The 41,573-nt window shown below is 67.4% G+C and carries 40 protein-coding genes (1 of these 40 running past the window's edge); 22 read left to right on the forward strand and 18 right to left on the reverse strand.

Features of this window, described 5'->3' with window-relative positions; genetic code table 11:
* The 4 genes from VLK31_RS08785 to VLK31_RS08800 form a co-directional block, all read left to right on the forward strand.
* Positions 1–1,047, forward strand: partial view of a FecR family protein gene (locus tag VLK31_RS08785; RefSeq protein WP_409167988.1) — the 3' portion only. Its footprint begins 15 nt before the window's first position; only the last 1,047 of its 1,062 coding nucleotides appear in the window; its start codon lies beyond the left edge, outside the window; its stop codon occupies positions 1,045–1,047.
* Between the two features lie 151 nt (positions 1,048–1,198).
* On the forward strand, positions 1,199–3,631 hold the full coding sequence (locus tag VLK31_RS08790; RefSeq protein ID WP_409167989.1) for a TonB-dependent siderophore receptor: 2,433 nt from the start codon (positions 1,199–1,201) through the stop codon (positions 3,629–3,631).
* 81 nt (positions 3,632–3,712) lie between these two features.
* Positions 3,713–3,943 (forward strand): sensor histidine kinase, encoded by a 231-nt coding sequence (locus VLK31_RS08795; RefSeq protein WP_409168054.1) that lies wholly within the window; start codon positions 3,713–3,715, stop codon positions 3,941–3,943.
* A 63-nt stretch (positions 3,944–4,006) separates the two neighbouring features.
* A complete protein-coding gene (locus VLK31_RS08800; RefSeq protein WP_409167990.1) occupies positions 4,007–4,483 on the forward strand; it encodes a VOC family protein in 477 nt (158 codons plus the stop codon).
* Between the two features lie 21 nt (positions 4,484–4,504).
* Here VLK31_RS08800 and VLK31_RS08805 read toward each other — a convergent pair whose 3' ends face one another.
* The 8 genes from VLK31_RS08805 to VLK31_RS08840 form a co-directional block, all read right to left on the reverse strand.
* A complete protein-coding gene (locus VLK31_RS08805) occupies positions 4,505–5,929 on the reverse strand; it encodes an MATE family efflux transporter (RefSeq protein WP_409167991.1) in 1,425 nt (474 codons plus the stop codon).
* Positions 5,926–6,501 (reverse strand): DUF2239 family protein, encoded by a 576-nt coding sequence (locus VLK31_RS08810; protein WP_409167992.1) that lies wholly within the window; start codon positions 6,499–6,501, stop codon positions 5,926–5,928. Before VLK31_RS08810 ends, VLK31_RS08805 begins: the two co-directional genes overlap by 4 nt.
* Positions 6,502–6,566: 65 nt before the next feature.
* On the reverse strand, positions 6,567–7,010 hold the full coding sequence (locus VLK31_RS08815; protein ID WP_409167993.1) for a MarR family winged helix-turn-helix transcriptional regulator: 444 nt from the start codon (positions 7,008–7,010) through the stop codon (positions 6,567–6,569).
* Positions 7,007–7,372 (reverse strand): GIY-YIG nuclease family protein, encoded by a 366-nt coding sequence (locus tag VLK31_RS08820; protein WP_409167994.1) that lies wholly within the window; start codon positions 7,370–7,372, stop codon positions 7,007–7,009. The genes VLK31_RS08815 and VLK31_RS08820 overlap by 4 nt, the downstream gene beginning before the upstream one ends.
* A gap of 59 nt (positions 7,373–7,431) precedes the next feature.
* Positions 7,432–7,938 (reverse strand): hypothetical protein, encoded by a 507-nt coding sequence (locus VLK31_RS08825; protein ID WP_409167995.1) that lies wholly within the window; start codon positions 7,936–7,938, stop codon positions 7,432–7,434.
* Between the two features lie 76 nt (positions 7,939–8,014).
* A complete protein-coding gene (locus VLK31_RS08830) occupies positions 8,015–8,350 on the reverse strand; it encodes a hypothetical protein (RefSeq protein WP_409167996.1) in 336 nt (111 codons plus the stop codon).
* A gap of 16 nt (positions 8,351–8,366) precedes the next feature.
* Positions 8,367–9,368, reverse strand: coding sequence for a hypothetical protein (locus VLK31_RS08835; protein ID WP_409167997.1), 1,002 nt, complete (start codon positions 9,366–9,368; stop codon positions 8,367–8,369).
* A 78-nt stretch (positions 9,369–9,446) separates the two neighbouring features.
* On the reverse strand, positions 9,447–10,136 hold the full coding sequence (locus VLK31_RS08840; RefSeq protein WP_409167998.1) for a hypothetical protein: 690 nt from the start codon (positions 10,134–10,136) through the stop codon (positions 9,447–9,449).
* Between the two features lie 383 nt (positions 10,137–10,519).
* Here VLK31_RS08840 and VLK31_RS08845 point away from each other — a divergent pair, with 383 nt between their 5' ends.
* From VLK31_RS08845 to VLK31_RS08860, 4 genes are all read left to right on the forward strand, one after another.
* The gene (locus VLK31_RS08845; protein WP_409167999.1) at positions 10,520–11,314 is read left to right on the forward strand and encodes a LuxR C-terminal-related transcriptional regulator; all 795 of its coding nucleotides are present in this window, start codon (positions 10,520–10,522) and stop codon (positions 11,312–11,314) included.
* Positions 11,315–11,322: 8 nt separating this feature from the next.
* Positions 11,323–12,300, forward strand: a complete 978-nt coding sequence (locus VLK31_RS08850) for a sensor histidine kinase (RefSeq protein WP_409168000.1) — start codon at positions 11,323–11,325, stop codon at positions 12,298–12,300.
* An 88-nt stretch (positions 12,301–12,388) separates the two neighbouring features.
* Entirely contained in the window at positions 12,389–14,764 is a 2,376-nt protein-coding gene (locus VLK31_RS08855; RefSeq protein ID WP_409168001.1) for a Tex family protein, read from the forward strand.
* A 34-nt stretch (positions 14,765–14,798) separates the two neighbouring features.
* Complete coding sequence (locus tag VLK31_RS08860; RefSeq protein ID WP_409168002.1) at positions 14,799–15,872, forward strand: phospholipase; 1,074 nt, start codon at positions 14,799–14,801, stop codon at positions 15,870–15,872.
* Between the two features lie 64 nt (positions 15,873–15,936).
* Here VLK31_RS08860 and VLK31_RS08865 read toward each other — a convergent pair whose 3' ends face one another.
* The 5 genes from VLK31_RS08865 to VLK31_RS08885 are packed head-to-tail and all read right to left on the reverse strand — an operon-like array spanning position 15,937 to position 22,471.
* Complete coding sequence (locus VLK31_RS08865; RefSeq protein ID WP_409168003.1) at positions 15,937–16,329, reverse strand: hypothetical protein; 393 nt, start codon at positions 16,327–16,329, stop codon at positions 15,937–15,939.
* Positions 16,326–16,697, reverse strand: coding sequence for a RidA family protein (locus VLK31_RS08870; RefSeq protein WP_409168004.1), 372 nt, complete (start codon positions 16,695–16,697; stop codon positions 16,326–16,328). The genes VLK31_RS08865 and VLK31_RS08870 overlap by 4 nt, the downstream gene beginning before the upstream one ends.
* Complete coding sequence (locus VLK31_RS08875) at positions 16,694–18,199, reverse strand: efflux transporter outer membrane subunit (RefSeq protein ID WP_409168005.1); 1,506 nt, start codon at positions 18,197–18,199, stop codon at positions 16,694–16,696. The genes VLK31_RS08870 and VLK31_RS08875 overlap by 4 nt, the downstream gene beginning before the upstream one ends.
* 20 nt (positions 18,200–18,219) lie before the next feature.
* Positions 18,220–21,315, reverse strand: a complete 3,096-nt coding sequence (locus VLK31_RS08880; RefSeq protein ID WP_409168006.1) for an efflux RND transporter permease subunit — start codon at positions 21,313–21,315, stop codon at positions 18,220–18,222.
* Entirely contained in the window at positions 21,308–22,471 is a 1,164-nt protein-coding gene (locus tag VLK31_RS08885) for an efflux RND transporter periplasmic adaptor subunit (protein WP_409168007.1), read from the reverse strand. Before VLK31_RS08885 ends, VLK31_RS08880 begins: the two co-directional genes overlap by 8 nt.
* 211 nt (positions 22,472–22,682) lie before the next feature.
* Here VLK31_RS08885 and VLK31_RS08890 point away from each other — a divergent pair, with 211 nt between their 5' ends.
* On the forward strand, positions 22,683–23,378 hold the full coding sequence (locus tag VLK31_RS08890; protein WP_409168008.1) for a response regulator transcription factor: 696 nt from the start codon (positions 22,683–22,685) through the stop codon (positions 23,376–23,378).
* Positions 23,371–24,810, forward strand: a complete 1,440-nt coding sequence (locus tag VLK31_RS08895) for a sensor histidine kinase (RefSeq protein WP_409168009.1) — start codon at positions 23,371–23,373, stop codon at positions 24,808–24,810. Before VLK31_RS08890 ends, VLK31_RS08895 begins: the two co-directional genes overlap by 8 nt.
* 8 nt (positions 24,811–24,818) lie before the next feature.
* Here the strand turns inward: VLK31_RS08895 and VLK31_RS08900 are convergent, their stop codons facing one another.
* Positions 24,819–25,250, reverse strand: a complete 432-nt coding sequence (locus VLK31_RS08900; RefSeq protein ID WP_409168010.1) for a hypothetical protein — start codon at positions 25,248–25,250, stop codon at positions 24,819–24,821.
* Positions 25,251–25,262: 12 nt separating this feature from the next.
* Positions 25,263–27,035 carry a S10 family serine carboxypeptidase-like protein gene (locus VLK31_RS08905; protein ID WP_409168011.1) on the reverse strand — a complete coding sequence of 591 codons (1,773 nt, stop codon included), beginning with the start codon at positions 27,033–27,035 and terminating at the stop codon, positions 25,263–25,265.
* A 559-nt stretch (positions 27,036–27,594) separates the two neighbouring features.
* Here VLK31_RS08905 and VLK31_RS08910 point away from each other — a divergent pair.
* From VLK31_RS08910 to VLK31_RS08925, 4 genes are all read left to right on the forward strand, one after another.
* Complete coding sequence (locus VLK31_RS08910) at positions 27,595–28,575, forward strand: tripartite tricarboxylate transporter substrate binding protein (RefSeq protein WP_409168012.1); 981 nt, start codon at positions 27,595–27,597, stop codon at positions 28,573–28,575.
* Positions 28,576–28,631: 56 nt separating this feature from the next.
* Positions 28,632–29,117 carry a DUF2165 family protein gene (locus VLK31_RS08915; RefSeq protein WP_409168013.1) on the forward strand — a complete coding sequence of 162 codons (486 nt, stop codon included), beginning with the start codon at positions 28,632–28,634 and terminating at the stop codon, positions 29,115–29,117.
* 67 nt (positions 29,118–29,184) lie between these two features.
* On the forward strand, positions 29,185–29,484 hold the full coding sequence (locus VLK31_RS08920; protein WP_409168014.1) for a YciI family protein: 300 nt from the start codon (positions 29,185–29,187) through the stop codon (positions 29,482–29,484).
* An 87-nt stretch (positions 29,485–29,571) separates the two neighbouring features.
* On the forward strand, positions 29,572–31,092 hold the full coding sequence (locus tag VLK31_RS08925) for a methyl-accepting chemotaxis protein (protein WP_409168015.1): 1,521 nt from the start codon (positions 29,572–29,574) through the stop codon (positions 31,090–31,092).
* Positions 31,093–31,398: 306 nt separating this feature from the next.
* Here the strand turns inward: VLK31_RS08925 and VLK31_RS08930 are convergent, their stop codons facing one another.
* Positions 31,399–32,535, reverse strand: a complete 1,137-nt coding sequence (locus VLK31_RS08930) for an iron-containing alcohol dehydrogenase (protein ID WP_409168016.1) — start codon at positions 32,533–32,535, stop codon at positions 31,399–31,401.
* Between the two features lie 116 nt (positions 32,536–32,651).
* Here VLK31_RS08930 and VLK31_RS08935 point away from each other — a divergent pair, with 116 nt between their 5' ends.
* Together VLK31_RS08935 and VLK31_RS08940 are read left to right on the forward strand one after the other, a co-directional pair.
* A complete protein-coding gene (locus tag VLK31_RS08935) occupies positions 32,652–33,608 on the forward strand; it encodes an alpha/beta hydrolase (RefSeq protein ID WP_409168017.1) in 957 nt (318 codons plus the stop codon).
* Between the two features lie 70 nt (positions 33,609–33,678).
* Entirely contained in the window at positions 33,679–34,542 is an 864-nt protein-coding gene (locus VLK31_RS08940) for a YbgC/FadM family acyl-CoA thioesterase (RefSeq protein WP_409168018.1), read from the forward strand.
* 52 nt (positions 34,543–34,594) lie between these two features.
* Here VLK31_RS08940 and VLK31_RS08945 read toward each other — a convergent pair whose 3' ends face one another.
* Together VLK31_RS08945 and VLK31_RS08950 are read right to left on the reverse strand one after the other, a co-directional pair.
* On the reverse strand, positions 34,595–35,551 hold the full coding sequence (locus tag VLK31_RS08945; RefSeq protein ID WP_409168019.1) for a hypothetical protein: 957 nt from the start codon (positions 35,549–35,551) through the stop codon (positions 34,595–34,597).
* Between the two features lie 135 nt (positions 35,552–35,686).
* The gene (locus tag VLK31_RS08950; protein WP_409168020.1) at positions 35,687–36,667 is read right to left on the reverse strand and encodes a YgfZ/GcvT domain-containing protein; all 981 of its coding nucleotides are present in this window, start codon (positions 36,665–36,667) and stop codon (positions 35,687–35,689) included.
* Positions 36,668–36,775: 108 nt separating this feature from the next.
* On the opposite strand from VLK31_RS08950, the gene mltG reads away from it, so the two are divergent.
* From mltG to VLK31_RS08980, 6 genes are all read left to right on the forward strand, one after another.
* A complete protein-coding gene (gene mltG, locus VLK31_RS08955; RefSeq protein ID WP_409168021.1) occupies positions 36,776–37,798 on the forward strand; it encodes an endolytic transglycosylase MltG in 1,023 nt (340 codons plus the stop codon).
* Positions 37,795–38,466: a dTMP kinase gene (tmk, locus tag VLK31_RS08960; RefSeq protein ID WP_409168022.1), complete on the forward strand. Its 672-nt coding sequence runs from the start codon at positions 37,795–37,797 to the stop codon at positions 38,464–38,466. The genes mltG and tmk overlap by 4 nt, the downstream gene beginning before the upstream one ends.
* Entirely contained in the window at positions 38,463–39,476 is a 1,014-nt protein-coding gene (locus VLK31_RS08965; protein ID WP_409168023.1) for a DNA polymerase III subunit delta', read from the forward strand. The genes tmk and VLK31_RS08965 overlap by 4 nt, the downstream gene beginning before the upstream one ends.
* The gene (locus VLK31_RS08970) at positions 39,473–39,853 is read left to right on the forward strand and encodes a PilZ domain-containing protein (RefSeq protein ID WP_409168024.1); all 381 of its coding nucleotides are present in this window, start codon (positions 39,473–39,475) and stop codon (positions 39,851–39,853) included. The genes VLK31_RS08965 and VLK31_RS08970 overlap by 4 nt, the downstream gene beginning before the upstream one ends.
* Before the next feature lie 81 nt (positions 39,854–39,934).
* Positions 39,935–40,741, forward strand: coding sequence for a TatD family hydrolase (locus tag VLK31_RS08975; protein WP_409168025.1), 807 nt, complete (start codon positions 39,935–39,937; stop codon positions 40,739–40,741).
* Positions 40,738–41,418 carry an ankyrin repeat domain-containing protein gene (locus VLK31_RS08980; protein ID WP_409168026.1) on the forward strand — a complete coding sequence of 227 codons (681 nt, stop codon included), beginning with the start codon at positions 40,738–40,740 and terminating at the stop codon, positions 41,416–41,418. Before VLK31_RS08975 ends, VLK31_RS08980 begins: the two co-directional genes overlap by 4 nt.
* Positions 41,419–41,573: the final 155 nt, after the last annotated feature.

A 41,573-nucleotide genomic window follows, 5' to 3' on the forward strand; every position in this document is an offset into this window, starting at 1 on the left:
CCGCCGCCATCACCGCTATCACCGCCACCACAGCCGGAAGACGCATCGCGCCTGCGACAGGAGGTGCTGGAGTGGTTTGTGCGCCGCCAGCGCGAAGACTGGTTCGCCTCCGACGAAGAGGCGTTCCAGGCCTGGCGCGCGGCCGACCCGCAGCATGGCGAGGCCTACCGCCAGTGGGAGTCGCGCTGGAAGCTGATGGACGCGATTTCGCCCGAGACGGTGGCGGCCTGGCGCAGCGGCTTCGCGGGCAACGCGCCGGCCCCCACGCGCCGCGCCTTCCTGCGGCCGGCGTTGGCCCTGGCCGGCGCGGGCATGGCCGTGGGGGCGGGGTACCTGGGCTGGAGCCACCTGCAGGCGCAGCCCGTGTTCGAGCAGGCCTTTGCCACCCAGCGCGGCCAGCAGCTCGACGTGCCGCTGCCCGACGGCACCCGCCTGCGGCTGGACACCGCCACCCGCATCGAGATTCGGCTGTTTCGCGACCGCCGCGAGGTCACGCTGCACGATGGCCAGGTGGTCTTCGCGGTACAGGCCGACGCGACCCGCCCGTTCGACGTGCTGGCCGGGCCGCTGCGGGTGCGGGTGGTCGGCACGCGCTTTGCCGTGCGCTACACGCCGGGCATGGCCGGCGCTCAGGGCCGTGAAGGCGCTCGGGTGTCGGTGGAAGAGGGCAAGGTGCGCGTCGCGCGCAACGCGGCGGCGAAGGAGGCTCAGGAGGCTCAGGCCGTTTTTCTCACCGCGGGCCAGCAGGTGGAAAGCGACGCGCAGGGCGTGCTCACGGCCGTGTCGGCGGTGCCGCGCGAGGGCATCGCGCCGTGGCGCGAACACCGGCTGAGCTTTGTCGACACGCCGCTCTCGCAAGCGCTGGCCGAGCTGGAGCGCTACGGCAACACCGGCCTGGTGGTGACCGACCCGCCGGTGGCGGCGCTGCGCCTGAGCGGCACCTTCGACCCGCGCGACCCACGCACGCTGCGCCGCGCGTTGCCTAGTGCCTTGCCGGTGCGGCTGAAAGAGGCCGGGGCGGTGGCCGAGATCGTTTCGGCCCACTGACCCCGCCCGCCCGCCCGGCGCAGCCGTGGTCCATCCCCCCGCACGGCGGGGTTCCAAAAAATTATTTCTTCGCGGATACGGGATTTCCGCCGGCTCATGCGTCAGCCCAGATAAGAACTGTTTGTATTCACTACCTGGAAGACGCTTTTTCATGAACCGCTTGAAGATGAAGCCGGCCCCGCTGGCGCTGGCCCTTGGCCTGGCCCTGCCGCTGGCCTTGGCGAGCTCGCCGCTGCTGGCACAGCCGCAAGGCGAAGGCAGCACGCAGCAAATTCGCATTGCCGCGCAGCCGCTGGCCGAGGCGCTGAACGATTGGGCGCGGCAAACGCGCATTCAGCTCGTGGTGCAGCAAAGCCTGGTGGCCGGCAAGACCGCGCCGGCCATCTCCGGCAACCTGACGCCGCGCCAGGCACTCGACCGGCTGCTGTCCGGCAGCGGCCTGGCCGCCACCATGGAGGGCAACGCCGCGGTCATCAAGACCGCGCCGGCCACCAGCACCACCACCGGTGCCTCGACCTTGCCGGCCGTCACGGTCACGGCCGACGGTGAAGACAGCGCCACCGGCCGCGTGCAGGGCTACGTGGCCAAACGCAGCGCCACCGGTACCAAGACCGACACGCCCATCATCGAAACGCCGCAGTCCATCTCGGTGATCACGGCCGACCGCATCGAGGCCATTGGCGCCACCAACCTGAAAGACGCGCTGGGCTACACGCCGGGCGTGTCGACCACCACCTACGGTGCGGACTCGCGCTACGACTGGATCTCGCTGCGCGGCTTCGACGCCTACTCGCCGGGCTTCTACCTGGACGGCCTGCCGCTGCGCAACAACAGCACCTGGGGCGTTTGGCGCACCGAGAACTACGGCGCCGAGCGCATCGAGCTGCTGCGCGGCCCGTCGTCGGTGCTGTACGGCATGAGCGGGCCGGGCGGGGTGGTCAACGTGGTTTCCAAGCGGCCCACGGCCGAGCCCGTGCGCGAGCTGCAGGTGCAGTTGGGCGACCACAACCGCAAGCAGGTGGCGGGCGACTTCTCGGGCGCGCTGGACGCCGACGGCAAGGTGCTCTACCGCATTACCGGCGTGCTGCGCGACGCGCAACTGCCGGCCCTGAAAGAGCCCGACGACCATAGCTACATTGCGCCGTCGCTCACCTGGAAGCCGTCGAGCGACACCACGCTCACGCTGCTGTCGCAGTTCACCCGCACGCGCAGCGGCGTGTACACCCGTGCGCGGCCGAAGATCGGCTCGCTGGAGCCGACCGCCATCGGCACCTACATTCCGTCGACGCTGTCGGTGGGCGAGCCCGGTTTCGACCGCTTCAACCAGGACCAGGAGATGCTCGGCTACCAGTTCGAGCACCGCATCAACGACACCTGGACGGTGCGGCAGAACGCGCGCTACGCGCACCAGAAGCTCGACTACAAGGGCACGCAGCTGTCGGGCTTTGCCACGGTAAACCCCGACTTTGCCGCCGACCCGGCCAACTTTCAGCTGCTCGCGCGCAGCGTGTTCGGCAGCCGCGAGAACATTGGCGCGGTGGCGCTCGACAACCAGGCACAGGCCGACTTGCGCTGGGGCGAAACGCAGCACAAGGTGCTGGTGGGCCTGGACTACCAGCGCACCCGCATCGACCAGTTCACCTTCAGCGGGGGCAGCGCTTCGCTGCTGAACGCCTATGCGCCGGTGTACGGCGGCCCCATCCATGTGCCCGCGCCGTACTTCGACGGCATCACCCGCCTCACGCAAACGGGCGTGTACTTGCAGGACCAGATCAAGTGGGGCGAGCGCTGGACGCTGACGCTGGGCGGGCGCTACGACAGTGCGAACAGCACCATCGACAGCCGCCTGGACGGCTCGCGCCAGCGCATTCGCGACCACAAGCTCACCAGCCGCGCGGGCCTGGTCTACCTGCACCCGAGCGGCTGGGCACCGTATGTGAGCTACTCGGAGTCGTTTGCGCCCACGGGCGTCATCGACCCGGTGTCGGGCGATCCGTTCAAGCCCGAGAGCGGCAGGCAGTACGAGGCGGGCGTGCGCTACCAGCCGCCTGGCCGCAAGGAGATGTACAGCGCGGCCGTGTTCGACCTGCGGCGCAAGAACTACATCAGCTACGACGGCAACTTCCTGCCCAAGCAGACCGGCGAAATCTCGGTGCGCGGGCTGGAGCTGGAGGCCACCACCGAGCTGGTGGCGCGCATGAACCTGACGGCGTCTTACAGCTACACGCCGCGTGCCGTCGTCACGGCCAGCGCCAACCCGAGCGAAGTCGGCAAGCAGGCCACGGCCGTGCCGCGCCACCGGCTGTCGGTGTGGGCGGACTACCGCTTTGCCAATGGCGTGAAGGTGGGTCTGGGTGCGCGCTACACCGGCGCGAACTATGGCGACGGTGAATCGGTGGCGCCGAACCGGGTGCCGGCGTCCACCGTGTTCGACGCCATGGTCGGCTACGACATCGACCGCTGGAGCCTGGCGCTGAACCTGCGCAACCTCACCAACAAGACCTACATCGCCAACTGCGGCTACGGCAACTGCTACTACGGCTATCCGCGCACGGCGGTGGCCACGGCCACCTACCGCTGGTAGGGCGGGGCCGCCGCGGGCGTCATTGCTGCCGCGGCATCAGCTCGTGCAGGGCAAGGCGGTGAGCGTGAGGGCGTGGGCCTGATGCTCTCGGTGGTGGACGACGGCCCCGGCATTCCCGCGGTGGAGCATCCGCATGTGTTCGAGCGCTTCTACCGTGGGGTGGGCCAGGAGGCGAGCGGCTCGGGGCTGGGCCTGGCCATCGTGATGCAGGCCGTGCACCGCATGGGCGGGCGCGTGGCCATTGTCGAAGGGCTGTTGCCGGGCAGGGGCGTCGGGTTTCGGGTGCAGCTTGCGCGGGCCCCCACGGGTTGACAAGGGCCGCTCGCCGCCTTAACACCTACGACCTTGGTTCACCGTCAAGCGAAGGAGACCCGCATGCAAAAGATCGTTCCCTGCCTCTGGTTCGACGGCAACGGCGAAGACGCGCTGAGGTTCTACACCGCCATCTTCGCCAACTCGCGCGTGACCGACACGCTGCTCTGGGGCGACGCCCACCCCGACAAGAAGGGCAAGCTGCTCACCGCCACCTTCGAGCTAGAAGGGCAGGAGTTCATGGTGCTCAACGCCGGGCCGCAGCACAGGTTCAACCCGGCCATCTCCATGTACGTCAAGTGCGAGACGCAGGCCGAGGTCGACCGCTACTGGGAGAAGCTGCTCGAAGGCGGCGGTGCGCCCGTGCAGTGCGGCTGGCTCACCGACCGCTTCGGCGTGTCGTGGCAGGTCGCGCCCACCGCCATCATCCGCATGCTCCAGGACAAGGACCCGGCCAAGGCCACCCGCGCGATGCAGGCCATGATGGAGATGGTGAAGCTCGACATCGCCGCGGTGCAAAAGGCCTTCGACGGGGGCTGACCCGCTGAAGGCAGTGTGGCGCTACACCAGCCGGTGAATCGCCTTCTTGCGCCACACCAGCTGGTAGTAAGCCGTCTGCAGCAGCAGCATGGCGCCGAAGGTTGCGGGGTAGGCAATCCAGATGCCATCCAGCCCCAGGCGATGGCCCATCACATAGGCCACGGGCACCTCCACGCACAGGATGCACACGATGGAGATCAGCGTGGGCACCAGCACCGAGCCGCTGGCCCGCATGATCCCCGACAGCGCCGAGGCCATGCCGAACATCACCAGGCTCCACAGCATGATGTGCAGCAGCGTCTGCGCAATTTCGATGACCGGCTCGCTGGTGATGAAAAAGGCCATCAGGTGGCGCGAGAACAGGTAGCCCAGCAGCACCAGGCCGCCGGTGAGCACCAGGTTCATCAGCAGCGCCGTCTTGGCGATGGCGCCCAGCCGGTCGGCACGGCCCGCGCCGATGGCCTGCGCGCCCAGAATCGACGCGGTGATGGCAATCGAGATGGCCGGGAACTGCACGTACGCCACCACCTGGTTCACCGCACCGTAGGCCGCGGTGGCGCTGGAGCCGTGGCTGTTGACCATCGACAGCAGCACCACTTCGGCCAGCGCCACCACGATCATCTGCACGCCCGTGGGCACGCCGATCTTGAGCACCGCCTTCAGCAACTGCGGCTGAATGCGCAGATTGCGCAAGAACTCCGCGTCGGGCGCGAGCGGGCTCTTGCGTTGGCGCAACCTGAAACCCAGCCACACCGTGGCCACCACGAAGGCCACCACCGTGGCCCATGCGCCGCTGGCCACGCCAAGCTGCGGCAGGCCGCCCCAGCCGCGAATGAGCGCGGGCGTCACCATCAGCCCGACCAGCGTGGAGATGACCAGCGTGAACAGCGGCGTGACCGTGTCGCCCACGCCGCGCAGCATGGCGGTGGACATCAGGAACACGAACAGGCCCGGCATCGCGATCAGCATGATGCGGGCGTAGCGCGTGGAGTCGGCCAGCACGTCGGGCGGCGTGCCCAGCGCGGCCAGCATGGGCGTGGTGAAGATGCCGCCGAACACCGCAATCAGCAGGCCCATGAGGATGCCCACCGACAGCGTGGTGCCGGCCACCGCCTTCACCTTGGCGACGTCGCGCGCGCCCCAGGCCTGGCCGATGAGCACCGAGGCGCCCGCGCCCAGCCCGATGACGAAGGCGATGAAGAAGAACATCACCGGAAAAAAGCTCGACACCGCCGCCAGCGCGCCCACGCCGAGCATTTGCCCCACGTAGATGTTGTTCAGCGTGCCCGACAGCGACTGCAGGATGTTGCTGAGCAGCATCGGCGCCAGAAAGAAGAGAAACACCTTCCACAGCGGGCGCGATGCGTTCACGGGCGCCACGGGCACGCCTTGCAGGTTGGCTTGGGGGCCGGCGCGGGTGCCGCTGCCGGGGGTCGTCGTACTCATGAAGTGGTGCTCCAGCCGGCGGCTGACAGTGTTTGAAGGTGGGTGCGCAGATCCGCGGGCCAGGCGTCGATCAGTGCCTCGAAGCGATTGCGCTCGCCGGCAAAGAGCGCGCGGGTCGCTTCCTCGAAGCCGGGCAGGGCGCCGGCGATCACGGTCATGAAGCGGTAAGCGGCTTCGCGCGATGCGCGCACGGCGTCGCGGTCGGCGTTGACGCGGCTTGCCTCCTGAACCAGGCGCCGCAGCGCGACGGAGGCACCGCCGGGCTGGCGGTTGAGCCAGTCCCAGTGGCGCGGCAGCAGGGTGACTTCGCGCGCCACCACGCCCAGCCTCGGGCGACCCACGCCGCGCGGGGTGTCGTCATGGGTCTCGGCGCCGGCCGCATGCGCCACGACGCCGGCCTGGTTGTGAACGTCAAAGTCGAGCAGTTCGCCGGTCTGCGCATCGAATATGAGGTAGGGCGTGTTGTCCTTGTGCTCGCGCAACTGCGCCAGCACCTCGGCCTTCGTTCCCTGGGCGATGCGCTTGGGGCCGGCGAAAACAATCAGGTGGATGGGGGTCGTATCGGGTGGCATGTCAGATTTCTTTGTTCTCCCGGGGGCCGGTCGAAACGAGGTGCGTAATCTACTCGTTGGTGCGCTCAGGCGTGCGGTTCGTTGTCCTTGCACAGGGCTTGCAGCGCGTCGCGGGCACAAGACAGGCGTTCGCGCTCGATTGCTTGCACGGCGTCCTTGCAATGGGCCTCGACGGTGGTGACGGCGGCCTGCATCAGTTGCCGCCCGCCGGCACGCAGGGCCGCGTGGCGGCGCGGGTCGTTGGCGGGGCCGGCCACGCGTTCTATCAGGCCGGTTTTCTCCAGCGGCGCGAGCCGGCGTACCAGCGCCGACATCGACACGCCCAGCGTGCGCGCCAGCCGCTCCATCGGCATGCGGCCTTGGTCGGCGCGCATCAACTGGCACAGCAGGGTGAAGTCGCTGAAATTCAACCCGTGGAAGGCGCCGAGGTCTTCGTCCAACCGCTGGCTCAGGCTGGCGTGGGCTCGCGCCAGGGTCAGGCAGAACGCGAGGGCGTCGGCGCCGTTCATGGCTTGTTGTAGCCCTGTGCGCCAAAGCATTTCAGCTCTTCCTGCCAAAGCGCCAGCAGCTTTTGAAGCTCGTCGGCGCGGTCGAAGGCCGGGTCGTCGGGGCGTTCCTTCACCCGGTCGATCACCTCGATGCAAAAGTGCGCCGGGCCCTGGGCCAGCCAGTCGTGCTGCAGCGCCTTGTTGCGGTGGGAGCGCAGGTTGAGCTCGAAGCGCGCCCGGTTCATGGCGCCTTCGACGTCCAGGCTGCCCGCCACGTAGACGCGTTGGCTCGACGTGTTTCGCACGACAAACACGCCGGCCGGCCGCACGCTGTCCTTGTATTGGCGCGTCAGCGCGCGCCGGGTGTCCGATGAAATGTGCATGCGGCAAATATTACCCGGGTGAAAATAAATGCGCAATATACCCGGGTAAAAATAGCCGACTAGTTTTCCCTGAAGCGACGCCAGCCGCGCGCAATGCGCCGGTTGATGGCCCGCACCATGCGCCAGGGGCGGCTCTGGTGCACCAGCGCAAGCACCTGATCCTTCCAGGCCTTCCAGCGCGGATACCAGCGAGCGAACCAGGGAATGCGCATCAGCGGGCCTTCGACCAGCTGAAAGATCCGCGCGACGATGGCCGTGCCGATCAGCTTGGCCACCACCAGCAAAGTGACCGCGGTGGCGGCATGGCCGTTGCTGAAGAGAAAGAGCGCCAGCACTTTCACCGGCAGCAGCAACACCACCGGCACGAAGAACGCCAGCAGCGCGCCCCACGGCGGCAGGCGCCGCAACCGGTCTTCCAGCGCGGCCCAGAAGGGGAGCCGGGCCAGCCGCGCCACCAGGGCCGCCAGCGGCTCCCAGCCCCACTCCTCGAAGAGCAGCAGTGGAACAACCAGCGCGGTGGCAAGGGCACGCAACAGGGCCCGCAGAAAGCGCACGAGAGAGGTCATGCGCGAAGGGTAAGGCAACGCGCACCACATCGGCGATGTGGCGCGCGTTGCGTACCTTGCCTTCGACCGGCCCGCGCTATCTTCCCGCGGGCAGGAAGAACAGGTACTCGCCGCGGCCCAGTTCGGGCGTGACCTCGTAGCCCGCGCACAGGTCGGTGGCGCATTGAAGAATGATCACGCGCGGCCAAATGGTGGCCGACGTCGGGTAGCCCGGCATGTACTGCGGCACGTGCCACACGCCCAGGTCGCCAACCGGCTCGGCGTTGTCGGTGCCCCGGGCGTTCTGCAGACCGCTGCCCATGGGCATGCGTTCGATGCGCAGCACCTTGGGGTTGGGCGGTGCCGCCGCCGCGGCCGTTGCCAGGCTTGCCAGGCAACAGGCCGCCGTCCAGAAGAGCAGTGTCCTGGTCATCGTGGACTCCCGGCGTTCATTGCGGGTAGTCCGTCGACCGCGCCACGGCCGCGATGTCGCCCACCGGCTCGCCCAGCAGGCGTGCGGCACGGATGGCGGCCACGTCGGTCGGGTCGATGGCCGTCACCGTGGCGCTGGCCACGGGCACCACGTCGGCCCGCTCGGCCACCTGCGCGAAGGCCACCGCCTGCGCCGCGGCAGGAGCCGGCTTTGGCGCGGGGAGCGTTTCGGCGATGGGTGCGGGCGGTGCGGGCAACGGCGCCGTTGCAGGCGCCGGGGCGGGCAGGGCGAGCGGTGCGGATGGCGCGATGGCGGCGACCGGCTCGGCGACTTGCGCAGGTGCTGCAGGTGCAACCGGCGCCAACGCAGCCGCTGGCGCCAGGGGCGCAACAGGCGCCACCGGCATAGCGACCGCCACGGGCGCAACCGGTGCTGCCGCCAACGGGCGCGGCGGCGAAGGCGGCGCGCCGATCGACGAGGCCTGCGGACCGTAGGCGCCGGTGCGCTCGTCCGCCGTCATCGACTGCGGGCACTTGGTGCCGGTCATCTCCAGCGCCGCCTGGGCCGACGGGTCCATGCAGTCCATCGCCAGCGAGGCGGCCTTCATGCCCTTGTTCCAGAGCTCGCGGCTCATCTTCAGGCGCTTGCAGTGCTCGTCCGTCCAGGTGGTGCCAAAACTGATGCCCACACCCGGGCCGTTGGCGCTGGCGCTTGTGCTGCCCATGCAGGTGTCGTTGCTGGTGGTGAGGTTGGGGCCGTTGACCGACGGCACGTTTTTGATTGTGTAGCTGCCCTGGTAGTCCACCGTCTGGCTGGTGGCACCGGAACTGTTGACGTTCTGGGTGCTGGTCAGCGTGGAATTGACGGTGCCTGGGCTGGTGAATGTCACGGCTTGGTTGTTGCCCTGGGAGGTGGTAGCCGAGCTGGACGCACCGTTGTTCGCGCCGCCGTTGTTGGTCGTCTGCGCCATGACCGCCGCGGAAACTGTCAGCAGCGCAAAGAAAATCAGCTTCTTCATTTTTTGACTCCTTGGGTGACCGGGGAGGGGCGTGGGCCCCTCCCCATTTCGGGATCAACAACCGATGCGCGTACCGGTTCAGGGAGCCGATGCGGTTGCGCCGGCCATGGCGCCGCCGGTGGTGCCGCCACCGTTGCTGAACGTGCCGGCGTTGCCGAAGTGGAAGTTGCTCACGCCGGTGGAGCCGCCCGTAGAACCCGCGGTGGCCCCGGTGGTGGTGCCGTTGACAACGCCGTTGACCGCGCCCGACGAGGCGCTGTAGCCAGCCGTGGTGCCCGAGGTGCGCGTTACCACCGCCAAACCGCCGCCAGGGCCGGCTGCCGTTGCGGCCGTGTTGTTGGTCAGCGAGCCCGAAGCGCCGCCTGCGCTGCCGCTCACGCCGTTCGCGCCGCCGGCCGCATAGTGGGCATTGGCGGCCGAGGTGGCATTGGCGGAGGCGTTGGCGCCACCGACGGCCACGCCGTTGCCGGTGGTGCCGGCAATGCTGGTCACGCTGCCCTGGGTGGTGGCGGCGCCGTGTGCGGCTGCGCCGCCAATGGCAAAGCCCGGAACCGCGAACGCGCTGCCCGAGGCACCGGCGTTGGCCGACGAACTGGAGTTGGCCGCGTTGTAGCTGAGTGCACTGCCCGTACCGGAGCTGGCGGCGGTCGAGCCGGCAGAGCTGGACGAACCCGTCGTGGTGCTGGTGGCTGCCAGAGCCACGCTGCCCGTTGCCGAAGCAACGCTGCCGATCAGAACCACTGCAACGGCGATGAGAGTCTTCTTCATGATGCTTCCTCTATAGGTGTGTGAATCAAACCTGATCAACCGGACCATCCGGCCATCAGCTACTGGTCAGTGGCACGGAAAAAAATGCTTCCGTGACGACCGAGGTGCAGTTTCTGCGTGGCCCTACGAATGAAAAATGCCCCAGGCTGGGTAATGCGAGGCTATGGCGAAAGGTGTGTTTTGCACTGTTGCGCCCGGTCACAAGAAACCGCTTCCCCATGCGGTAGCAAAAGTAAAAACTACAACTTTCGATGGACATAACCTGCGAGTAGCAACAAGATGCAACCAAAGTAATCAAAAAAGTTGAAAGTCAAAATCTGAGTAGAAATAAATTAACTTTTGGTCACGAAGACGGTTGTTCTAGTTGTCACAAAGGGGTTGGAATGGAAAGCGAACTCGACATTGCGTTGACAGATGTGGGTCCCGGCGGGCGGAAATATTCCACCCCGGGTCAGTTCGGTGGGTTGCTCTCACCGTCCGCCGACACGCTGCCCTGGCCGGACTTTCTGACCGGTCAGCAAACCAAACCGGTGCGCGTTCTGCTGGTCGACGACGACCCCTTCGTGCGACGCGTCATTGCCCAGGAATTGCTGGGCGACCTGCGCATTCAGCTCGAAGGGCAGGCCGGTACCCTGCGCGAAGGCCGCCGCCTGCTGCTGCAGCATGAATTCGACGTGCTCATGGTGGACATTCGCCTGGGAGACGGCAGCGGCTTCGAGCTGATCGAAGAGGCCAAGCGCCACCGCAGCGCGGCCGAAATCATCGTCATCTCCGCCCTGGAAGACGAACCCCAGGTGCTGCATGCCTTCGAGCTTGGCGCCTCGGGTTACCTGGTGAAGAACGCGTGGTTCCAGAGCTATGCGCAGGCCGTGCTGCAGGTGGTCAATGGCGGGGCCGCCATCACGCCGCGGCTGGCGCGCCGCCTGCTCGTGCACCTTGACCACAAACGCACGAATGTCAACCCGGTGCGCCCGCCGGAGAGCAAGGCAACACTGTCGGCACGGGAGCGAGAAGTGTTGCGACTTGTAGCTACAGGGTACGTGACCGAAGAGATCGCGCTGCAGCTCACCATCAGTGCCCAGACGGTCAATGCGCACGTCAAGAACATCTACCGCAAGCTGCACGCCCACACCCGTGCGCAGGCGGTGAGCTTTGCGTCCCACCGCGGTCTTTTGTAGGCCATGTGATGTTCGCGCAGCAGGTCCTTTCCCTACCGCACTTTCTGGAAGACCAGTTCGTGTGGCTGTCGATCGGGGCCTGGGTGGTGCTGCTGTTCTGGCTGCGCCACCGCGCCTCGGGCCGCTGGGTGCTCGCATGGGCGGCCGTGGCCGGGGCGCTGCACCTCACGCCGGTGGCGGCGCAGGTGATCCGGGCCGGCTCGGCCGTCAACGTCATGTCGCATGACATGCCCACCACCTTCTGGACGCTGCAGGCGGTCAATGTGGTGGTGCTGGCCATGGTGGTGACCATTGGCTACCTCTCCTTGCGCCGCGTGGCCCATGGCCGGCAGACGGCGGCGGTGATGGCCGAGCGCCGCCGCATCGCCAACGACCTGCACGACGGCGTCGGCTCGCGGCTGGTGGCCTTGCTGGCCAGCCAGGACCCGAAGGCGTCTCGCTCCGACGGCCTGTCGATGGCGCTGCAGGCCTGCCTGCTGGAGCTGCAGATGACGGTCGACGACCTGGACGACCAGAGCAGCGCCACCGTCGTCGAGCGGCTGGGGCACCTGCGCTACCGCTTGCGGCCCGCGTTCGAGCGCATGGGCATTGCGCTGGACTGGAACATCGCCCCCGAGGCCCTGGGCTGCGTGGTGTCGCCGGAAACCGCCACCCAGGTCTGCCGGGTGGCTCAGGAGGCCATGTCGAATGCGCTGCGCCATTCCCGCGCGAGCCGGGTCGAGCTGCGCGTGAGCCCCCAGGACCGGGCGCGGGCCCTGGTGCTGGAGGTGCGCGACAACGGCCGCGGGCTGCTCACGCCCTCCGGCGCGCCCAACAGCCTGGGCAAGGGCCTGCGCAGCATGCGCGCGCGGGCCGACGCCATTGGCGGCGAACTGGCGGTGATGGACATCACGCCGAACGGCTTGTGCGTGCGGCTGGTGGTGCCGTGCGAAGCCTTGCCGCCCGAGCCGCAGAGCAAGCTGCCCGCCACCGAAAGCATGCTGTAACACCTGCGCAGGGCCGTAGGGGCAGGCTGGGCGGCGTGCGTGCGCGCCTATGGCAAACTTCCGCGCTTTGCCAGGGACGCGCTCAAGCATGCAGAAAATCATTCGCCAGCTCGCCGCCGAAATCAAGGTTGGCGAGCATCAGGTGAAGGCCGCCGTCGAACTGCTCGACGGGGGCGCCACGGTTCCATTCATCGCCCGCTACCGCAAGGAAGTGACCGACGGTCTCGACGACGTGCAGCTGCGCGAGCTGGAAGCCCGCCTTTCCTACCTGCGCGAGCTCGAAGACCGCCGCGTGGCGGTGCTCAAGGCCATCGACGAGCAGGGCAAGCTCACCCCCGAGCTGCGCGCGGCCATCGAGTTCGCGCCCACCAAGCAGGAACTCGAAGACCTGTACCTGCCGTTCAAGCAGAAGCGCCGCACCAAGGGCCAGATTGCCCGCGAATTCGGCATCGAGCCGCTGGCCGACAAGCTGCTGGCCGACCCCACGCTAGACCCCGCCGTGCAAGCCAAGGCCTTCCTGCAGCCCGCCACCACGCTGGACGACGGCAAGCCGGGCCCCGACTTTTCCACCGTGCCGGCCGTGCTGGACGGTGTGCGCGACATCCTCTCCGAGCGCTGGGCCGAAGACGCCGTGCTGGTGCAGGGCCTGCGCGAATGGCTCTGGAGCGAAGGCCTGCTCAAGTCCAGCCTGATGAGCGGCAAGGACGAGAACAACGCCGACATCGCCAAGTTTCGTGACTACTTTGCCTACGACGAGCCCATCGGGCGCGTGCCCTCGCACCGCGCTCTGGCCGTGTTCCGCGGCCGCGCGCTGGACATCCTGGACGCCAAGCTGGTGCTGCCGGTGGAGCCCGAGCCGGGCAAGCCCAGCATCGCCGAAGGCCGCATTGCGCTGCACCTGGGCTGGAGCCACGCGGCCCGCCCGGCCGACGACCTGCTGCGCAAGTGCGTGGCCTGGACCTGGCGCGTGAAGCTGGCGCTGTCGACCGAGCGCGACCTGTTCACCCGCCTGCGCGAAGACGCCGAAAAGGTCGCCATCAAGGTGTTTGCCGACAACCTGCGCGACCTGCTGCTGGCCGCACCCGCCGGCCCGCGCGTGGTGATGGGGCTCGACCCCGGCATTCGCACCGGCGTGAAAGTGGCCGTGGTCGATGCCACCGGCAAGCTGGTGGAGACCGCCACCGTGTTCCCGCACGAGCCGCGCAAGGACTGGGAAGGCTCGCTGCACACGCTGGGCAAGCTGTGCGCCAAGCACGGCGTGAACCTGATCGCCATCGGCAACGGCACCGCCAGCCGCGAAACCGACAAGCTGGCCGCCGAACTCATCAAGCTGCTCGAAAAGATGGCCGTGCAGGCCGGCGCGCCGGAAATGAAGGTAGAGAAGGTCGTGGTGAGCGAGGCTGGCGCGTCTGTGTACTCCGCCAGCGAATTCGCTTCGCAGGAAATGCCCGACGTGGACGTGAGCCTGCGCGGCGCCGCCTCCATTGCGCGCCGCCTGCAAGACCCGCTGGCCGAGCTGGTGAAGATCGACCCCAAGAGCATCGGCGTGGGCCAGTACCAGCACGACGTGAACCAGAGCGAGCTCGCGCGCACCCTGCAGACCGTGGTGGAAGACTGCGTGAACTCGGTGGGCGTGGACCTGAACACGGCCAGCGTGCCGCTGCTGTCGCGGGTGTCGGGCCTGTCGGGCAGCGTGGCCAAGGCCGTGGTGCGGTGGCGCGAAGCCAACGGCGCTTTTTCCACCCGCAAGCAGTTGCTGGACGTGACCGGCTTCGGCCCCAAGGCCTTCGAGCAGAGCGCGGGTTTCCTGCGCATCCGCGGCGGCGCCGACCCGCTGGACATCACCGGCGTGCACCCCGAAACCTATCCACTGGTCGAGCAGATCATCGTGAAGACCGGCAAGCCCATTGCCGAGCTGATGGGCCGCGCCGACATGCTCAAGACGCTGAAGCCCGAGCTGTTCGCCAACGAGAAGTTCGGCGTCATCACGGTCAAGGACATCCTGGGCGAGCTGGAAAAGCCCGGCCGCGACCCGCGCCCCGACTTCAAGGTGGCGCGCTTCAACGACGGCGTGGACGACATCAAGGACCTGGTCGAGGGAATGATCCTGGAGGGCACCGTGAGCAACGTGGCCCAGTTCGGCGCCTTCATCGACCTGGGCGTGCACCAGGACGGCCTGGTGCATGTGAGCCAGCTGAGCCACAAGTTCGTGACCGACGCGCGCGAAGTGGTGAAGACCGGCGACATCGTCAAGGTCAAGGTGATGGAAGTGGACGTGGCGCGCAAGCGCATCGGCCTGTCGATGAAGCTCGACGCCGCACCGGCCCGGCGCGACGGCCCGCGCGACAACCGCTTCGAAGGGGCAGGGCGCGGCCAGCAGCAACAAGGCCGCCGCGACAGCGCGCCGCAACCGGCGGGGCAGATGGCGAGTGCGTTTGCCAAGTTGCAGGGGTTGCGCAAATAGCCCGTGACGCACAAATCTTGATGAGCCAACTGGCATGAAAGCCCTGCGCATCTACGCCGGCCCCGCAGCCCGCAAGCACATCGAGCAGAACGGCCTGCGCCCGCAGGACGTGCGCACCATACCCGGTGCGGCCGGCGGCCCCAAGGGGCTGATCCTCGGGCCGCTCGACCGGTTCATCTTCGGGCGCTGGCTCACGCAGTCGCACCAGCCGGTGCACCTGGTGGGCGCGTCGATCGGCGCGTGGCGGCTGGCAACGGCCTGCCTCTTGGACCCCGACGCCGCCTTCGCGCACTTCGAGCACGCCTACGTGCACCAGCAGTTCGTTGTGCCGGCGGGCCAGAAGCGGCTCAGCGCGCGCCAGCTCAGCGCGCAGTTCGCGCAAAGCCTGGACGCGTTCTACGGCGGGCGCGTCGCCGAAGTGCTGAACCACCCGCGCTATCGCCTGCATGTGGTGACCTCGCGCGGGCGCCACATCCTGGGGCGCGAGGGCAGGGCGCGCACGCCGGTGGGCTACCTGGGCGCCTTCGCCACCAACAGCCTGCACCGCAAGAGCCTGGGCGCATGGCTGGAGCGCTGCGTGTTTTCCACGCCCGGTGCCGCGCTGCCCTTTGGCACGCGCGACCTGCGTACGCGACAGCATGCGCTGAGCGAGGCCAACTTCAACCTGGTGCTGCAGGCCTCGTGTTCCATTCCGTTTCTGCTGGAGGCGGTGCACGACATTCCGGGCGCGCCGCGCGGCGCCTACTGGGACGGCGGCATCACCGACTACCACCTGCACCTGGACTACCAGCCGGCCGACGACGGCATCGTGCTGTACCCGCACTTTCAGCAGGCGGTGGTGCCGGGCTGGCTCGACAAGGGGCTGCGCTGGCGCCACAAGGCGACCGGCTTTCTGGACCGCATGGTGGTGCTGGCGCCCGACAGCGGCTGGGTGCGCTCGCTGCCCAACGGCAAGCTGCCCGACCGCAAGGACTTCGTGCGTTTCGCCAACGACCCGCAGGCGCGCATCACGGCCTGGAGGCAGGCCACGCGCGAGGCGCAGCGGCTGTCCGACGAGTTCGAGGAATGGCTGGAGAAGGGCCAGCCGGTGAAAGTGCTGCCGCTCTAGCGGAACGCCGGGCCGTTTTCAGCGGGGCGCACGCTCTGCTTCATTGCCTCACTGCTTCACTGCTTCACTGCGTCGTGCGGCCTACCTCGGCGGGCAGCGCCAGGGTCACCTTGCAGTCGCGCAGGTTCACGTACACGGCATCGCCCACACGCAGTGGCACGCCCGCGGGCAGCCGCGAGGTGCCCAGCGAACGCGAGTGCACGCCGCCGTTGCGGTAGCGCACGACCGCGTAGGGCCTCGGGTTGCCGCTGCTGTCCGCGGCGCAGCCACAGTCCTGGTCGACCGTGGTCGCCAGCGCGTCCGCGCGCCCCACGGCCACGACCTGGGCGGCGTGCCAGCCGCCGGCACGGTCAGCGCGGTCAGAGCGGTCCACGTGGTCCAGTGAATGCGCGTCGAAAGACGCACAGCCTCCGAGCGCCAAGGCGCACAGCAGGGCAATGCGTCGCGCCGCAGTCATGCCGCCGCGCCCACGGCCGCAATGGCCTGGATCTCGACGCGGTACTCCGAGTCGATCAGCTTGGCGCCCACCGTCGCGCGCGCCGGCGTGTGGCCCGGCGGCACCCACTCGTCCCACACCGAGTTCATGGCCGCGTAGTCGCCCACGGTGCGCAGGTAGATGGTCACGCTCACCAGGTCTTTCTTGCTGGCGCCCTGGGTGGCGAGCATGTCGTCGATGTGGTGCAGGATCTCGCGCGTTTGTCCGGTGATGTCGAGCGACGGGTTCTCCGCCACCTGGCCCGACAGGTACAGCATGCGGGCGGTGCCCAGGTCGACGGTCACCATCTCGCTGAAGCGCGGGCCCATCTCGTGGCGAAGAATGTTCATGGCTTTGCGGGGGTCGATGCGGTGAAAGAAGAAGGCGATGAATCTGCAAGCTGCTGCGGTGCATTCCACCACCCGCCGCCCAGTGCCTGGAACAGGGCGGCCGCATCCGTCAGCCGCAGCGCGCGTGCCTGCACCAGGTTGAGCTGCGCCTGCTGCTGGGCCTGCTGCGCAATGCGCAGCGCGAGCGGGCTCGCATCGCCCAACCGCACCTGCGTGCGCGTGCGCATCAGGCTTTGCGAGGCGGTGCGCTCCGACTTCAATGCAGCCTGGAGCGTGCGGGTGTCGGCGTCGATGGCCTCGAGCGTGTTGGCCACGTCCTGAAACGCGCCGAGCACGGTGGCGCGGTACTGCGCGCCGGCCTGGTCGAACGCGGCGCGGGCCGCGGCCTCCTTGTGCTTCAACGCGCCGCCGTCGAACACCGGCTGCGCCACGCTGCCCGCCAGCGTCCAGAACAGCGACGACGACTTGAACAGCTGCGACAGCGTGTACGCGGAAGACCCGTAGTTCGCACCCAGCGTCACATTGGGCAGGCGCGCCGCCACCGCCACGCCAATGGCGGCGCTGGCGGCCTGCAACTGCGCCTCTGCCGCGCGCACGTCGGGCCGGTGCTCGACCAGCGTGGACGGCAGCGTCAGCGGCAGTTCGGTGGGGAGCTGCAGGGCATCGAGATCGAAGCGCGCCGCAACGCCTTCGCCCGGGTAGCGCCCCGCCAGCGTGGCCAGCAGGTTGCGCTGCTGGGCCAGTTGCTTGTCCAGCGGCGGCAGCGTGGCTTCTGTGGCGGCCAGCGAGGCCTCTTGCGCATCGACATCGGCCAGCGACACCTGGCCCAGCGCCTGCTGCTTGCGGTAGGCCTGCAGCACTTCTTTCTGGTCTGAAACGATGGCCAGCGTGGCGCTTTGCTGCGCGCGCAACGATGCCTCGGTGATGGCGGCGGCCACCACGTTGCTGCTCAGCGAGAGCCTGGCCGCCAGCGACTGAAAGCGCTGCTGCTCGCTTTGCGCCTGCGCGCCTTCGACCGTGCGGCGCGTGGCACCGAACACGTCGGGCGTGTAAGACACCGTCACCTGCGCGGTGTGCAGCGTGTACAGGTTGGCGTTCGACGCCACGGGGCTTGCCACCGCGCCGGCCACGCGCTGGCGTGTGGGCGTGTAGCCCACGGCCACGCTGGGCCAGAAGGCGGCGCGGTCGGCGGCCTCGTTCTCCTGCGCCACGCGCAGGGCGGCGTCGGCCGCTTCGATGTTCGGGTTGCCCGCCAGGCTCTGCACGACCAACGCGTTCAGCGGCTCCGAGCGAAAGGCCTGCCACCACTGCGCCGGCACATCGAGCTCGCTCGACATGCGCGACAAGGGCACGCCCTCGGCCTGCGTGGACACCGGCGGCGCGGCCGTGTACCCGGTGGGCAGGTTCAGCGCCGGCCGCGCATAGTCGGGCCCGACCGCGCAGCCGCCCAGCAGCAGGGCAATGCCTGCTGCCACCGGCGTTGCAAGGCTTGTTTTTTTCATGTGTGTTGTCTCCTGCCTGCTCAACGGTCGCGGCGGGAGCGCGCGCCCCAGCCCTTGCGCTCGAAGAAGCGTTCCATCGCGAAAAACAGCGTCGGCAAGATGAACAGCGTCAACAGCGTCGACACCACCAGCCCGCCGACCACCACCGTGGCCAGCCCGCGCTGCACGTCGGTGCCCACACCGGTGGCCAGTGCCGCGGGCAGCATGCCGACCGAGGCCACCGTGGCCGTCATCAGCACCGGGCGCAGCCGCTCGGCCGCGCCTTCGAGCACCGACTCCTGCAGCGGCAGCCCTTCGCCGCGCACGCGGCGGAAGTTGGCAACCATGATGATCCCGTTCTGTATCGACACGCCGAACAGCGCAATGAAGCCCACCGCCGTGGCCACGTTCAGGGTTTCGCCCGCCACGTGCACCGCAATCAGCCCGCCCAGCGTGGCCATCGGCACCACGCCCAGGATCAGCACCACCTGGCGGATCTTGCCGAACTGAAAGAACAGCAGCACCGCCATGATGCCCACCACGATGGCCAGCGAAATGCCCAGGCGCGACTGCGCGCGCTGCTGGTTCTCGAACTGGCCGGCCCACTGCAGGCGGAACTTGGCGGGGTCGAATTTCACTTCCTTGGCGATGCGCTCGCGCGCTTCGTCAAGGTAGGAGGCCAGGTCGCGGTCGCGGTTGTCCACGCGCACGGTGATCTGCCGCTCGTTCATCTCGTGCGAGATGGTGCTCTCACCGGTCTGCAGCCGAATGTCGGCCACCTGCGCAAGCGGCACCTTGGCGCCGCCGGAGCTGTTGAGCAGCAGCGCGCCTATGGCCTCGGTGTTGCCCTTGGCACTCTGCGGCATCTTCACCGACACGTTGTAGGTGCGGTTGCCCGCGTACACGGTAATGACGGGCGCGCCGCCAATGCCGGTCTGGATCAGGTTGGCCACGTCGTTCGCGGTCACGCCAAAGCGCGCCGCGGCCTCGCGGTTCAGCTCGATCACCACCTGCGGAATTGGCGGCTCCTGGAACAGCGACGCCGACGCCGTGCCGCGCACCGTGCCCAGCAGCTCGACGATCTGGTTGCCGATGCGCCGGCTCTCCTTCAGGTCGTCGCCGTAGATGCGCAGCACCAGCGGGCTGTGCGCGCCGCCCACGGCGTCGTTCACGCCATCGATGATCGGCTGGCTGATGCCCACGTCGAAGCCCGGCATGCGCGCAAAGCGCTCGGTCAGCGTGCGCACGAAGGCCGCCTTGTTCACGCCGGCCGGCCACTCGCTGTAGGGCTTCAGGCCCACGGGCACCTCCATGTGCGAAGGCGTCCAGGGGTCGGTGCCGTCGTCGTTGCGGCCCAGCTGCGTCACCACGTAGGACACCTCGGGGTACTCCAGCAGCACGTGGCGCATTTCGGTGGCCATCTCGCTGGCCTTGTCCAGCGACAGGCCAGAAGGCAACTGCACCTGCAGCCACAGCGCACCTTCGTCGATGTCGGGCAAAAATTCGCGCCCGGCCGTGGCACCCAGCACCACCACCGCGGCCAGCGCCAGTGCGCTCAGGCCGTAGGCAATGGCGGGCAGGTCCAGCAGTCTGGACAGCACGCGCCGGTAGGCGCCCGTGAGCCACACCAGCGGCTTGTTGACGAAGGGCTTGCTCGGCTTGCGCAGCGCCACGTAGGCCAGGCTGGGTATGAGCGTGAGCGCGCAGAGCAGGGCGCCCACCAGCGCATAGCCCACCGTGAAGGCCATCGGCTTGAACAGCTTGCCCTCGGCGCGCTCGAACGCGAAGAGCGGAAAGTACGCCGTGATGATGATCAGCGTGGCAAAGAAAATCGGCCCCGACACATGGCTCACGGTTTCAAGAATGTTGCCCTCGGTCAGCGTGGCCTCGGGCTCTTCTTCGCGCCGCCGCAGAATGGCCTCCATCACCACGATGGCCCCGTCCACGATGATGCCGAAGTCGATCGCGCCCAGCGAAAACAGGTTGGCCGGCATGCGCGTGAAGTGCATCACGATGAACACCGTGACCAGCGACATCGGAATGGCCACCGCAGCCACCACCGCGCTGCGCGGGCTGCCCAGAAAAAGAATGAGCACGAAGCACACCAGCGCCATGCCTTCGAGTACCGTGTGCGTCACCTTGTCGACCGTGAGCTTCACCAGGTCGTCGCGGTCGATGTAGGGCACGATCTTCACACCCATCGGCGCCAGCTCGGCCTGCAGTTCGTCGATTTTCTTGTGCACGCCTTCGAGCACGCGCGAGGGGTTTTCGTACTTCAGCATGAGCACGATGCCCTCGATGGTGTCCGGGTTGGTGTCCTTGCCCAAGATGCCGCCGCGCTCCTGGTGGCCGAACTGCAGCCGCCCCAGGTCGCGCACCATCACCGGCGAGCCACCGTTCTGCGCCACCACCACCGTGCCCAGGTCGTCCAGCGTGTGCACCTGGCCGATGCCGCGCACCACGTAGCTCTGGTCGCCGCGCGCAATGCGCCCGCCGCCCGCGTTGGCGCTGTTGGCGTTGATGGCCGTCACCACGTCGTTGAGCACCAGGCCGTACTTCTGCATGCGGGCCGGGTCCAGCTCCACCTGGAACTCCTTGGTGAAGCCGCCGAAGTTGTTGATGTCCACCACGCCCGCCACCTGCTTGAGCGCGGGAATCACCTTCCAGCGCTGCAGCTCCGACAGCTCCATGAGGTTCTTGGTGTCCGACTCCAGCGTGTACCGGTAGATTTCGCCCGCCGGCCCCGCCACCGGCCCCAGGCCCGGCTGCGCGCCAGAGGGCAGCGTGACCTGCCCGATGCGCTCGGTCACGCGCTGGCGCGCGAAGTAGTCGTCGGTGCCGTCCTTGAAGCTCAGGTTGATGAGCGACAGCCCGAAGGTGCTGCTCGAGCGAATCGTCGCCAGCCCCGGCGTGTTGCTCAGCGCGCGCTCCAGCGGCGTGGTGATCTGCTGCTCGATTTCTTCGGCGGCCAGGCCGTTGACCTGGGTGGTGACCTGCACCGTGACGTCGCCCAGGTCGGGGTACGCCTCCACCGTCATCTGCGTCCACGACCAGGCGCCGAACAGCACCAGCGCAATCGACATCGCCCAGGCCAGGTGCCTGCGACGAAAGAACTGGGTGATGATGAGATTAATCATTCAGCAGCACACCACCACGCACCACCACGCGCTCGCCCGCGGCCAGGCCACTGCGAATGCGCACGCTGTCGCCGTCTTCGCGGCCCAGCTCGACCTTGCGGCGCACGAAGGTCCACGGCTCGGCCTCCACGAACACGCTCACGCTGTCGTTGTTCATGAGCAGGGCCGACGCCGGCACCTGTGCCTGCGCCGCCTGCGGCACGCCCAGCACGGCGGTGGCGTACATGTTGGGCTTGAACAGGCCCTCGGGGTTGGCGAACACGATGCGCGCGCGGGCGCGGCGCGTGTCCGCATCGAGCACCGCGCTCACAAAGCCCACCTTGCCGCTGAAGCTGCGCCCCGGGTAGGCCGCCAGCGTGACCACCGCGTTCTGCCCCGGCGCCACAGCGCCCACCACGTTCTCTGGCACGTTCACCGTGACCCACACGGCGTCGAGGTTCGACACCGTCATGAGCACCGCGTTGGCATCGTTCAGGTTGGCGCCCGCGGCGGCGGTCAGCGCGGTCACGGTGCCGTTCACGGGTGCGACGATCTTCAGCACCTGGCCGGCTTGCCCGGTCTGGCCGCCACCGGCGTCCGCCCCCAGGCTGCGCAGGCGCGCCTCGCTGCGACGCAGTTCGGCGCTCTGCTGCGCCACGCTGCTCTGGGCCGCTTCCACATCCTTGGCGGCGTTGGAGCCGGCCTCGTTCACGCCGCGCGCACGCACCAGCGCGCGCTGCGCCAGATCGAGCGCGTCATGCGCCTTCTGCGCGTCGGACACGGCCTGCGCGAGGTCGGGCGAACTCATGGTGGCCAGCACCTGACCGCGCTTCACGGTGTCGCCCAGGCGCACCTTCAGTTCGATGAGCTTGCCCGTCAGCGGCGGCAGGATGTTGACCGTGTTGGCCGGGTTGGCCTCTACCGTGGCGGGCAGGCTGACCTGGTGCGGCGCGTTCTGCTCGCCGACCGTGGCCACCAGCAGCCGCTCGCGCAGCGGTGAGCCGGCGGGCACGCTCAGGCGGTTGCCCTGGCGCACGAGCATCGGGGCCGGAGCAGCGGCCACCGTGGTGGCGGCATGGGCCGTGTTGTCGAACGAGTCGACGCACAGGGCCGCGCAGGTCAGCACCCCGAAAAAGATGCGGGCGTTGGTGACTTGGTACAGGGATTTCTTCTTCATCTGGTGCGTACCGCTCGGGCATCGTTCGAGCGGGCGCGCCGCGCACGGAACCCCGTCCCATGCCCTCGATTCGCTCCCGCTTCCTGCGCACGAGGGTAAGAAAAACCGGCTGAAGAAGCCCTCAAGAAATCCTGAAGATTTCTTCAGACTTCGCGCCAGCGCTCCAGAAACACGGGCCACAGGTCAGGAAGGCCCGGCATGATGCGCACCCATGAGAATCCTGTTGATCGAAGACGACCGCAAGGCCGCCCGGCTGCTCGCACGCGGGCTGCAGGAGGAGGGCTTCATCGTCGACGTGGTGCACACCGCGGAGGAGGGCGACGAAGAAGCCTTCGTGATGGCCTACGACCTGATCGTGCTCGACTGGATGCTGCCCGGCAAGGACGGCCTCACGCTGTGCCGCGACCTGCGCGCGCGCGGCTGCAAGACGCCCGTGCTGATGCTCACCGCGCGCGACGGCCTGGGCGACCGCGTGGCCGGCCTGAACACCGGTGCCGACGACTACCTCACCAAACCCTTTGCCTTCGACGAACTGCTGGCGCGCGTGCGCGCCTTGCTGCGGCGCTCCGAAATCATGCGGCCCGTGGTGCTGTCGCTGGCCGACCTGAGCCTGGACCCGATGAGCCAGCGCGTGCTGCGCGGCGGCCAGGTGCTGGAGCTGACGCACAAGGAGTTCGCCATCCTGCAGATACTGCTGCGCCACGTGGGCGAGGTGGTGAGCCGCTCGCGCCTGGCCGAGCAGGTGTGGAAGGACGACCTGATTGCCATCGACAACCTGATCGACGTGCACATCAGCAACCTGCGCCGCAAGGTGGACGCACCACCGGCCGTGCCGCTGATCCAGACCGTGCGCGGGCGGGGCTTCAGGCTGGCGCTGGCCGACGACGCAGCGGCCACGCATGCTTAGTTTTCGCAAGCGGCTGGCGCTGGCCCATGTGAGCGTGATCGTGGTGGTGATGGCCATTGCGGCCTTTGGCTCGTACCTGGTGTTCTCGGCCAACGTGCACCGCGAGCTGGACGCCGCGTTGCTGGCACTGGCCGAAACCGAAATGGGCATGCTGCTGTCGGCCGGCGACGGCGACACGGTGATCGTGCACGAGGCCCCGCCGGGCCCCGGTGCCCCTTCTTTCGTGCGGCTCGACCGGCTGGTGCAGATCGTCGATGCCGACGGGCACGTGCTGGCGCGCAGCGCCAACCTGGGCGAGGCGCAGTTGCCCATACCGCAGGTGCTGCGCGAGCAGCTTGCCGCGGGCGAAACGGTGTTCGAAACGCTGAACGGCTTTGGCGAGGAGCCCACGCGCATGGTGTCGGTGCCCGTGCCCGGGCGCAGCTCACGGCTGGCGGTGCAGGTGGCCGGCTCGCTGGACGACGTGAACCGCACGGTGGCCATGGCGAGCGTGCTGTTTCTCATCCTTGGCGGGGCGCTGTTGCTGGCCTTGGGCGCGGCGGGCGCGCTGATCACGCGGCGTGCCTTCGGCGCCATCGACGACGTGGTGCAGCAGGCCCACCGCATCGGAGACGCGAACCTGGGCGAGCGGCTGCCGCACCCGGGCACCAACGACGAAATCGGTCGGCTGGTGGACACGCTGAACGCGATGCTGGCGCGCATCGAGCACGGCATGGAGGCGCAGCGGCGCTTCACGTCCGATGCGTCGCACGAGCTGCGCTCGCCGTTGTCGCGGCTGCGCACCGAGCTTGAACTTGCACTGCGCAGGCCGCGTGAGCCGGCGGCTTATGTGGACACGCTGCATTCGTCGCTCGAAGAGGTGGAGTCGCTCACGCTGCTGGTCGAAGAGCTGCTGGTGCTGGCCCGGCTGGACGCGGGGCAGGAGCGCGATGCGGCCGAAACGGTGTCGCTCAATGTGCTGGCCGAAGAGGCGGTGCGGCGCGTGGAGCCGATGGCCCGCGAGCGTCGGCTGGAGCTGGTGCTGGAGCCCGCGCCGCCCGTGGCCGCGCGTGTGGCACGCGGTGCGGCGAGCCTGGCGTTGGCCAACTTGCTGGACAACGCACTCAAGTTTTCGCCGCCCGGCACCACGGTGCGCGTGGGCCTGCGCGCGGAGCCGGAAACGAACGAGGCGGTGCTCAGCGTGTCGGACCGAGGGCCTGGCATTCGCGGAGACGAACTGCCGCACCTGTTCAAGCGCTTCTACCGGGGCGCTACCGCGCGTTCTGACGAAAAAACGCCAGGCCTGGGGTTGGGCCTGGCGTTGTCGCAAGCCGTGGTGCATGCCCACGGCGGGCGGATCGAGGCGGCGAACGAAGTGGGCGGCGGGGCCCGTTTCGACATGCGCCTGCCGCTGGCGTCAAGCAGCGCGCGCCCGGCGGCACGGCTTGCCTGACGGGCGCTTCACCTGTTGGTGCTGCCGTTGCTGTCGGTGTTCTGGCCGCTCGATTTGGCCGCGGCCTTCTGACCCATGATGCGCTGCGGCGTGCGCTCCGACATGAAGCGCAGCACATCGTCGAGCCTCACGTAGCCGCTGCCGGCGCGGTCGATGTCGCTGAAATGGTCGCTCACGAAACCCCAGCCGGCCGCCTTGGCCTGCTGCTGAGACAGCGTGCCGTTGGCGTCGCCGCCCGTGGCGGCGGTGAACCGCTCGGCGGTGCGGCTTTCGACGTCGCGCTGCACGGAGTGTTCGGTCTGCTTTGGCGGCTGCACCCAGCCCGCGGGCGGCGGCGGGGGCCGGGGCAGGTCGTCGTTGGCGTGCGCGGCCCCCATGCCGAGCAACAAAACCAGGGTGGCCAGGGCGGTGGTGGTGATCCAGAAAGATGCGTTCTTCATGACTGTCCTTGCTTATTGGAGCTGGAGCGCGGCGCCGTTCAGGGCGTCCTGCGCCGGAAGGGCGTAGTAGTCATTGAGCGTCTGCTTGAGCGGCGCCCGTGAGGACTCGGTGTTGTAGATCATGTGCCCGCCCTCGAACCATTTGACGGGAATGCGGCTGCCCAGGTTCACGCCTTGCAGGTCGAGCTCGGACTGGAAGCCCGGCGTGGCCACGTCCTCGTAGCCGTGCAGGATCAGCATCTTGCTGTCGGGGTTGGCGGTCAGCACCGACTGGATGTCGGTGATGCTTTGCGGGTAATAAAACTGGCTTCCGGCACGCATCCATTTCCAGTATTGAATTGTTTCGTTGTTCAAGGGCTGATAGGCCGATTTACTCTTGTAATTGACGAAATCCGGAAAATAACTCTGCACCTGATTCAGAAATGCGACGTTGATGTAATCGTCCGCCGCAAAGCTGTTGCCGTTCGGAACCTTCATGCGCGCGTCGTAGCGGCCAAGTTCATAGCCTGGCACCAATGTGGTTCGGAAGTCGGCGGCGTCGTAATTGAAACTGTCCTGCCAGGTTGCCGCCGAAATTCCGGTATAGGCCGCTATCTGGTTCAATACCGACTGGCCCTGTGTTCCAGAGGCATAGGCGTTCCAATTGTTGTTGGCCACCCCGTAGTCGGTGTGGTTGAAATAGGTGTTCTGCGTGTTCCTGTAGGTCGTTTTGGCCAGCGTGCGCAGTTCGGCAAGGTATTGGTCCTGCGTTTTATTTACCCTCTTTGTCGATTTTTGAAAATAATCCGCAGCCATTGAATAAGACGGGATGTAGCCCTCGCAAGAGGCTTTCGGGTTCATGTTGCAATTGGAGTTGTAGTCGACCAATGGCGAATTCAGAATGAACCCGGCCAGCACCTTGGCCGGCTTGCCGGACGGGTCCGGCGCGTAGCCGCTGGTTCCGGCCTGCTCCAGCAGGTTGGCCACGATGGGGGTGCGAATGCCACCATAGGACTCCCCATACAGGTACTTCGGCGAGCTCTGGCGGTTGTACTTGTTGATGTAGCTGACGATGAAGTCCGCCACCACCTGGGCATCGGCGTCGGTGCCCCACAGGTCCCGGTTGCGCAGCGGCGAGACGGCCGTCGACAGGCCCGTGCCGGGCGGGTCGACAAAAACGATGTCCGACTGGTCGAGCAGCGAAATCGCGTTGTCCTCGAACGGAAAACTGTCGGGCTGCTGCGTGTCGTCCACCATGTTGGGCGCGTCGGATTTCAGCCGCTTGGGGCCCCATGAACCCATGTGCAGCCAGATGGACGCCGAGCCGGGCCCGCCGTTCCAAAGGAAGGTGACGGGGCGGTTTTCCTTTGGCAGGGCATCACGCGTATACGACGTGTAGAAGATGGCCGCTTGCGCCTTGCGGGGCGTGCCCGCGCGGTAGGTCACAAGGTGCCCGGAGCGCGCCACATAGGGCAGGACCTGGCCGTCGATGGTAATGGTGTGCTGCTTGACGGATGAATCCTCGCCGACCAGCGACAGCGCAATCGAGCCGTTGCGCGACGTGTCGTAGGTATTGGGATCGTCCAGCACCTTGTCCGCCGGGGCGACTGTTGCGAACACCTGGGCTTCGGTTTGCGCAACCGCCGCTGCCGGTGCCACCGGTGCCACGGCGGCCTTTTCCGCAGCAGGCCCGCCACTGGCGGACGGCGCGAGCGAGGAGGCCCCGTCACCTCCGCCTCCACAGGCCACCAAGGCTGCGGCGGCCAATGCCGTGAATGCAGCGCGACTCCAATTTCGACGATTCATGAATGCAATCTCCTTTGAGTACATAAAAAGGATGCCGCACTGTGGCGTGCGTCATCCGCTCTTGAACCGGGTCGCTGACATGCCCTCCGGGGTACGGCGGCCGCGCGACCGGCTCATGCTGGCGCTTGGGGTGCAAGCGCCAGATTTCGGTGACTCTTTCAGATTTCCCCGACGTCTTTGAGTTGAAAGACGCCCTCGATAGGCAATTTGATTTAAATAATCGGCAGAGATGAGTATTTTTTAATTAACCCATTTCCCCGTGGACTGCTGGAAGCACTGAATCAAACTGAATTATTTTTCGACCTCGAATGAATTAACCGGTTCTGCCTACATTCATTGAAATTAGTTCTTTCTGATATTCCAATGACCAATAAATCGGCTGGTGCGAATCTATTTTTCAGGGGCTGACTTCTGCCTGACTCGAATTTGAATTAATTGAATTGCGGGTGCGCTCTTCTTGGCCGTACAGCAGACGGGCAAACCCTGACCGCCCACCCCTCGCCGCGATTCGAGAATGGCGCGGTCCATTCCGCAAAAAACAAAGAGGGTTTTCCGCCACATGTCTCACGCCACGCTGTCTCGCCGCCGCTTCACGATCGCCACCGCCGCCGCAAGCCTCGCCTTGCCCTCCCTCGCGCAGACCGCATGGCCCGGCAAGCCGATTCGCATCGTCGTGCCCTACACGCCGGGCGGGTTCACCGACCAGATGGCGCGGCTGGTGCAGATCGGGCTGCAGAGCCGGCTCGGGCAGCCCGTGCTCATCGACAACAAGCCCGGCGCCAACAGCCTGATTGGCGTGGACGCCATCGCCAAGGCCGCGCCCGACGGCAGCACCTTCGGCGTTGTCATTGCGGCCTACGCGGCCAACACCACGCTCTACCCCAAGCTGCCCTACGACCCGCGCAAGGACCTCGCCGGCGTGTCGCTGATGGGGGTGTCTCCGCTGCTGGCCGCGGTGAATGTCGACGCGCCTTTCAAGACCGCGCGAGACCTCATCGACTACGCGCGCGCCAACCCCGGCAAGGTGAGCTTTGGCTCGTCGGGCAACGGCTCGGCCGCGCACCTCACCACCGAGCTGTGGAAGTCGCTCACGCAGACATACATGATCCACATCCCCTACCGGGGCGCCGTGCCCGCGCTGACCGACCTGATGGGCGGGCAGATTCAGCTGTTTCTGGACGCGCCCACCGGCCTCATCAACCAGGCCAAGGCCGGCAAGGTGCGCCTCATTGGCGTGGCGGGCGACAAGCGGCTGGCAGCCGCGCCAGACGTGCCCACCTTCATCGAGCAAGGCTTCGCGGGCTTCACCGGCAGCACTTGGGCCGGCATGCTGGCGCCGGCGGCCACGCCGCGCGACATCGTTCAGCGCATGTCGCAGGAGGTGGCGCGCATCGTGAAGAGCGACGAAACCCGCGCCAAGCTCGACGCCATGGGCACCATTCCCGTGGGCAGCACGCCGGAAGAGTTCGACGCCTTCATCACCGCCGAGACGGCCAAGTGGGGCAAAGTCATTCGCACGGCGGGGGTGAAGGCGGAGTAGGGTGGTCGGCGGTCAAATATCAAAGTAAAGTCTTTGATATTTAAACCGCAGGCCCCATGAACCTTTCCACCTCTCTCTGGCTGTTTCAAGCCGTCCATGCGATCGGCTTTGCCGTATGGCTGTCGATTGCGGCCATCAACAACTGCCGCTGCTTCGCGGCCTCTGCCGCGGCGGTGGGTGGCACGATGTCCATGGCGCTGCTGCGCACCGCGCCCGCGGTGGAAACGCCGCTTCTTGCACGCGCCATTGCGTCGACTGCCGTGCACCGCGCGGCCTTGTTGATGGTGCTGGCGCTGCAGATTGCCGCGGCGCTCGCATGCTGGGTGGGGAGCTTCGAGCTGTTCTTTGGTGCGGGTCTGGCCGGCGCTCGGCCCTGGCTCAACATGGCGCTGAGCGCGTTCGCCGCGTTCCTGTTTGCCATGCACGTCGGCGGCATCTGGTTTGCCTACTGGATACGGCAGGAGACGTTGCAGCTCACGCACCTGTCGCTGCTGATGTGGGTGATGGCGGCGTTCTTTCTGTTCAACCTGCGGTGGCAATAGCCGTCAGAACAGATTGCATGGCTGACACGATTGGCACGATTGGCATGGGGGCTGCTGGGCAAGACGCATGAAGCACTTCATCGTCGAGATCAGCTACCTCGTGCCCCTGGACCGCGTGCAGCAATCCGTGCCCGCCCACCGCGCCTACCTTCAACTCGGCTACGACGCCGGCCTGCTGCTGTGTTCCGGGCCCAAGCTGCCCGCCACCGGTGGTTTCATGCTGGCGCGCGCCGCTTCGCTGGAGGCGCTGCAGGCCTTCTTTGCCGAAGACCCGTTCAGCACAGAGCAAATCGCCAGCTTCAAGTTCAGCGAGTTCAACCCGGTGAAGCGCCAAGGCTGGGCCGAGGCCTGGTTCAGCGAAGCCTGAGGGCGCAGGCGAACCTGCCGGGCTCAAGATTCCGGCGGCGCTGCCGATAAGCACAAGTACCTCACTTCTTGCCATCGACCGCCGTCCATGAAGCTCCGAACCCGAATCCTCCTCCTGTGCACCGCCGCCTTGCTCGGCATGGTGGTCTTGGCATCTGTCTCGCTGTCGACGTTGCGCCAATCGATGATGAAGGAGCGCACCGCGCAGCTTTCCACGTTGGTGGTGCTGGCCAATGCATCGCTCGAACGCCTGTACGAACAGGAAAAGGCCGGCGAGCTCACGCGCGAGCAGGCGCAGAAAGAGGCCAAGAAACTCATCGGCAGCCTGCGCAAGGACGAGCTGTACTTCTTTGTTCGCGGCTACACCAACGACGTGAACTACGTGCACCCGAACCCCAAGCGCGTGGGCATCGTGGACGCCAAGGGCGGCAAGGAAGCCGGCGAGCGTTACCGCGCCGCGCTGGCGGGCCAGACCGTGGCCACGGTCATTGCCTACGGCACCCGCCCCGGCGCCAAGCAGGAGGTGCAGAAGCTCTACGCCATCGTCAAATTCGAGCCCTGGGACTGGATCGTCGGTTTCGGCGACTACATCGACGACATCGACACCGCCTTCTGGCGCAACACGGTCATCCTGCTGGCCCTTGGCGGTGCGCTGATGGTGGTGGTGGGCGCCATGGCCTGGTCGATGGCGCGCAACCTGTACCGCCAGCTGGGTGGCGAGCCCGACTACGCCGCCGAGGTGGTGCGCCGCATTGGCGCGGGCTACCTGGCCGTGCAGGTGCGGCTGCAACCGGGCGACACCGCCAGCCTGCTGCACGCGATGCAGCAGATGCAGCAAAGCCTGGCCGGCACGGTGAGCGAAATTCGCGGTTCCACCGACACCATTGCCACCGCAAGCGGCCAGATTGCATCGGGCAACCTGGACCTGTCTTCGCGCACTGAAGAGCAAGCCAGCTCACTGGAGCAGACCGCCGCGTCGATGGAAGAACTGACCTCCACCGTGAAGCAGAACGCGGACAACGCGCGCCAGGCGAATCAGCTGGCGGTGTCGGCGTCGGAGGTGGCGGTGCGCGGGGGCAACGTGGTCGGGCAGGTGGTGGACACGATGGGGTCGATCAATGCGTCGTCGAAGAAGATCGTGGACATCATCGGCGTGATCGACGGCATTGCGTTCCAGACCAACATCCTGGCGCTGAACGCGGCGGTGGAGGCGGCACGCGCGGGCGAGCAGGGCCGTGGTTTTGCGGTGGTGGCGTCGGAGGTGCGCAACCTGGCGCAGCGATCGGCGGGGGCGGCCAAGGAGATCAAGCTGTTGATCGACGACTCGGTGGACAAGGTGGGTGCGGGCAGCGACCAGGTGGCGGAGGCGGGCCGCACGATGGAAGAGATAGTGGCGAGCGTGCGTCGCGTGACCGACATCATGGGCGAGATCATGGCCGCGAGCCAGGAGCAGACCTCAGGCATCGAGCAGATCAACCAGGCCATTTCGCAGATGGACCAGGCCACGCAGCAGAACGCGGCGTTGGTGGAAGAGGCTGCGGCTGCGGCTGGGTCGTTGCAGGAGCAGGCAGGGAGCCTGGTTCAGGCTGTGAGCGTGTTCAAGGTCTGAGGGCTTTTGTCTTGGGTCGGGTCGTTCAGGGCGGGTGCACAGGCCGCCGGGTACTCCCCTCCGCGAATGTCCCCCGGCCTGCGGCCTCCTCCTTTATTTCGCTGCGGGGAGCACCCGACGCCCTGTGCACTGGGGCACGATCGTTGTGATCCGCTGATCGACCAGAGCTCTGATAACGCTCAGGCCGATGGGGTGCCTTGCGCAGCGAAATAAAGGAGGAGGGCGAAGCCCGGGGGACATTCGCGGAGCAAGGCACCCCGTCGGCGTGAGCGATGCCCCGAACAACAGCCCCCCAAACACCTCGGCTTACATGGAAGCGTCGAGCATGACTTTGTAGTCGTCACGAGTAGCCAACCGGGGATTGGTCTTGTGGCAATGGTCCGCCATGGCCCCGTCGATGATCTTGTCGAACATGGCAGAGGTAACACCCACTTCGGCCAGCCCCTTGGGCAGACCCAGACGCGCATTCATGTCGCGAATCGCCTCACCCAGGTCCCCCGCCGAATCCAGGTGCATCGCCTGCGCCATGCGCTGAAGACGCCGCTCCTTCTGCACCGACTCCGCCCCCGAATTGAAATGAATGACAGCAGGCAAAAAGAGCGCGTTCAGCGTGCCATGGTGCAAACGCGGATCGACCCCACCCAGGCTGTGGCTCAGCGAATGAACACAGCCCAGACCCTTCTGGAAGGCCATCGCGCCCTGCATCGACGCGCTCATCAGATTCAGCCGCGCCTCGCGGTCGCTGCCGTCTTTGGTCGCACGTTCGATATGACCCCACGCGCGCTCCAGCCCGTCCAGGCCAATGCCGTCGGCCGGTGGGTTGAACGCCGCCGACATGAAGGTTTCCATGCAGTGCGCAATCGCGTCCATGCCCGTGGCGGCCGTGAGCCTGGGCGGCAGGCCGAGCGTGAGCTCGGGGTCGCAAATGGCGGCCTTGGGCATCAGGAACCAGCTGTGAAAACCCAGCTTGCGATGGTCGTCCACGATCACGATGGCACCGCGCGCCACCTCGCTGCCGGTGCCGCTGGTGGTGGGCACCGCAATGAGTGGCACCGCGCGCTCGGTGATCAGCGGCGAGCCGCCCTCGATGGTCGCGTAGGTCTTGAGCGGGCCTTCGTGCGTGGCCGCAATCGCCACGCCCTTGGCGCAGTCGATGGCAGAGCCGCCGCCCACCGCAATGAGCCCGTCGCAGCGCCCGCTGCGGTACAGCTCGACGGCCGCGCGCACGGCCGCTTCGGTGGGGTTGGAGGGCGTCTGGTCGAACACCGACACCTCCAGGTCCGCAATGGCGTCCAGCGCCTTTTGCAGCACGCCGGCCGCGCGCACGCCGGCGTCGGTCACGATCAGCGGGCGATGAATGCCGATGCGCGCGCACTCGCTGGAAAGGAGCTTGATGGCGCCGTATTCGAACTGGATCTGGGTGAGGTATTGGATGAGGGCCATGGGGTGTGGGTGTGCTCGGGGCAGTACGATTGCCGACCAGCCAAATCTAACAAGAGCGACCCGTCTTGCACACGAAGAAAACCCTTGCCGCTGTCGCGCTCGGAACACCTCCCGCCATGCCTCCCACCACACCCTCCGCGACGCCCCTCACCGCCCGGATGGCCAGCGTGGTCGAGCGCATGGCGCGCGCCGGCCACCCCGCGCTCGACCAGCTCACGCCCGACGAAGCCAAGGCCTCGTACGAAAAAGGTTCCGGTGTGCTCGAGGTGCCCAAGCCCGAACTGGCGCGCGTCGAAGACTTTCACATTGCCGCGCGCGACGGCTGCGTGCTGCCCGCGCGGCTGTATGCGCCGTCACGCAGCGTGCTGCCGGTGCTGCTGTACTTTCATGGCGGCGGCTTCACGGTGGGCAACATCCGCACGCACGACACGCTGTGCCGCGTGCTGAGCCACAAGAGCGGCTGCGCGGTGGTGTCGCTCGACTACCGGCTTGCGCCGGCGCACAAGTTTCCGACCGCGTCGAACGACGCTTGGGACGCGCTCGCGTTCATCGCCAAAGAGGGCGCGAGCCTGGGCCTGGATGCGTCGCGGCTGGCGGTCGGCGGTGACAGCGCGGGCGGCACGCTGGCCGCGGTGTGCGCAATTCTTGCGCGCGACGCGGGCCTGCCGCTGGCGCTTCAGATGCTCATCTACCCCGGCACCACGGCCCACCAGAACACGGCCTCGCACCTGCGCCATGCCAACGGGCCGCTGCTGACGAAATCGATGATCGACTTCTTCTTTGCGCAGTACGTTCGCACACCGGCCGACCGTGAAGACTGGCGCTTTGCGCCCCTGCTGGCCGACGACGTGGACGGCGTGGCGCCCGCGTGGGTCTGCCTGGCCGAGTGCGATCCGGTGGTCGATGAAGGCATTGCCTATGCCGACAAATTGCGCGCGGCGGGCGTGCCGGTCGAGCTGGAAATCTACCGGGGCGTGATCCACGAGTTCATCAAGATGGGCCGCGCCATTCCAGAGGCGCTGCAGGCGCACGACGACGCGGCGCGCGCGCTGCGCGAGGCGCTGCAGCCTTGAGCGCGCGGGGCCGCGCCTGCCCCGATTTTTTTCGATTCCCAGAACTTCCAATCTTTCCGGAGACAAAAAAATGCAACGCAGTGATTTCCGTTTTTTCCATCGGCTGCGCGTGCGCTGGGCCGAAGTCGACATGCAGAAGATCGTGTTCAACGCGCACTACCTGATGTACTTCGACACCGCCATCTCCGACTACTGGCGCGCACTGGCGCTGCCTTACGAAGAGGCCATGCAGTCGCTGGGCGGCGACTTGTACGTGCGCAAGGCAACCATCGATTTCCGCGGCTCCGCGCGCATGGACGACATGCTCGACGTGGGCATGCGCTGCGTGCGGGTGGGCAATTCGTCGATGGTGTTCGAGGGCGGGCTGTTCCGCCAGGACCAGTTTCTGGTGGGCTGCGAGCTGGTCTATGTGTTTGCCGACCCGGCCACGCAGACCTCCAAACCGGTGCCGCAGGTGCTGCGCGAAGTGCTCACCGGCTATGAAGCCGGCGAGGCGATGCGCACCGTGGAAACGGGCGGCTGGGACACGCTGGGCGAGGGCGCCGGTGCCCTGCGGCGCGCGGTGTTCATCGAGGAGCAGAACATTCCCGAATCGCTGGAGTGGGACGAAAACGACCCGGTCGTGCTGCACGCAGTGGCGCGCAACCGGCTGGGCCAGGTCATTGCGACCGGGCGGCTGCTGCATGCGGAAGATGGCGTGTCGCACATCGGGCGCATGGCGGTGCACCGCAACCTGCGCAGCGGCGGGCACGGTGCCGCGGTGGTGCGGGTGCTCGAAGAGGCCGCTCTGGCCCGCGGCGACCGCGAGGTGGCGCTGAACGCGCAGCGCAGCGCCGAGCGCTTCTATGCGCGGCTCGGCTACGCGGTGCACGGCGAGGGCTTCGAGGAAGCCGGCATTCCGCACATCGAGATGCGCCGAACGCTCAAGCCGTAGCCCATGGCCCGTGGCTCGTGGCCCGTGGCCACGGTCGCATCCCGCGCTTGCGTCAGTAGCGCGGCGGCGGGTCGGGCACGTAGCCCGGCTCCGACCCCGGAAACGGCGACGGGCCTGCCGGGCGCGGCCAGCGTGGCGGCGGCGACACCGGAATGACGCCTGCGGACACGAGGTTCTCGCGGCTGTCGTAGCGGATGCGCACCACCTCGTCGGGCGACGACTGCGCGCGGTCGAAGGTGGTCTTGCCGACGTAAGAGGTTTCGCGGCGGCCGTGCGCGGTGCCCAGGCTCGGGCTTTGGCTGGGCGCGGGCTGGCGCGCCATGCTGCCCGCGGGTGATGAGGGGAATGAGGGCGATGCGGCGGACGCGGAAGATTCAGCGGCCATGCTGCTGTCGCCCGGGCTGGCCGGCGCGGCCTTGGCGCGCGCGTCGCCCATCGACGACGACTCGCTGCGGCGTTCGCGCTCGCCCTGGTCGTCGCGGCGCGGGTATGGGGTGACGGGCGTGACGGGCGGCTCCGGCATGCGCTCGCGGAACATCGCGACGCCGATCACGCCCACGTCGTCGGGGCGGCCCGTGCGGCTGGCGTAGGAGTTGCCGGCCGCGGCGAACTCGAAGGCTGCGATCTGCGAATCGCTCTTGCGCCAACCGCTGATGTCGCTGCGCTCGCGCGGGCCGAACACATAGCCGTTCTGCCCGATGCCCGCGGTTTCACCGGTGACGACGTTCACGCCGTCCACCGACATCACGGCCATGACGCGTTCGCCCATCGCGTTGCGCGCCCGGATGGCATAGCGCGCGCCGGGGCGCCCGGCCACCCAGTACTCCCCACGGTGGCGGTACACCGGCAGTTCGGCGCCGGTGCCGCGGTCGACCACGCTGATCTGCATGAGCGAGCCGATGCGCCCAGAAGGCGGGCTTTGCGCCCAGGCGGGGAGCGCCATGGAGGAGGCCATGGCGCAAGCCATGCTGCTCAGGGCCAGGGCGGTGGAAAAGAATCTGCGCTTCATGGTGTCTTCCTTGCCAGGAGTGGATCGATGCAGGCTTCTACGGCGCTGCATCGCAAGCAGGGTTAACGGGGCGCAAAAAAAATGGCGCTGTCCGAGGGACAGCGCCATGCGCACATCAGATGTGCATGTTGGAACTCAAATGTCTTCGAGCAGCGCGTAGGGCAGTGGCTCCACCTTCAGCACGGGGCCATCGGCCGCGCCGGCATGCAGCTCGCTGGCTTCCAGCGCGGAGATCTGCATGGAGATGAGCGCAGCCCATCCGCCATCGGGCGAGCTTGCGGCCTGCGCCACGGTGCCCACGGGTTGCTCGGCGTCGCCGGCGGCAAACACCTCCTGCCCGGCGGCTACGGCGGCATCGGCCTGAACCAGGTAGGTGCGGCGCTTCAGCGTGCCGCGGAACTGGCTGCGCGCCACCACTTCCTGGCCGGGGTAGCAACCCTTCTTGAAGTTGACGCCACCCACCGACTCGTAATTGATCATCTGCGGCACGAAGGCCTCGATGACCGGCGTGGTCAGCGTGACGATGCCGCTGCGCACTTCGCTCCATTGCCACAGCGCCAGGTCGAGCGCCGCGCCCACGGGGGCCGCATGGCCGGCCGGCGCGATCCACAGGGCGCGCGGCACGCCGTCGGCGGGGTAGAGCGACACCACGCTCACGTCGTCGCCCACGGCCGTGCGCTTGCCGGGCAGCGCGGTGGCGTCCAGGCCGTTGGCCGTAAGGGCGGTGCCGGCCAGGCCGTACAGCGCGAACTGCCCGGTGGCGTCGCTGAGCTTGACCTTGGCGCGCAGCACGAACATCGACAGGCGCTTGAGCGTGGCGGCCAGAATGTCGCGGCTGCACACCAGCAAAATGCGTTCGGGTTGCGGCTTGATGCCGATGAAACTCGCGATCACACGGCCCTTGGCAGTGCACAGCGCGGCCAGGCGGGCGTCGGCGGCGCCGAGCAGAGAGAAGTCTTGCGTGAGCTGCCCGTGCAGAAAGCTGGCGGCATCGGGGCCTTCGGCAAGGATCACGCCGAGCGGGCCGGATGTGCCGGGTGCAACCGACGGGTCGGATGCGTCAGATGGGCCGGGCAGGGTGAGGGCGGTCACGCCATTGAGAACGACTGTGGTCATCGCTGAATTATCATGGCCGGGCCTGTTCCTTCGGAACGGCAGGGACTCCTCCCCCGCGGCCCGCAGGGCCAGCGTTTTTTCTTTCCCCGAACTCCCCACATCGGACCCGTGCGCAGCTTCTTCCTCACGCTTTTTCTGCTCGCCGCCCTGGTTGCGCTCGCGCTCGGCGGCGCCGGTCTCTGGTGGGTGCACCAGCCCCTCAAGCTGCCCGCGCCCAGCGTCGACTTGTCGGTCGAGCCTGGCACCACGCCGCGCGGCATTGCGCAGGCCGTGGCCGACACGGGTGTCGACGTGCAGCCCAAGCTGCTCTACCTGTGGTTCCGCCTGTCGGGCCAGGACCGCCAGATGCGTGCCGGCAGCTACGAGCTGGAGGCGGGCGTCACGCCCAAGCTGCTGCTCAACATCCTGGTGCGCGGCGAAGAGGCCACGCGCAGCCTGGTGCTGGTCGAGGGCTGGAACATTCGCCAGGTGCGCGCCGCGCTCGCCAAGGCCGACCAGCTCAAGCCCGACAGCGTGGGCCTGAGCGAAGAGGCGCTGATGGCCAAGCTCGGCAAGCCGGGCGTGCACCCGGAAGGGCGCTTCTTTCCGGACACCTACACCTACTCCAAGGGCTCGACCGATGTGGTCCTGCTGCAGCGCGCCATGCGGGCCATGGACAAGAAGCTTGAAGCCGCCTGGGCCGCCCGCGCCTCCGACCTGCCGCTGAAATCGGCCGAAGAGGCGCTTATTCTGGCCAGCATTGTCGAAAAGGAGACAGGCAAGGCCAACGACCGCGCGCAAATTGCGTCTGTGTTCACCAATCGCCTGCGCATCGGCATGCCGCTGCAGACCGACCCGACCGTCATCTACGGCATGGGCGCCGCCTTTGACGGCAATCTGCGCAAGAAAGACCTGCAGACCGACACGCCCTGGAACACCTACACGCGCGGCGGCCTGCCGCCCACGCCCATCTCCATGCCCGGCAAGGCCGCGCTGCTGGCGGCCGTGCAGCCGGCGCAAAGCAAGTCGCTGTACTTCGTTTCGCGCGGCGACGGCACCAGCCAGTTCAGCAGTTCGCTGGACGACCACAACCGCGCGGTGAATCGCTACCAGCGCAGCGGCGGCGACCCCAAACCCAAGGCGACCCCATGAGTGACTACGGTCTGTTCCTGACGCTGGAAGGCATCGACGGCGCGGGCAAGTCCAGCCACCTTGATGCGCTGGAGGCACTGTTCAGCGCCCATGGCCGCACCGTGGTGCGCACGCGCGAGCCCGGTGGCACGCCGCTGGCCGAAACGCTGCGCGGCCTGATCCTCGAACAGCCAATGGACCCGCTGACAGAGTCGCTGCTGGTGTTCGCGGCGCGGCGCGACCACGTCGTGCAGGTCATCGAGCCGGCGCTGCTGCGTGGCGATGTGGTGCTGTGCGACCGCTTCACCGACGCCACCTTCGCCTACCAGGGCGCGGGCCGCGGCTTCGACGAAGGCGTGCTGTCCACGCTGGAGCAATGGGTGCAGGCGGGCAGGGCGGCGCTGCCGGCGTCGCAGCTGCTGCAGCCGCACATCACGCTGTGGTTCGACCTGGCGCCCGAGGCCGCGGCGCAACGACTGGCCGGTGCCCGCTTGCCCGACAGGTTCGAGGCCCAGCCGGTCGAATTCTTCCGCAATGTGGCGCAGGGCTATGCGGCCCGCGCGGCGGCGGATGCGCAGCGCTTCGTGCGCATCGATGCCAGCCAGGCCCGCGACCAGGTCTGGCAGCAGGTGGAAACGGCGCTGGTGGCGCGTGGCGTGCTGGCGCCAATGGCGGGCGCAGGCCGATGAGCGCGCCTGTGCTTTCTCCCTGGCTGCGCCGCCCCCTGACCGAACTGCTGCGCCAGCGCGGCCATGCCTGGCTGCTGCAAGGGCCGTCCGGCATCGGCCAGTACGAACTGGCGCTGGCCCTGGCTTCCGCGTGGCTGTGCGAACAGCCGACGCCCGACCACACCGCCTGCGGCCATTGCGCCAGCTGCCACGCCATCGCCGTGCGCACGCACGCCGACCTGTGCGTGCTGATGCCCGAGGTCGCCATGCAGGAGCTGGGCTGGCCGCTCGACGAAAAGGCCCAGTCCGACATCGACGACAAGAAGCGCAAGGCCAGCCGCGAGATCCGCGTGGAGGCCATGCGCGACGCGGTCGGCTTTGCCCAGCGCACCAGCGCGCGCGGGCGCGGCAAGGTGGTGCTGGTGTACCCGGCCGAGCGCATGAACAACATCACGGCCAACGCGCTGCTCAAGACGCTCGAGGAGCCCGTGGGCGACGTGCGCTTTGTGCTGGCCACCGAGGCCGCCTGGCAATTGCTGCCGACCATTCGCAGCCGATGCCTGGGCTTCACGCTGCCGTGGCCCGAAACGGCCGAGGCCGAAGGCTGGCTCGCCGCGCAGAACGTGCCTGCCGCCGATGCGCCCGCCTTGCTGCGCGCCGCCGGCGGCCGCCCGAGCGACGCCTTGCGCCTCGCACGGTCGGGCCAGTCGCCCAAGGCGTGGTCCTTGCTGCCCAAGGCCATGTCGCGGGGCGATGTGGGCGCGCTGTCCGACCATGCGCCCGCGCAGGCCGTCGGTGCGCTGCAAAAGCTCTGCCATGACCTGATGGCCGTCGGCCACGGTGCGCAACCCCGGTTTTTCGAGGCCGCCGACCTGCCGGCGGCGCCGTCGCGGCTGGCGCTGGCGCGCTGGTCGAAGTCGCTGGCGAGCGCCGCGCGCACCGCCGAGCACCCGTTCAATGCCGGTCTGATGCTGGAAGCGCTTGTGAGCGAAGCGCGAACCACCCTAAACTCTGCCGCTCGCCGCCCATGAACCAACCTCTCGCTCCCGCAGCCCCCGCACCTTCGCCCGCCCGGCCCAGCGTCATTCAGCTCGCCATCAAGGAAAAGGGCGCGCTCTATGCGGCGTACATCCCCTTGTTTGCCGAGGGCGGCATCTTCATTCCGACCTCGCGCGAGTACCGTCTGGGCGACGACGTCTATGTGCTGCTCACGCTGCCCGAAGACCCGCAGCGCTATCCGGTGGCCGGCAAGGTCGCCTGGATCACCCCGGCGCGCGCGGCCGGCAACCGGGCGCCCGGCGTGGGCATCCGCTTTCCTTCGGACGAAAAGTCGCGCCAGTTGAAGGCGCGCATCGAGGCGGCCCTGGGCGGCTCGATGGCGTCCGACCGCCCCACACAAACCATCTGAGCCTTCCGCCGTCCGGGTGACGCGGAACTCTGTACACGGCGCCATCTCCCACAGGAGCGAGCGTCGCGCTCGCCATTTCCGATGTTCACAGACTCCCACTGCCACCTCACGTTTCCCGAATTCGCGGACCAGATGCCGCAGATCCGCGCCGCCATGGCCGCCGCGCAGGTCGACCGGGCCCTTTGCATCTGCACCAAGCTGGAGGAATTCGACGACGTGCAGGGCCTGGCCGCCCGCTACGACAACTTCTGGGCCAGCGTGGGCGTGCACCCCGACAACGAGGACATCGCCGAGCCCAGCGTCGAAGAGCTGGTGCGCCTTGCGGCCCGGCCCCGCGTGGTGGCCATCGGCGAGACCGGCCTTGACTACTACCAGATGGAAGAGCGCAAGGGCGGGCGCAGCATCAGCGACATGGAATGGCAGCGCGACCGTTTCCGCGTGCACATTCGCGCGGCCCAGCAAACGCGCAAACCGCTGATCATTCACACCCGCGATGCGTCGGCCGACACGCTGGCGATCCTGAAAGAGGAGGGCGAAGACGCCTCCCCTGGCGCCGCCGGCGGTGTTTTTCACTGCTTCACTGAAACCGCCGAGGTGGCGCGCGCGGCGCTGGACCTGGGTTTCTACATCTCGTTCTCGGGCATCCTGACCTTCAAGAAGGCGCAGGACCTGCGCGATGTGGCGGCTTTTGTGCCGCTGGACCGCATGCTGATCGAGACCGACAGCCCGTACCTGGCGCCCGTGCCGTACCGCGGCAAGACCAACAACCCGTCGTATGTGCCGTTCGTGGCCCAGCAGATCGCGGAACTGCGAAAACTGCCCGTGGAAGCCATCGCCAAGGCCACCAGCGACAATTTCGAGCATTTGTTCAGGGACGTCAAATCATGAAAAATTACTTCAAAACATCGATCTATCTACTTGTCATTGCTGCATCTTTTGCGGCACATGCCGGTTCGTTCGACGACTTTTTCCGTGCCGTGCGCGGCGACAACGCGAGCGGCGTTCGCACGCTGCTGCAGCGTGGTTTCGATCCGAACACGCTCGACGAACACGGCCAGACCGGCCTGATGATTGCGCTGCGCGAGCCGTCGCCCAAGGTCATTCAGGTGCTGATCGAGTCGCCGCAGACCAATGTCGACATGCCCAATGCCAAGGATGAAACCCCGCTGATGCTGGCGGCCATCAAGGGCCAGCAGCAGCTGGTCACGCAGCTGCTCAAGCGCGACGCGGCGGTCAACAAGACCGGCTGGACGCCGCTGCATTACGCGGCCACCAGCGGCCAGTTGACGATCATGAAGGTGCTGCTCGACAACTACGCGTTCATCGATGCGCAATCGCCCAACGGCAGCACGCCGCTGATGATGGCCGCCATGTACGGCTCGGGCGAAGCCGTGAAGCTGCTGCTGGCCGAAGGCGCGGACACGACGATGAAGAACCAGCTGGGCATGACGGCTGTCGATTTCGCGAACAAGGCGGGTCGGGGCGAGGCAGCGTCTTTGATTACAGCGGCTGCGGCTGCGAAGGCGAATGCGCCGAAGGTGGCGCCGAAGGATGGCAAGTGGTGATTTGGGCGGCTGCTGGGCATCTCTCGATTGTCAAGGCCAAATTCAGATGTCGCATCTCTGGCCAAATAGACATGTCGCATTTCTTCTTTCTTGAAGGTCTCAAGCGAACGCAGTGACTGCCTTGCTTCTACACCTGCACAGGCTTGCCACCGAAG

Source organism: Variovorax sp. H27-G14 (assembly GCF_046156345.1).
Taxonomy (GTDB): domain Bacteria; phylum Pseudomonadota; class Gammaproteobacteria; order Burkholderiales; family Burkholderiaceae_C; genus Variovorax.

Coding starts and splice junctions, on each gene's coding strand:
- VLK31_RS08885 (WP_409168007.1), bottom strand. CDS start 22,471: ATGAAGAAGAAATCCCTGTACCAAGTCACCAACGCCCGCATCTTTTTC.
- VLK31_RS08915 (WP_409168013.1), top strand. CDS start 28,632: ATGAACCTTTCCACCTCTCTCTGGCTGTTTCAAGCCGTCCATGCGATC.
- VLK31_RS08895 (WP_409168009.1), top strand. CDS start 23,371: ATGCTTAGTTTTCGCAAGCGGCTGGCGCTGGCCCATGTGAGCGTGATC.
- VLK31_RS08800 (WP_409167990.1), top strand. CDS start 4,007: ATGCAAAAGATCGTTCCCTGCCTCTGGTTCGACGGCAACGGCGAAGAC.
- VLK31_RS08965 (WP_409168023.1), top strand. CDS start 38,463: ATGAGCGCGCCTGTGCTTTCTCCCTGGCTGCGCCGCCCCCTGACCGAA.
- VLK31_RS08930 (WP_409168016.1), bottom strand. CDS start 32,535: ATGGCCCTCATCCAATACCTCACCCAGATCCAGTTCGAATACGGCGCC.
- VLK31_RS08890 (WP_409168008.1), top strand. CDS start 22,683: ATGAGAATCCTGTTGATCGAAGACGACCGCAAGGCCGCCCGGCTGCTC.
- VLK31_RS08830 (WP_409167996.1), bottom strand. CDS start 8,350: ATGACCAGGACACTGCTCTTCTGGACGGCGGCCTGTTGCCTGGCAAGC.
- VLK31_RS08835 (WP_409167997.1), bottom strand. CDS start 9,368: ATGAAGAAGCTGATTTTCTTTGCGCTGCTGACAGTTTCCGCGGCGGTC.
- VLK31_RS08855 (WP_409168001.1), top strand. CDS start 12,389: ATGCAGAAAATCATTCGCCAGCTCGCCGCCGAAATCAAGGTTGGCGAG.
- VLK31_RS08920 (WP_409168014.1), top strand. CDS start 29,185: ATGAAGCACTTCATCGTCGAGATCAGCTACCTCGTGCCCCTGGACCGC.
- VLK31_RS08805 (WP_409167991.1), bottom strand. CDS start 5,929: ATGAGTACGACGACCCCCGGCAGCGGCACCCGCGCCGGCCCCCAAGCC.
- VLK31_RS08845 (WP_409167999.1), top strand. CDS start 10,520: ATGGAAAGCGAACTCGACATTGCGTTGACAGATGTGGGTCCCGGCGGG.
- VLK31_RS08905 (WP_409168011.1), bottom strand. CDS start 27,035: ATGAATCGTCGAAATTGGAGTCGCGCTGCATTCACGGCATTGGCCGCC.
- VLK31_RS08850 (WP_409168000.1), top strand. CDS start 11,323: ATGTTCGCGCAGCAGGTCCTTTCCCTACCGCACTTTCTGGAAGACCAG.
- VLK31_RS08810 (WP_409167992.1), bottom strand. CDS start 6,501: ATGCCACCCGATACGACCCCCATCCACCTGATTGTTTTCGCCGGCCCC.
- VLK31_RS08880 (WP_409168006.1), bottom strand. CDS start 21,315: ATGATTAATCTCATCATCACCCAGTTCTTTCGTCGCAGGCACCTGGCC.
- VLK31_RS08940 (WP_409168018.1), top strand. CDS start 33,679: ATGCAACGCAGTGATTTCCGTTTTTTCCATCGGCTGCGCGTGCGCTGG.
- VLK31_RS08935 (WP_409168017.1), top strand. CDS start 32,652: ATGCCTCCCACCACACCCTCCGCGACGCCCCTCACCGCCCGGATGGCC.
- VLK31_RS08945 (WP_409168019.1), bottom strand. CDS start 35,551: ATGAAGCGCAGATTCTTTTCCACCGCCCTGGCCCTGAGCAGCATGGCT.
- VLK31_RS08795 (WP_409168054.1), top strand. CDS start 3,713: ATGCTCTCGGTGGTGGACGACGGCCCCGGCATTCCCGCGGTGGAGCAT.
- VLK31_RS08815 (WP_409167993.1), bottom strand. CDS start 7,010: ATGAACGGCGCCGACGCCCTCGCGTTCTGCCTGACCCTGGCGCGAGCC.
- VLK31_RS08970 (WP_409168024.1), top strand. CDS start 39,473: ATGAACCAACCTCTCGCTCCCGCAGCCCCCGCACCTTCGCCCGCCCGG.
- VLK31_RS08875 (WP_409168005.1), bottom strand. CDS start 18,199: ATGAAAAAAACAAGCCTTGCAACGCCGGTGGCAGCAGGCATTGCCCTG.
- VLK31_RS08910 (WP_409168012.1), top strand. CDS start 27,595: ATGTCTCACGCCACGCTGTCTCGCCGCCGCTTCACGATCGCCACCGCC.
- VLK31_RS08980 (WP_409168026.1), top strand. CDS start 40,738: ATGAAAAATTACTTCAAAACATCGATCTATCTACTTGTCATTGCTGCA.
- VLK31_RS08865 (WP_409168003.1), bottom strand. CDS start 16,329: ATGACTGCGGCGCGACGCATTGCCCTGCTGTGCGCCTTGGCGCTCGGA.
- VLK31_RS08950 (WP_409168020.1), bottom strand. CDS start 36,667: ATGACCACAGTCGTTCTCAATGGCGTGACCGCCCTCACCCTGCCCGGC.
- tmk (WP_409168022.1), top strand. CDS start 37,795: ATGAGTGACTACGGTCTGTTCCTGACGCTGGAAGGCATCGACGGCGCG.
- VLK31_RS08870 (WP_409168004.1), bottom strand. CDS start 16,697: ATGAACATTCTTCGCCACGAGATGGGCCCGCGCTTCAGCGAGATGGTG.
- VLK31_RS08925 (WP_409168015.1), top strand. CDS start 29,572: ATGAAGCTCCGAACCCGAATCCTCCTCCTGTGCACCGCCGCCTTGCTC.
- VLK31_RS08790 (WP_409167989.1), top strand. CDS start 1,199: ATGAACCGCTTGAAGATGAAGCCGGCCCCGCTGGCGCTGGCCCTTGGC.
- VLK31_RS08840 (WP_409167998.1), bottom strand. CDS start 10,136: ATGAAGAAGACTCTCATCGCCGTTGCAGTGGTTCTGATCGGCAGCGTT.
- VLK31_RS08860 (WP_409168002.1), top strand. CDS start 14,799: ATGAAAGCCCTGCGCATCTACGCCGGCCCCGCAGCCCGCAAGCACATC.
- VLK31_RS08900 (WP_409168010.1), bottom strand. CDS start 25,250: ATGAAGAACGCATCTTTCTGGATCACCACCACCGCCCTGGCCACCCTG.
- VLK31_RS08975 (WP_409168025.1), top strand. CDS start 39,935: ATGTTCACAGACTCCCACTGCCACCTCACGTTTCCCGAATTCGCGGAC.
- VLK31_RS08825 (WP_409167995.1), bottom strand. CDS start 7,938: ATGACCTCTCTCGTGCGCTTTCTGCGGGCCCTGTTGCGTGCCCTTGCC.
- VLK31_RS08820 (WP_409167994.1), bottom strand. CDS start 7,372: ATGCACATTTCATCGGACACCCGGCGCGCGCTGACGCGCCAATACAAG.